General features: G+C 66.7%; 52 protein-coding genes and 1 pseudogene (1 of these 53 cut by a window edge). 34 read left to right on the forward strand and 19 right to left on the reverse strand.

The window, feature by feature from the left end; translation table 11 throughout:
• Together ACFO0G_RS15395 and ACFO0G_RS15400 are read right to left on the reverse strand one after the other, a co-directional pair.
• Positions 1-113 (reverse strand): annotated as a pseudogene (locus tag ACFO0G_RS15395) (phage holin family protein); the annotation flags it as partial.
• Positions 113-1,120 (reverse strand): hypothetical protein, encoded by a 1,008-nt coding sequence (locus ACFO0G_RS15400; protein WP_376978707.1) that lies wholly within the window; start codon positions 1,118-1,120, stop codon positions 113-115. The gene ACFO0G_RS15400 and the pseudogene ACFO0G_RS15395, both read right to left, overlap by 1 nt.
• Positions 1,121-1,306: 186 nt before the next feature.
• Between ACFO0G_RS15400 and ccmD the strand changes: the two genes are divergently transcribed.
• Positions 1,307-1,966, forward strand: a complete 660-nt coding sequence (gene ccmD / locus ACFO0G_RS15405; RefSeq protein ID WP_376978709.1) for a heme exporter protein CcmD — start codon at positions 1,307-1,309, stop codon at positions 1,964-1,966.
• Positions 1,967-2,020: 54 nt separating this feature from the next.
• Here ccmD and ACFO0G_RS15410 read toward each other — a convergent pair whose 3' ends face one another.
• Positions 2,021-3,061, reverse strand: a complete 1,041-nt coding sequence (locus ACFO0G_RS15410) for an NAD-dependent epimerase/dehydratase family protein (protein ID WP_376978711.1) — start codon at positions 3,059-3,061, stop codon at positions 2,021-2,023.
• 148 nt (positions 3,062-3,209) lie between these two features.
• Here ACFO0G_RS15410 and ACFO0G_RS15415 point away from each other — a divergent pair, with 148 nt between their 5' ends.
• The 11 genes from ACFO0G_RS15415 to ACFO0G_RS15465 all read left to right on the forward strand — a co-directional run bounded on the left by ACFO0G_RS15415 (position 3,210) and on the right by ACFO0G_RS15465 (position 15,371).
• Complete coding sequence (locus ACFO0G_RS15415; RefSeq protein ID WP_376978713.1) at positions 3,210-4,169, forward strand: sigma-70 family RNA polymerase sigma factor; 960 nt, start codon at positions 3,210-3,212, stop codon at positions 4,167-4,169.
• A 314-nt stretch (positions 4,170-4,483) separates the two neighbouring features.
• Positions 4,484-5,020 carry a D-glycero-alpha-D-manno-heptose-1,7-bisphosphate 7-phosphatase gene (locus tag ACFO0G_RS15420; protein ID WP_376978715.1) on the forward strand — a complete coding sequence of 179 codons (537 nt, stop codon included), beginning with the start codon at positions 4,484-4,486 and terminating at the stop codon, positions 5,018-5,020.
• Positions 5,020-6,108, forward strand: a complete 1,089-nt coding sequence (locus tag ACFO0G_RS15425) for a glycosyltransferase family 9 protein (protein WP_376978717.1) — start codon at positions 5,020-5,022, stop codon at positions 6,106-6,108. The genes ACFO0G_RS15420 and ACFO0G_RS15425 overlap by 1 nt, the downstream gene beginning before the upstream one ends.
• Complete coding sequence (locus ACFO0G_RS15430; protein ID WP_376978719.1) at positions 6,105-7,139, forward strand: glycosyltransferase; 1,035 nt, start codon at positions 6,105-6,107, stop codon at positions 7,137-7,139. Before ACFO0G_RS15425 ends, ACFO0G_RS15430 begins: the two co-directional genes overlap by 4 nt.
• Positions 7,136-8,413, forward strand: coding sequence for a glycosyltransferase (locus ACFO0G_RS15435; RefSeq protein WP_376978721.1), 1,278 nt, complete (start codon positions 7,136-7,138; stop codon positions 8,411-8,413). Before ACFO0G_RS15430 ends, ACFO0G_RS15435 begins: the two co-directional genes overlap by 4 nt.
• A 56-nt stretch (positions 8,414-8,469) precedes the next feature.
• Positions 8,470-9,135, forward strand: coding sequence for a D-sedoheptulose-7-phosphate isomerase (locus tag ACFO0G_RS15440; RefSeq protein ID WP_376978945.1), 666 nt, complete (start codon positions 8,470-8,472; stop codon positions 9,133-9,135).
• Complete coding sequence (locus tag ACFO0G_RS15445; RefSeq protein WP_286401307.1) at positions 9,132-10,538, forward strand: PfkB family carbohydrate kinase; 1,407 nt, start codon at positions 9,132-9,134, stop codon at positions 10,536-10,538. The genes ACFO0G_RS15440 and ACFO0G_RS15445 overlap by 4 nt, the downstream gene beginning before the upstream one ends.
• A 45-nt stretch (positions 10,539-10,583) precedes the next feature.
• Complete coding sequence (locus ACFO0G_RS15450; protein ID WP_286401309.1) at positions 10,584-11,300, forward strand: SDR family oxidoreductase; 717 nt, start codon at positions 10,584-10,586, stop codon at positions 11,298-11,300.
• 104 nt (positions 11,301-11,404) lie between these two features.
• A complete protein-coding gene (locus ACFO0G_RS15455) occupies positions 11,405-12,844 on the forward strand; it encodes an aldehyde dehydrogenase family protein (RefSeq protein WP_376978724.1) in 1,440 nt (479 codons plus the stop codon).
• Entirely contained in the window at positions 12,841-14,376 is a 1,536-nt protein-coding gene (rfaE2, locus tag ACFO0G_RS15460) for a D-glycero-beta-D-manno-heptose 1-phosphate adenylyltransferase (protein ID WP_376978726.1), read from the forward strand. Before ACFO0G_RS15455 ends, rfaE2 begins: the two co-directional genes overlap by 4 nt.
• A gap of 32 nt (positions 14,377-14,408) precedes the next feature.
• The gene (locus ACFO0G_RS15465) at positions 14,409-15,371 is read left to right on the forward strand and encodes a spermidine synthase (protein ID WP_376978728.1); all 963 of its coding nucleotides are present in this window, start codon (positions 14,409-14,411) and stop codon (positions 15,369-15,371) included.
• Between the two features lie 46 nt (positions 15,372-15,417).
• Here the strand turns inward: ACFO0G_RS15465 and ACFO0G_RS15470 are convergent, their stop codons facing one another.
• Positions 15,418-16,335 (reverse strand): LysR family transcriptional regulator, encoded by a 918-nt coding sequence (locus ACFO0G_RS15470; protein WP_376978730.1) that lies wholly within the window; start codon positions 16,333-16,335, stop codon positions 15,418-15,420.
• A gap of 127 nt (positions 16,336-16,462) precedes the next feature.
• Between ACFO0G_RS15470 and ACFO0G_RS15475 the strand changes: the two genes are divergently transcribed.
• On the forward strand, positions 16,463-17,842 hold the full coding sequence (locus ACFO0G_RS15475; RefSeq protein ID WP_376978732.1) for an MFS transporter: 1,380 nt from the start codon (positions 16,463-16,465) through the stop codon (positions 17,840-17,842).
• 90 nt (positions 17,843-17,932) lie between these two features.
• Complete coding sequence (locus ACFO0G_RS15480) at positions 17,933-18,682, forward strand: 3-hydroxybutyrate dehydrogenase (RefSeq protein WP_350310803.1); 750 nt, start codon at positions 17,933-17,935, stop codon at positions 18,680-18,682.
• A gap of 4 nt (positions 18,683-18,686) precedes the next feature.
• Here the strand turns inward: ACFO0G_RS15480 and ACFO0G_RS15485 are convergent, their stop codons facing one another.
• Together ACFO0G_RS15485 and ACFO0G_RS15490 are read right to left on the reverse strand one after the other, a co-directional pair.
• Positions 18,687-18,950, reverse strand: a complete 264-nt coding sequence (locus tag ACFO0G_RS15485; RefSeq protein ID WP_286401323.1) for a hypothetical protein — start codon at positions 18,948-18,950, stop codon at positions 18,687-18,689.
• A 166-nt stretch (positions 18,951-19,116) separates the two neighbouring features.
• Complete coding sequence (locus tag ACFO0G_RS15490) at positions 19,117-19,491, reverse strand: winged helix-turn-helix transcriptional regulator (protein ID WP_286401324.1); 375 nt, start codon at positions 19,489-19,491, stop codon at positions 19,117-19,119.
• A gap of 118 nt (positions 19,492-19,609) precedes the next feature.
• Between ACFO0G_RS15490 and ACFO0G_RS15495 the strand changes: the two genes are divergently transcribed.
• Positions 19,610-20,473 carry an SDR family oxidoreductase gene (locus tag ACFO0G_RS15495; protein WP_286401326.1) on the forward strand — a complete coding sequence of 288 codons (864 nt, stop codon included), beginning with the start codon at positions 19,610-19,612 and terminating at the stop codon, positions 20,471-20,473.
• Positions 20,474-20,568: 95 nt separating this feature from the next.
• On the opposite strand, the gene ACFO0G_RS15500 is transcribed toward ACFO0G_RS15495, so the two are convergent.
• From ACFO0G_RS15500 to ACFO0G_RS15510, 3 genes are all read right to left on the reverse strand, one after another.
• Positions 20,569-21,651 (reverse strand): ABC transporter substrate-binding protein, encoded by a 1,083-nt coding sequence (locus tag ACFO0G_RS15500; protein WP_286401328.1) that lies wholly within the window; start codon positions 21,649-21,651, stop codon positions 20,569-20,571.
• A 66-nt stretch (positions 21,652-21,717) separates the two neighbouring features.
• A complete protein-coding gene (locus tag ACFO0G_RS15505; RefSeq protein ID WP_376978736.1) occupies positions 21,718-22,584 on the reverse strand; it encodes an ABC transporter permease in 867 nt (288 codons plus the stop codon).
• Entirely contained in the window at positions 22,581-23,420 is an 840-nt protein-coding gene (locus ACFO0G_RS15510) for an ABC transporter ATP-binding protein (protein ID WP_286401331.1), read from the reverse strand. Before ACFO0G_RS15510 ends, ACFO0G_RS15505 begins: the two co-directional genes overlap by 4 nt.
• A gap of 232 nt (positions 23,421-23,652) precedes the next feature.
• Between ACFO0G_RS15510 and ACFO0G_RS15515 the strand changes: the two genes are divergently transcribed.
• The 3 genes from ACFO0G_RS15515 (at position 23,653) to ACFO0G_RS15525 (ending at position 26,840) form a co-directional block, all read left to right on the forward strand.
• Entirely contained in the window at positions 23,653-24,426 is a 774-nt protein-coding gene (locus ACFO0G_RS15515) for an IclR family transcriptional regulator (protein WP_286401333.1), read from the forward strand.
• Positions 24,427-24,567: 141 nt separating this feature from the next.
• Positions 24,568-25,911, forward strand: a complete 1,344-nt coding sequence (locus ACFO0G_RS15520) for a CaiB/BaiF CoA transferase family protein (protein WP_376978739.1) — start codon at positions 24,568-24,570, stop codon at positions 25,909-25,911.
• Entirely contained in the window at positions 25,911-26,840 is a 930-nt protein-coding gene (locus ACFO0G_RS15525) for a hydroxymethylglutaryl-CoA lyase (RefSeq protein ID WP_376978741.1), read from the forward strand. The genes ACFO0G_RS15520 and ACFO0G_RS15525 overlap by 1 nt, the downstream gene beginning before the upstream one ends.
• On the opposite strand, the gene ACFO0G_RS15530 is transcribed toward ACFO0G_RS15525, so the two are convergent.
• Entirely contained in the window at positions 26,837-28,306 is a 1,470-nt protein-coding gene (locus ACFO0G_RS15530; RefSeq protein WP_376978743.1) for an amino acid permease, read from the reverse strand. The two genes, ACFO0G_RS15525 and ACFO0G_RS15530, sit on opposite strands and share 4 nt — an antisense overlap.
• Before the next feature lie 231 nt (positions 28,307-28,537).
• On the opposite strand from ACFO0G_RS15530, the gene ACFO0G_RS15535 reads away from it, so the two are divergent.
• Positions 28,538-28,861, forward strand: a complete 324-nt coding sequence (locus tag ACFO0G_RS15535) for a hypothetical protein (protein WP_376978745.1) — start codon at positions 28,538-28,540, stop codon at positions 28,859-28,861.
• Positions 28,862-28,890: 29 nt separating this feature from the next.
• On the forward strand, positions 28,891-29,940 hold the full coding sequence (locus ACFO0G_RS15540) for an HNH endonuclease signature motif containing protein (protein ID WP_376978747.1): 1,050 nt from the start codon (positions 28,891-28,893) through the stop codon (positions 29,938-29,940).
• A 247-nt stretch (positions 29,941-30,187) separates the two neighbouring features.
• Here the strand turns inward: ACFO0G_RS15540 and ACFO0G_RS15545 are convergent, their stop codons facing one another.
• Positions 30,188-30,919, reverse strand: a complete 732-nt coding sequence (locus tag ACFO0G_RS15545) for an alpha/beta fold hydrolase (protein ID WP_376978749.1) — start codon at positions 30,917-30,919, stop codon at positions 30,188-30,190.
• Positions 30,920-30,992: 73 nt separating this feature from the next.
• Here ACFO0G_RS15545 and ACFO0G_RS15550 point away from each other — a divergent pair, with 73 nt between their 5' ends.
• From ACFO0G_RS15550 to ACFO0G_RS15570, 5 genes are all read left to right on the forward strand, one after another.
• Positions 30,993-31,706: a helix-turn-helix transcriptional regulator gene (locus tag ACFO0G_RS15550; RefSeq protein WP_286401345.1), complete on the forward strand. Its 714-nt coding sequence runs from the start codon at positions 30,993-30,995 to the stop codon at positions 31,704-31,706.
• Between the two features lie 115 nt (positions 31,707-31,821).
• Positions 31,822-32,679: an IclR family transcriptional regulator gene (locus tag ACFO0G_RS15555; protein WP_286401347.1), complete on the forward strand. Its 858-nt coding sequence runs from the start codon at positions 31,822-31,824 to the stop codon at positions 32,677-32,679.
• A 126-nt stretch (positions 32,680-32,805) separates the two neighbouring features.
• A complete protein-coding gene (locus tag ACFO0G_RS15560) occupies positions 32,806-34,503 on the forward strand; it encodes a urocanate hydratase (RefSeq protein WP_376978752.1) in 1,698 nt (565 codons plus the stop codon).
• Between the two features lie 100 nt (positions 34,504-34,603).
• Complete coding sequence (gene hutH, locus ACFO0G_RS15565) at positions 34,604-36,196, forward strand: histidine ammonia-lyase (RefSeq protein WP_286401352.1); 1,593 nt, start codon at positions 34,604-34,606, stop codon at positions 36,194-36,196.
• Between the two features lie 129 nt (positions 36,197-36,325).
• Positions 36,326-36,571, forward strand: a complete 246-nt coding sequence (locus ACFO0G_RS15570) for a hypothetical protein (RefSeq protein ID WP_286401355.1) — start codon at positions 36,326-36,328, stop codon at positions 36,569-36,571.
• A gap of 111 nt (positions 36,572-36,682) precedes the next feature.
• On the opposite strand, the gene ACFO0G_RS15575 is transcribed toward ACFO0G_RS15570, so the two are convergent.
• Positions 36,683-36,943 carry a hypothetical protein gene (locus ACFO0G_RS15575; RefSeq protein WP_286401357.1) on the reverse strand — a complete coding sequence of 87 codons (261 nt, stop codon included), beginning with the start codon at positions 36,941-36,943 and terminating at the stop codon, positions 36,683-36,685.
• A 192-nt stretch (positions 36,944-37,135) separates the two neighbouring features.
• On the opposite strand from ACFO0G_RS15575, the gene ACFO0G_RS15580 reads away from it, so the two are divergent.
• Positions 37,136-38,026 carry a fumarylacetoacetate hydrolase family protein gene (locus ACFO0G_RS15580; RefSeq protein WP_286401360.1) on the forward strand — a complete coding sequence of 297 codons (891 nt, stop codon included), beginning with the start codon at positions 37,136-37,138 and terminating at the stop codon, positions 38,024-38,026.
• Positions 38,027-38,067: 41 nt separating this feature from the next.
• Here ACFO0G_RS15580 and ACFO0G_RS15585 read toward each other — a convergent pair whose 3' ends face one another.
• From ACFO0G_RS15585 to ACFO0G_RS15600, 4 genes are read right to left on the reverse strand one after another with little or no spacing between them, the layout of a single operon-like run.
• Positions 38,068-38,460, reverse strand: a complete 393-nt coding sequence (locus ACFO0G_RS15585; protein WP_286401362.1) for a universal stress protein — start codon at positions 38,458-38,460, stop codon at positions 38,068-38,070.
• On the reverse strand, positions 38,457-40,046 hold the full coding sequence (locus tag ACFO0G_RS15590; protein WP_286401365.1) for a tripartite tricarboxylate transporter permease: 1,590 nt from the start codon (positions 40,044-40,046) through the stop codon (positions 38,457-38,459). The genes ACFO0G_RS15585 and ACFO0G_RS15590 overlap by 4 nt, the downstream gene beginning before the upstream one ends.
• Positions 40,047-40,550: a tripartite tricarboxylate transporter TctB family protein gene (locus ACFO0G_RS15595; protein WP_286401367.1), complete on the reverse strand. Its 504-nt coding sequence runs from the start codon at positions 40,548-40,550 to the stop codon at positions 40,047-40,049.
• Positions 40,547-41,557, reverse strand: a complete 1,011-nt coding sequence (locus ACFO0G_RS15600; RefSeq protein ID WP_376978757.1) for a Bug family tripartite tricarboxylate transporter substrate binding protein — start codon at positions 41,555-41,557, stop codon at positions 40,547-40,549. Before ACFO0G_RS15600 ends, ACFO0G_RS15595 begins: the two co-directional genes overlap by 4 nt.
• A gap of 318 nt (positions 41,558-41,875) precedes the next feature.
• On the opposite strand from ACFO0G_RS15600, the gene ACFO0G_RS15605 reads away from it, so the two are divergent.
• Together ACFO0G_RS15605 and ACFO0G_RS15610 are read left to right on the forward strand one after the other, a co-directional pair.
• A complete protein-coding gene (locus ACFO0G_RS15605; RefSeq protein ID WP_376978947.1) occupies positions 41,876-43,456 on the forward strand; it encodes a sensor histidine kinase in 1,581 nt (526 codons plus the stop codon).
• Positions 43,453-44,118 (forward strand): response regulator, encoded by a 666-nt coding sequence (locus ACFO0G_RS15610; protein ID WP_286401373.1) that lies wholly within the window; start codon positions 43,453-43,455, stop codon positions 44,116-44,118. The genes ACFO0G_RS15605 and ACFO0G_RS15610 overlap by 4 nt, the downstream gene beginning before the upstream one ends.
• A gap of 25 nt (positions 44,119-44,143) precedes the next feature.
• Here ACFO0G_RS15610 and hutG read toward each other — a convergent pair whose 3' ends face one another.
• On the reverse strand, positions 44,144-45,097 hold the full coding sequence (gene hutG / locus ACFO0G_RS15615) for a formimidoylglutamase (protein ID WP_286401375.1): 954 nt from the start codon (positions 45,095-45,097) through the stop codon (positions 44,144-44,146).
• A gap of 205 nt (positions 45,098-45,302) precedes the next feature.
• Between hutG and ACFO0G_RS15620 the strand changes: the two genes are divergently transcribed.
• Positions 45,303-46,607: a cation:proton antiporter gene (locus ACFO0G_RS15620; RefSeq protein ID WP_286401377.1), complete on the forward strand. Its 1,305-nt coding sequence runs from the start codon at positions 45,303-45,305 to the stop codon at positions 46,605-46,607.
• A gap of 65 nt (positions 46,608-46,672) precedes the next feature.
• Here ACFO0G_RS15620 and ACFO0G_RS15625 read toward each other — a convergent pair whose 3' ends face one another.
• Positions 46,673-48,115, reverse strand: a complete 1,443-nt coding sequence (locus tag ACFO0G_RS15625) for an NCS2 family permease (RefSeq protein ID WP_376978760.1) — start codon at positions 48,113-48,115, stop codon at positions 46,673-46,675.
• A 111-nt stretch (positions 48,116-48,226) separates the two neighbouring features.
• Here ACFO0G_RS15625 and ACFO0G_RS15630 point away from each other — a divergent pair, with 111 nt between their 5' ends.
• Entirely contained in the window at positions 48,227-48,892 is a 666-nt protein-coding gene (locus ACFO0G_RS15630) for a copper resistance CopC family protein (protein WP_376978762.1), read from the forward strand.
• Between the two features lie 55 nt (positions 48,893-48,947).
• Here ACFO0G_RS15630 and ACFO0G_RS15635 read toward each other — a convergent pair whose 3' ends face one another.
• On the reverse strand, positions 48,948-49,586 hold the full coding sequence (locus ACFO0G_RS15635) for an NAD(P)-binding protein (protein WP_376978949.1): 639 nt from the start codon (positions 49,584-49,586) through the stop codon (positions 48,948-48,950).
• A 473-nt stretch (positions 49,587-50,059) separates the two neighbouring features.
• Here ACFO0G_RS15635 and ACFO0G_RS15640 point away from each other — a divergent pair, with 473 nt between their 5' ends.
• The 4 genes in view from ACFO0G_RS15640 to ACFO0G_RS15655 are tightly spaced (at most 51 nt apart) and all read left to right on the forward strand, a layout consistent with a single transcriptional unit that may run on beyond the window.
• On the forward strand, positions 50,060-51,100 hold the full coding sequence (locus tag ACFO0G_RS15640; protein WP_286401385.1) for a universal stress protein: 1,041 nt from the start codon (positions 50,060-50,062) through the stop codon (positions 51,098-51,100).
• 51 nt (positions 51,101-51,151) lie between these two features.
• Positions 51,152-53,992, forward strand: coding sequence for a PEP/pyruvate-binding domain-containing protein (locus tag ACFO0G_RS15645; protein WP_376978765.1), 2,841 nt, complete (start codon positions 51,152-51,154; stop codon positions 53,990-53,992).
• 9 nt (positions 53,993-54,001) lie between these two features.
• A complete protein-coding gene (locus ACFO0G_RS15650; protein WP_376978767.1) occupies positions 54,002-55,162 on the forward strand; it encodes a LolA-like protein in 1,161 nt (386 codons plus the stop codon).
• Positions 55,163-55,206: 44 nt separating this feature from the next.
• Positions 55,207-55,783 carry the 5' portion of an ABC transporter ATP-binding protein gene (locus ACFO0G_RS15655; RefSeq protein ID WP_376978769.1) on the forward strand. The gene runs 401 nt beyond the window's last position, so only the first 577 of its 978 coding nucleotides appear in the window; it begins with the start codon at positions 55,207-55,209; the stop codon falls past the right edge of the window.

Below are 55,783 nucleotides of genomic sequence, written 5' to 3' on the forward strand. Positions count from 1 at the left end.
CGCATCAGGGTGGACAGGTCCCGGGTCACATCACCAAACAGTTCACCCAGGGACGCGTTGTCCGCTTTCACATGCGCCGCACTGGGCGGCGGCTCAGGAATCTGGCTACTCATCACAGACCACCCGTCTGGCCACCCCGGGTGCGGTCCTGGGTGAGGGGATCGTTCGCCATGGGATCGTCAGCAAGCGCGCGGTCGCGCAGCGGGTCGTCGGACAGCTGGTTGCCGGACCAGGGTTCCTCCACCAGCTGCGGGCTGTCGAGTCCACTCGCCGGACCTGCGGCCTCGGGATAGCTGCTCCCTGCTGCGCCGCCGTCGTAACCTGCCGTGGTGGTGGCCGGAGCGGGGAGCTGGACCGGCGGTGGCGGAACGGTTCCACCGGCAACCGGGTAGGACTGGTTGTACTGGTCGCCGTATGTGGTGCCGGAATACTGGCCGGACAGGCCTGCGGCACCGGTGCCGGCAGAAGTGGTGGAGGAAGACTCCGGGGCTCCTGCGGTGAGGCCGCGGGTGAGGCGCCCGGCTAGTACGCCTGCGCCTGCGGCGAGGAGCAGGAAGGTGCCGGGGCGGTTGCGGGCAAAGCGCGTGACCTCGTTCAGGAGGTCACCGGGCTCGCGGTTCTCCAGCCAGGACGCCACCGTGGAGGTGCGCTCGGCCGCCTGCCGGACAAGGTCGCTGGCCACGCCCTGCTGGTCCGGGGCGCTGGCCATGCTGTGCAGCTGGCTGGAAATGTTGCGCATGCCTTCGGCAGCCTTCTGCTGCTGCGTGCCGGCCTGGCTGGTCAACCCGGACTTTGCCTGGTGCAGCAGGTCCTGCGCGTTGGCCTTCGCCTCCTGTGCCACGTTCGCGGCCTCACCCTTGGCCGTCTCCGCCACGCCCTGGGCCGATCCTTTGGCAGTCCGGGCTACATCGGCTGCTTCTTCCTTGGCTGCATCCTTGCGGGATGAACCAGAGGCGTCACCGGCGTGGGCGTCAGGGCTTTGGGCGTAGCCGGCCTGGCTCTCACCGGCGAGGGGAGCAGCGGTGGATGGGAAGGTGGCGGGCTCCCGCTCGCCGGGAATTCCTGTGCTGGCCGGAGGGGCCGTGTAAGCGGGATCCTCGGACCATTGGTTCTCTGTCATCTTCGCTCTCTTTCCAAGAAGGCCGGTTGTTGAATCAAGAACCAGCAATACTGGCCGTAAAATGATAAGCATGATTACTAATAAAAGATAAGTACCCTTGCTAAGCGAGTTATAACCGTTCCAAAAATGTCAGCCGGAATGGCGAGGGCCTGCCCGGTCACAACGAAGTGGAAAGTGGTGGGAAAAATGGATACAGCTCCATGGGTATGGGTGGTAGTTGCCGTAGTTGTGGTGGTTTTGATCGTGCTGCTGCTTCTGGCCGGAGGAAGGCGCCGGAAAGCCATGCAGCAGAAGCGGGACCAGGAGCACCGGGAAAAGGCTGCCGAGATCAGGCGTGAAGCCGAGAACATGGAAATCGACGCCCGCGAACGGGAGGCCAAGGCCATCCGGGCGCGTGCCGACGCCGAACAGGCCAAGGTTGACGCGGCGCGGCTGCAAAAAGAGGCTGAACAGCGCAGCAGCGAAGCCCAGTCCCTGCGTGGTGACGTTGCGAGCCATACCCGCAAGGCGGACGAGATCGACCCCGATGCCGGGGCGGACCGCAGCCCGCGCCATGACACTCCTGCCGGCCGCGACGCGGGGTACGTGGACGGTGGGCATGGGGACGCCGGATATCAGGATGCCGGCCACGTGAATGCCGACGAAAGGAACGCGGACCAAACGCACGCCGGGTATTCGAACATCGGACATTCCGACGAACATGGCCACGGCGCGCACCAGGAAGCCGCGGCTCCGGGTGCCAATGCGGAATTTCCTGAGGATGGATCCGGGCGCAGGCGCCACCCCGGGCCCGGGGACACCTCCATGGGGCGGGATGCGCGGGGCGACGGAAATCCGCGCATCTAGGTTCCCCGCTGTCCCGGCGGCGGGAATCAACCGCGGGATAGCTGCCGCAGAAGGTTAGGGTTTGCGCGGCTTGAGGACGGGGGAAGGGGCTGCCCCTTCCCCCGTCCCCATGCCCTGGAGGAGTTCCTTGACGGCGTCAATGGAGGATACCTTTGGTTCCCACCCAAGGATCCGCCGGGCCCGGCTAGTGTCCATGATGGGCGCACCGGCGGCCATCTCCACCCAGCCGGAATCGGTGGGCTGGATCCTTGCCCGCCAGGTCAGGGCGACTACGGCGTGGAGCAGCCGCATGGGGACGGGCAGTATTCTCTTTGCGCCGAGGATGCGGGCCAGTTCCTGGGGGTTCAGGACGGGCTCTGCGGCAATGTTGAAGGCGCCGCTGGCCCGCTGGTCCACCGCGCGCCAGTAGGCCTCCGCGACGTCGTCCGCATGGACTGCCTGGAAAACCAGGTTGTCCGGAGCCGGCAGCAGTGGAAGCCATGGTTTCCGCGGGACGAGCCGCGGAAAGACGTGTCCCAGGAAGTACCTGCCGATCTCACTTCCCGCCCGGCCCTGGAAGATGAGCCCCGGCCGGAGCCTGGCCACCGAAATGTCCGGGTGGGCGGCAGCGAACTCATCCAGCAGTCTTTCCTGCTCGGCTTTGTGCCGGCTGTAATGGGACCCGGCCATTCCGGTTGCCGGCCAGGTCTCGTCCCTGCGCGGATCCTTGCCGGCCTTGCTGTAGGCGCCCACGGAGGACGCGCAGACAACCTGTTTCACGCCCGCCCTGGCAGCAGCTTCCAGCAGGTTCTTCGTGCCGGTGACATTGGTCCTGTGCAGGAGGTCCAAATTGTGGTTTGGCTGAATTTGCCACGCCAGATGGACCACCGCATCGACGCCCAGGAGGGCATTCTCCAACTTCGGCCTGTCCTGCTCCAGGCCCACGTCCAGCGTGTGCCACTGCACGCCCACGTAGGGCTCCTGGGAAGTGTCGGGCAGCCTGCGGCTGATGCCCACAAGCTGCAGGCTGCCGGGCTTCCGGGCAAGCTGGCCCTGCAGGTTGCGCAGCAGGGCTGTTCCGGCATTTCCGCTGGCTCCGGTGATGGCGATGCGCATGGCAAAAACTCCTTGGCGGGTTGGTCCGGTCGCCGCTTACATCCCGAGCCTACAGCGGAGAAGGATTGTTTTATAAGCAACCTTATGATTTGCTGCTTCTAAGTCTTGCCGCAGGCTTTCGGAACCAGACCGAGGGAAACCAACACTCATGCCCGAATCCTTTGCCGCATTTGCCGTGGACGCTGCGCCCGTCCACCATCAACAGCCGGAACCGGCTCCACAACAAAGTCCCCCCGCCACCTCAGGACGCCTGCGGGAGACGTTCGAAAACGACCTGGTCCTGCGCTACCTGGACCTCGCCGAAGCCCTTGCCGCGAGGTTTGAGGCCCGAGGGAGGGAACGCGCTGACCTGAACCAAGTGGCCTACCTGGGCCTGGTGAAAGCGGCACGCGGATTCGACCAGGCGAAGGGTGAAAGCTTTCCCGCCTATGCCGCCCCCACCATCACCGGGGAACTCAAGAGGTACCTCCGCGACCGCACGTGGGTTGTCCGCCCTCCGCGTCACATCCAGGACCTGAGGACCCGGCTGTTCCGGGCAGAGCCTGAGCTGACCCAGTCATTGGGCCGGAGCCCAAGCGTTGCTGAGCTGGCCGGTGAACTGGGAACTGACCCGGCTGATGTGCAGGAGGCCATTTCGGCATCGAGCAGCATGCACCCGGATTCCCTCGACGCAGTAAACCCCAACTCGGACGCACCCTCCATCGGCGAAGTGCTGGCATGCCCGGAAACCCCGCTCGAGCGGCTTGAGGAACTCGCCTGCCTCCGGGACGCCATGCAGGACCTGGACGACTCGGACCGCGAGCTTTTGTACCGCCGCTACTTCTGCGAGGAAACACAGGTGCAGCTGGGAAAGCGGTTGGGCATGTCCCAAATGCAGGTGTCGCGCCGCTTGGCCAAGGTGCTGGTGGAACTGCAGCGGCGCCTGGAGGCAAGCGCCCAGTTCTCCCGGCCTGAGGATGCGGTTGGCACCGGAACCTCAACGCACGCCGGGCACGCTGACCGTATGGGCAGCCCGGTTGCGCAGTTCCGCCAGACCAGGAGCGCCGGGCACCAGGGCATGGCCCGCACCGGAGCCGGCCGCCGAATTGGCGGCACCCGGACCAGGTAGCAGCGGTCCAGGTAGCAGTAGTCCCTTCAGGACGCCCCCGGCAGTTTCCGCGACGGCGCAGCCGCTGATGACGGCGCAGTCCCTGACCACGCTGCCATCTCTTGCCACGGTGCAGCTAATTTCCGACGGCGGCACACGGCTTCAAAGGCGCCGGCACGGGCGTGCGTGGAGAGGCTGGAAAGAGCCCTGGAAGGAGCAGCCGCGGCAACCCGCTCCCTATCTTGCCTGTTCAAACCGATGTCAGAACCAGCTTCCACAGCCGAAAAAGCCTAGGGCGCTGTTTAGGAGCAGCAGCAGGAGGGAACAGGTTGGTTATGGGAAGCTCTGAAACCTCCAAGCTCCGGGCTGTCCTGTTCGACCGGGACGGGACCCTGGTGGTCGATGTGCCTTACAACGGGGACCCCGGCAAAGTACGGCCCGTGGCCGGCGCCAAAGCCGTGCTGGACAGCCTGCGGGCTGACGGCATCGCCACCGGCGTGATCAGCAACCAGTCGGGCATTGCCCGCGGACTGATCACGGCCGAAGACGTGGCAAAAGTCAATGCCCGCGTGGAAGAACTGCTGGGACCGTTCGACGTGTGGGAAGTTTGCCCCCATGCCGAGCAGGATGGCTGCGACTGCCGCAAACCTGCTCCCGGGATGGTGCACAGCGCCTGCCGCAAACTCGGGATCCTGGAATCCGAAGCCGCCCTGATCGGGGACATCGGTGCCGACGTGGGCGCTGCCGAAGCGGCCGGAGCCACCGGAGTCCTGGTTCCCACCCCCGTGACGCGCGCCGAAGAGGTAGCCGCTGCGCGGCTTGTAGCCCCGGATCTTGCTTCCGCCGTCGGACTGCTGCAGGGGACCGCCTGATGGGGCGCGTCCTGGTGGCCCGGCTGGACAGCATGGGCGATGTCTTGCTGGCGGGCCCCGCCGTCCGGGCAGTGGCCAACGGGCGGGCACAGTACGGCGGCAGCACCAACCACGTGGTGATGCTGTGCGGCCGGCAGGGTGAAGCTGCTGCCGCGATGCTGCCGGGGGTGGCAGAGGTTTACAGCTGGGACAGCCCCTGGATCATGAACCCGGCGCCCAGGATGACCGGCCCGCATGCCGACCGGCTGATCGAATTCGTCCGCAATTCCCGGATCACCGAAGCCGTCATCCTTACCTCCTTCCACCAGTCACCGCTGCCGCTGGCGCTGCTGCTGCGGCTGGCCGGCGTGGAGCGCATCACGGGGGCCTCAACCGACTACGCAGGCTCACTCCTGGACGTTCGCCTCAAGCCCGGCGAGGACTTCCCCGAAGACCAGCCGGAGGCGGAACGCGCGCTGGGCATTGCCGAGGCCGCAGGTTTCCGGCTTCCGGCCGGCGACGACGGGAAACTCCATGTCGGCTCCGTCCCCGACGTAACCGGCCTGGTAGGCGACGAACCCTACGTCGTGGTCCACCCCGGAGCGGCCGTCCCCGCAAGGGCCTGGCCCCCGCTGCACCATGCCGCCGCCGTCGAACTCCTCCAGGGCGCCGGGTACCGCGTGGTGGTAACCGGCGGTCCGGCGGAAAAGTCGCTGACCGCCACGGTGGCTGGCCCTTCTGCCCTGGACCTGGGCGGACGCACTGATCTTTCCACCATGGCGGGCGTCATGGCCGGCGCCGATGCCGTGGTCAGCGGCAATACCGGCCCGGCCCATTTGGCGGCCGCGGTGGGTACACCCGTCGCGTGCCTGTTTTCCCCCGTGGTCCCGGCCATCCGCTGGGCGCCGTATGGCGTGCCCTTGGAACTCCTCGGGGACCAGAATGCCCCCTGCCGCATGTCCCGCGCCCGGGTTTGCCCGGTCCCCGGCCACCCCTGCCTCGACTCGGTTTCGCCCGAAGAAGTGGTGGCGGCGGTGGAACGCCTGATCAGCGGGGTGAGTTCCTTCAGCACCCACGTGAGTACCCGTAGAAAGGCCCGCAACAGATGAGAATCCTGCTCTGGCATGTCCACGGTTCCTGGACGGACGCGTTTGTCCGCGGCCGTCATGAGTACCTGCTTCCCGTCCTGCCCGGAGGTGGGGCCTGGGGACTGGGCCGCGCCGGCAGGGACTGGCCGGAATTCGTGCGGGAGGTGGACCTGGCGACGCTCGACGCCGACTCCGTGGACGCCGTCGTCCTCCAACGGCCCGAAGAGATCGACGAAGTGGTCCGCGCTTTGGGACGCATGCCCGGCGTCGACCTTCCGGCGGTATTCGTGGAACACAATACGCCCAAGGGTAACTTCCCGAACATCAGCCACCCGCTCGCTGACCAAAAGAGCATCCCCCTTGTGCACGTCACCCACTTCAACCGGCTGGCCTGGGACAACGGCTCCGCTCCCACCACCGTGATCGAGCACGGCATCCCCGACCCCGGGCAGCTCTACACCGGCGAACTGCCCGAACAGGGCGTCGTGATCAACGAGCCCGTCCGCCGCGGCCGCGTCACCGGAACTGACCTGCTGCCGGGCTTCGCTTCTGTGGCGCCGCTGCAGGTGTTCGGCATGAAGACGGACGGCCTCGCGGAAGCCACCGGAATCGAAGCATCACGGCTGACGGCCCGGGGAGACCTGAAAACCCTTGACCTGCACCGGGAACTGGCCCGCTGCCGGGTCTACGTCCACCCGATGCGCTGGACCTCGCTGGGCCTGTCCCTCCTGGAAGCCATGCATCTGGGTATGCCGGTGGTGGTGCTCGCAGCCACGGAGGCGCCGCGGGCAGTGCCGCAGGAAGCCGGCATCGTTTCCGCGGACGTCGACGAACTGCTCCGTTGCGCGGCGCGGCTGGTTGCTAATCCGGATGAGGCCCGACGGCGGGGACTTGCCGCCCGTGAGGCGGCGCTGGAGCGTTACGGCCTGGGCAAGTTCCAGGACCGCTGGGATGAGCTCCTGGCGGACCTGCGGAGCCGGCCCCGGCACTCCGACAACGAACGTCCGGACGAGCGGATCCTCGTTCCGGCGCGGGAGAGGAAGACCCCATGAAAATCGCAATGATTTCCGAGCACGCCAGTCCGCTGGCGGCACTGGGCGGGGTGGATGCCGGCGGGCAGAACGTGCACGTTGCCGCGCTGTCAGAAGCCCTTGCCAACCGGGGCCACCACGTCACCGTCTATACCCGCAGGGACGCAAAGGAGCTCCCCGGGAGGGTACGGGTGGGACGCCGCCTCGCGGTGGTCCACGTAGACGCCGGGCCTGCCCGGCACGTGCCCAAGGACGAACTGCTGCCCTACATGGGTGAACTCGCCGACGGCGTGGCCAGCGACTGGGGCCAGCAACCGCCGGACGTGGTCCACGGACACTTCTGGATGTCCGGCCTGGCCGCCCTGGACGCAGCCCGGCGGCCGGACACCGGCTACCGGGTGCCGATGCTGCAGACGTTCCACGCGCTGGGAACCGTCAAGCGCAGGCACCAGGGTGCGGAGGACACCAGCCCGGAGGCACGCCGCTGGCTGGAACCGGGCGTGGGACGCTCCGCGGACCGGATCATCGCCACCTGTTCGGACGAGGTCTTCGAGCTCAAGGCCATGGGCATCGCCACCAACAAGATCTCGATCGCACCCTGCGGTGTGGACCTTGGCTTCTTCTCCCCGGACGGTCCTGCCGCTGCCCGGAAGCGCCGCTACCGGATCCTGTCCGTGGGACGGCTGGTGCCGCGCAAGGGCGTGGACCTGGTGATCCGGGCCCTCCCGTACCTCAAGGCCGCGGGATTCGAAGACGTTGAACTCCTGATTGTGGGCGGCGGCGGGGACTCGAACGTGATGCACGCCGACCCGGAAATCCGCCGCCTCCTGGACCTTGCCGCCGAACTCGGCGTGTCCGAACAGGTAACGCTGCAGGGCCAGGTCTCCCGGGCTGAGATGCCCGGCATCTTCCGCAGCGCCGACGCCGTGGTGTGCGCACCCTGGTACGAGCCCTTCGGCATCGTGCCGCTCGAGGCCATGGCCTGCGGCGTGCCCGTGGTGGCAGCCGCCGTGGGCGGGCTCCGCGACACGGTGGTGGACCACGCCACCGGCCTGCACGTGCCGCCCAAGGACCCTGAAGCCATCGCGTCGGCCCTGTCGCTGCTGCTGGAAAACCCAACCCTCAGGACCAAGCTCGGCCAGGCCGGCGAGCGGCGTGCCCGCACCCGTTACTCGTGGGACCGGGTGGCAGCGGAAACCGAAAAGGCCTACCAGCTGGCCGTGGCCGGCGTCCAAAAAAGCGCCCAGGCGGGCGCTCCGGCCGGCATCGTACCGATGGAAGGAGCCGCACTGTGACTGCCGAATCATCCCTGCGTGAATCAAGCCTGCGCGAAGCAGACCTCCGCACACTGATGGTGCCGCCGGCGCTGCCTGCGGTGCTCCCGGGAGCCACGTTCGTGGACCCCGCCAGTGCGGACGCCGTCCGCACGCACCTGGACAACGTGCTTCCGGCGCTGGACTCGCTGCGCAGCCAGTCCGGCCGGCTTGCAGCCTGGGGTGTGGAGCTGGCCCAGCGCCTCCTTCGCGGCCAACGGCTCCTGGCGGCCGGAAACGGCGGATCGGCCGCGGAGGCGCAGCACCTGACCGCCGAATTGGTGGGCCGGTTCGACTCCGAGCGGGTGCCCTTCTCCGCCATCTCCCTGCATGCCGAGTCGTCCGCCGTCACCGCGATCGCCAACGACTACGGGTACGACGACGTCTTTGCCCGGCAGGTGCGGGCGCACGGCCGCTCGGGCGACGTGCTGATGCTGCTGTCCACCAGCGGCAAGAGTCCCAACCTGCTGCGGGCCGCGGAAGCTGCCTCCCGCCTCAACGTGACCACCTGGGCACTCACCGGCTCCGGGCCCAATCCCTTGTCGGAAGCCTGCGACGAAGCCGTCATGGTGGACGCCCTGAACGCCAACGCCCAGGAAGGACACCTGATCGCCCTGCATGCAGTGTGCCGCGCCTTCGACCTTGAGGTGGCCCGGCACACCCACTCCCTGGGCACCGCGGCGGCAAACGGAGGCCGGCGATGAGGATCGTCGTCGTGGGCGACGTCATGCTCGACGTCGACCTTTCCGGTGAGGCCACCCGGCTCAGCCCTGATGCCCCGGTACCCGTGGTGGACGTCTCCGGTGTCCGCCGCCGCGCCGGCGGTGCGGGCCTGGTGGCGCGCATGCTGGCCCAGGACGGCTGGCCGGTCACCCTGGTGACGGTCCTGGGGGATGACGACGCCGGCAGCCAGTTGCGCGCGCACCTCGGCGGGGTGCGGCTCGTGGCGGGCAGCAGCGGCTATCCTTCCCCGGTCAAGACCAGGGTGCGTGCTGGTTCCCATCCGGTGGTCCGTTTCGACCAGGGCTGCGAGAAAACCCCTGTTCCCGACGTCAGCCCCGCCATGCTCCGTGCCGTGGAGAAAGCCGGCGTGGTCATCGTTGCCGATTACGGCAGGGGACTGGCGGCCAACCAGCAGCTGCGGGATACGCTCGCACGGCTTGCCGGTACTGTGCCCATCATCTGGGATCCGCACCCCTCGGGGCCGGAACCCGTGCCGGGCGTCGCAGTCGTGACTCCGAACATTTCCGAAGCCACCAAGGCCGTGCAGTCCGGAGCCGGCGGCCTTCCCGACTCCGATGACCCCGCGGCAGCCGTAGCGGAGGTCCTGTTGCAGCGTTGGCGCAGCCAGGCCGTCCTGGTGACGAAGGGCGAGGAAGGGGCCCTCCTGCTGCAGCAGGGAGAGGCCGCTTCCCGCGCCGTTCCCGCGCCACGGGTGGAAGCCGGCGACCCCTGCGGTGCCGGCGACCGGTTGGCGGCCAGCCTTGCAGTGCACCTCCTGGCCGGACGCGACCTGCCGGAAGCGGCCGCGCTGGCAGTCCACGACGCCGCGGATTTCCTGGCGGCAGGGGGCGTCTCGGCATTGCCGGAGACCGATCAAGCCGATGCTGCCGCCGGCAAGCCCAGGCCCACGCCGGTCCCGGCCCGGCGAACCACCGAGCCGCTGCTGCTGGCCCGTTCGGTGCGCGAAAGCGGCGGAAAGGTGGTGGCCACGGGTGGTTGCTTCGACCTGATCCACGCCGGCCACATCCGGTCCCTTGCAGCAGCCCGCGAACTGGGGGACTGCCTCATCGTGTGCCTGAACTCCGACGACTCGGTGCGGCGGCTGAAGGGCCCGCAACGTCCCATCATCGGCCAGCACGACAGGGCGGAACTGCTCCTGGCCATGGAATGCGTGGACGCCGTGATGGTCTTCGACGAGGACACCCCCGAGGCAGCGCTGGACCGGCTCCGCCCCGATATCTGGGTCAAAGGCGGCGACTACAAAGGCGCCCGCCTCCCCGAGGCGGACCTGGTGGAAAGCTGGGGCGGACGCTGCCTCACCGTCCCTTTCCACCCCGCCCGCTCCACGACAGGCCTGGCCGACGCACTCGCCAAGGTCAGCTGATCCTGACTACTTCGCAAACTTGTTTTCCCCATTGAAAGGAACACCATGACTGCAGAACCAACTGCAACTGCCTCCACCACGCCCGGCCGCGTCCTGGTAACGGGAGGTGCCTCCGGACTGGGGGCCGCCGTCGTCGAAGCCGTCCTCCGGTCTGGTGGCACCCCGGTGGTCCTGGACCGCGACATCAGCAGCGTCTCCGGCGTGAAGGCGTTCGAAGTGGATGTGGCGGACCGCGCCGCCGTGGAGCAGGCCGTGCGTGAAGCCGCGGAGACCCTGGGCGGCCTGGACGCGGTGGTGACGGCGGCCGGGATCGACCGCTGCGGCAAGCTCGCCGACGTCGAAGCCACCGAATGGGAAAAGGTCATCGGGGTCAACCTGATGGGCACCGTTTCCACCGTGCGCGCGGCGTTGCCCTACCTCAAGGAAACCCACGGCCGGGTAGTCACCGTCGCCTCCACCCTTGGCAAGCGCGCCGTGGCCGACGCCACCGCCTACTGCGCCTCCAAGTTCGGCGTTGTGGGCTTCAGCCACGCGCTCGCTGCGGAAACCGGTGGCGAAATCGGCGTGACCACCATGATCCCCGGCGGCATGAAGACGCGCTTCTTCGATGACCGGACGGAGCAGTACAAGCCGCAGGATGATTCCCGGCTCAACGACCCCGCCAACACTGCGCAGGCCATCCTGTTCGCCCTCAACCAGCCCACCGGCTGCGAGGTCCGCGAAATGCTGATCTGCCACGAGGAAGAAGGCTCCTGGCCCTAAGCCGGAACCGGCCGCACCACCTGCTGTGGCCGCACCCAACTGGTGCGGCCACAGCAGGACCACCAGCAGCAACTCATCCAGCACCGAAAGGCGGGAGGAACACCATGCCCACCACAGCCATCGAAACAACCGCAGGCAACGAAACAGCCCAGGGCGCCGGCCTCACCATCCAGGACCCGCGCACCGGAGAGGTGCTTTGGACAGTTCCCGAAGCGGGACCGGACGCAGTAAACCATGCCGTGGGCGTGGCCCGCAGGGCTGCACCCGGCTGGGCAGCAACAGCTCCCGCCGAACGTGGCGCAGCCCTCCGCGCCGCGGCGAAGGCGCTCGAAGCAGCAGCCCAGGAGCTCGCGGGCCTGAATGCCAGCGAAACCGGACGGCCGGAAGCCGAGGCACTGGCAGGCATCGCCGCCGGTGTCTCCACCCTGGAGCAGTATGCCGAACTGGGCCCGGTCCAGCGCGGCCACAGCCTCCGCGGCAGCCGCTCAGCCACCGACTACACCATCGCTGAACCGCGCGGAGTGGCAGTCCTGCTGACCCCGTGGAACGACCCCGTAGCCGTGGCCTGCGGACTGATCGGCGCCGCGCTGGTCACAGGCAACGCGGTGATCCACAAACCCAGTGAGCGCTGTCCGCGCCTGGGCGAGGCGCTGGGCGAGGTCTTGGCCCCGGCCTTCCCCTCCGGCGTCTTCCTGACCATTTCCGGCGGGGCCGGAGTGGGTGCCGCCCTGTCCCAGGCAGAAGTGGACGTCATTGCCCATGTTGGCTCCAGCGCATCCGGTGCCCGGATAGCCCAGGCGGGAGCCCGCACGGGTGCCCACGTCATCAGGGAAAACGGCGGCAACGACCCCCTGCTGGTGGACCGCGACGTGGACCCGGCGTGGGCTGCCGGGCAGGCGGCGATCGGCGCGTTCGCCAACAGTGGGCAGATCTGCACCTCGGTGGAACGGATCTACGTCCACCGCGATATTGCCGAGGAATTCTGCAGCGCCTTGGAGGCAGAGGCAGCGCTCCGGAACAGCAATTGCACCGTGGCGCCGCTGGTGGACCTGCGGATGCGGGACGCTGTCCATGCCCACGTTGCCGATGCCCTGGCGCAGGGCGCGCGTGCGGTTGAGGGCGGTGCCCTGCCGGACGGGCCGGGCTCGTTCTACCCCGCCACGGTCCTGCTCGACTGCACGGACGACATGACGGTCATGACCGAGGAAACGTTCGGCCCGGTTGCCCCGGTGCAGGTGGTGGACACGTTCGACGACGGCCTGCGCTTGGCCTGCAGCGGCAAGTACGGCCTGGCCGCCACCGTCCTGAGCGGCAACATCGCACACATCCAGCAGGCAGTGGCCGCGCTGCCCGTGGGAACCGTGAAGGTCAACGCAGTGTTCGGCGGCGCACCCGGAGGCGCTGCCCAGCCCCGCGGAGAGAGTGGTGCCGGGTTTGGCTACGGACCCGAACTGCTGGACGAGTTCACCCAGGTCAAGGTGGTGCACATCGAAGCTCCGCCGGCACCTGCAGGCTCCGTCCCCGAGGAACAGGACCTGCCATGAGCACCTCCCCGGAACACGCCGATCTCTCCACCCAGCGGGCGCTGTCCGACTGGCTGCCCGGCCGGCTGGCCGCGGAGCAGCCTTCGATCCTGGTGATCGGTGACGTCATGCTGGACGGCTGGTGGAGCGGCAGCATTGACCGGCTGTGCCGGGAAGCCCCGGCGCCGGTGGTGGACATCCAGACCCGCGAATCGGTTCCGGGCGGGGCGGCCAACACCGCCATGAATCTGGCCGCCCTCGGAGCGAAGGTGTCGGTGGCAGGCATCATCGGCGCCGACGACGCCGGTGAGGACCTGCGCGGGCAGCTTGCGGCCGCAGGCATCGATGTCCAGCACCTGCTCACGCACCCGGACATGATTACCACCACCAAGATCCGGATCAGCAGCGGGGGCCAGGTGATGCTGCGCCTCGACGACTCAGCCAAAGCTGTCCCTGCCGAAGCACTCGCCGCGCTCACCGCGTCGGTGCGTGCCGCCGTCGATCGCCAGGATGCTGTGCTGGTGTGCGACTACGGAACCGGCGTGGTGGCGGACCCTGTCCGCTCGGCTCTTGCCGATGTCCTGGGCAGCGGGAATGCCGGAACCGACCGTCCGCTCGTGGTGGTTGACGCGCACGACCCCCGCCCGTGGGCTGCCCTGGAGCCTGACCTAGTGACCCCGAATGCGCAGGAGACCGCGCAGCTGCTGGACCGGAAACTGCCGGAAGGCCAGGAACGGGTGGACGCGGTGGGCGCCGAAGCCGCCGCGTTGCTGCGGGGAACCGGTGCGCGCGCCGTGGTGGTCACCCTGGACCGGGACGGCACCGTGCTGTTGACTTCCGACGGCGTGCGGCACCGCACGTGGGCGCGGCCGGCAGCCGAGAAACAGGCTTCCGGGGCGGGCGATACCTTTGTGGCGGCCCTGACGTTGGCCCGGGCAGCCGGGCTTCCGCTGACCGCCAGCCTGGACCTGGCCCAGTCGGCCGCCGATGTGGTGGTGCACCAGCCCGGCACCTCCGTGTGCAGCACCGCCCAGCTCAGCCGGTACCTGGAGGCCTTCGCGGACACGGCGCTGAGCGCGGATGAGCTGGAGCGGCAAATGGAGCTGCACCGGGCCCAGGGCCAGCGGATCGTGCTGACCAACGGCTGCTTCGACGTGCTGCACAGCGGCCATACCCGCTACCTGAACCAGGCCAAACAACTGGGTGATGTCCTGGTGGTGGCCCTGAACAGCGACGACTCCGTGCGCCGGCTCAAGGGTGCCGGCCGGCCCATCAACAACGGGGTGGACCGGGCAGCAGTGGTGGCGGCCCTCAGCTGCGTGGACTACGTGACGGTGTTCGACACCCCCACGGCCACCCCGTTGATCCGCAGGCTTCGGCCCGAGGTGTACGCCAAGGGCGGGGACTACACCCCCGAAATGCTGGAGGAGACCCCCGCCGTGGAGGAGTATGGGGGCCGCGTTGCCATCCTGGACTACGTAGCCGAACGGTCCACCACGGCCGTGGTGAACCGGATCCGGGACGGCAAGGGGGCAGCCAGCCCGGTCAACTAGGGTTGAGGCATGACTGAAGCGGGGCACGGGTAATGGGCAAACGCGGAAAGTCAGGCGGCCGGGGCCGGCCCGCGCCGGGTGTCGTGGAGGTGCCCAAGGGTGTTGCCCCCACGGGCCCGGTGGAGGGCGTCTACTACATCGACACCGGTGACTGCGAGCTGGTGGCGGACCAGGACAACTCCACCGGCTGGCTCCTGAAGATCAACGGCGTCATGAGCTCGCACATCGACCTGGCTGATCCGCTGTTCCTTGACTTCGAGTACATGCGCTGGATGGCGGCGCTCATCGAGTCCCGGTGGCCGCCGTCGTCCTCCGCTGGTTCCCCGGCTGGGGGTGGCCACAAACTCCGTGGGCTGCACTTGGGTGGCGGCGCCTGCTCCATGGCGCGCTACTTCTCCGCCGCCTACCCCGATGCCCGGCAGGTGGTGGTGGAACTGGACGGGAAGCTGGCCGAGTACGTGCGCGGCTGGTTCGACCTTCCCAAGGCGCCCTTGCTGCGGATCCGCGTGGGGGAGGCCCGCGCCGTGACGGAAACCCTCACCGCCCAGACCCGTGACTTCATCATCCGGGACGTCTTCGCTGGCGCGCACACCCCGCGCCCCCTGACCACCGCGGAGTTCACCGCCCACGCCAAGCGGGTCCTGGCGCCGGGCGGCCTGTACGTGGCCAACTCCGGCGATGCTCCGGACCTCAAGAACGCGCGGGAAGACGCCGCCACTATCGCGGCAGCCTTCAAGCACACCGTGATCATCGCCGACCCCGCCATGCTCAAGGGCAGGCGTTACGGAAACATGGTGATGGCCGGCAGCGATGTGCCCTTCGGCCACGACCCCCAGTTGCGCCGCCGGCTCCTGGGCGGCGCCGTCCCCGCGCACCTCTGGGACGATGCGCAGGTCCGGGCGTTCGCCGCCGGAGCACCGGTCCGTCACGACCCCGCTCCCACCCCATCGATTGATCCCCACCGGCCCCCTGACCTCACAAGTTCGGCCAGGTAACCCTGCCGGCGTGGGCCCTTTTTAATTTCAGCGTCCAAAACGGCAGTTACTCAGCAGTCGATGAGGATTCCTGCTTCCCCAGGAGCGCTTCGCGGTACTCGGCCATCCGGTCCTGGAGTGCCTGCACGACGGCGGCAACCGCCGGGCGGCGCAGCGAGTCAGGGCGCAGGACCATCCAGTAGGGGAGCAGTTCGCCGATCTTGTCGGGCAGGAGCCGGACCAGGTCATCGTGGAGGTCTGCCATGAAGCACGGCAGGAACCCAACGCCGGCGCCGGCCCGGGTGGCCTCCACATGGACGAACACGTTGGTGGAGGTAAGGCCGTCCCGCATGGCGGGGACCAGTCGGCGCGGCGCGTCGAGGTCGTCCACCTGCAGCATTGAGTCCACGAAGTAGACCAGTGGGTGCTGGTTGAGTTCTCCCACTGTGGCCGGCGTTCCGTGCTCCTCGAGGTAGGTGCGCGAGGCGTACATGCCGAGCCGGTATTCGCCCAGCCGGATGGCCTCGGCACGGTGCACCTGGGGCACGCCCACCACCACCTCGATGTCCAGCCCGGACCGCTGCTGCAGGGCCCGGCGGGTCATGGTCACCACTTCCACGCTGAGGCCGGGGTGGTCCCGGCGCAGCCGCGCCACGGCCGGGGCGGCAATATAGGCGCTGAAGCCATCCGTTGCGGTCATGCGTACGACGCCGGCAATCGCGTCGGGTGCCTGGCCCGTCGGTCCCAGCGTGCCCAGCACCGCCTCCACCTGCTCCGCCGCCCGCACCGCCTGTTCGCCAAGCTCCGTCAATTCCCAGCCACCGGCTGCGCGGGACAGGACCCTGCCGCCGAGTGCCTTTTCCAGCGAGGCGATCCTGCGCGAGACCGTGGTGTGGTTCAAGCCCAGGGCCTGGGCCGCCGTCGTGAATTTTGCCGAGCGGGACACCGCAAGCAGGACCAGCAGGTCGTCGGGGTTCGCCTTCATATCTGCAATTGTGCACACACATAGTGCTGTTTTGGCCATTGAAGTGCCCTCTTTGTGCAGCAATACTCATCTGAGTCACTTGTGCTGGAGATCACAGCGCGTGTCAATGTGGACACTGAGGAGAACCATGAGCATTGAGCAAGGCCGGGCAACGGATGCCGGGCATGCACCCAAGGAATCGGGACTGAAGAGGGTTGTTGCCGCATCGATGGTGGGCACGGTGGTGGAATGGTACGAGTTCTTCCTGTACGCCACTGCCGCCACTTTGGTGTTCGGCAAGTATTTCTTTCCCGCCACAGGGAATGACCTGGACGGAATCATCCAGGCATTCCTGACCTATGCCGTGGGCTTCATCGCCCGCCCGCTGGGCGGCATCGTGTTCGGCCAGATTGGAGACAGGCTGGGCCGCAAGCCCACGCTGCAGCTCACCATCGTCATCATCGGCGTGTCCACGTTCCTGATGGGCTGCCTCCCCGGTTTCGCCGACATCGGATACCTGGCCCCGGCGCTGCTGGTGGCCCTGCGCTTTATCCAGGGCTTCGCGCTGGGCGGCGAATGGGGCGGAGCAGTCCTCCTCGTGGCCGAACAGAGCCCGAACAAGACCCGCGCCTTCTGGTCCAGCTGGCCGCAGGCCGCCGTCCCGGTGGGCAACCTGCTGGCCACCCTGGTGCTGTACATCATGTCCACCACCCTCAGCAGTGAGGCGTTCCTCGGCTGGGGTTGGCGCGTGGCCTTCTGGCTCTCCGCCGTAATCGTCTTCGTGGGCTACTACATCCGCACCAACGTCAGCGAGTCGCGCATCTTCCTCGAGGCGAAGGAGTTGGTCGAAAAGGAACAGGCCGTCAGCTATGGCGTCTTCGAAGTGCTCCGCAAGTACCCCAAGGGCATCTTCCAGGCCATGGGCCTGCGGTTCGCGGAAAACATCATGTACTACCTGGTGGTCAGCTTCTCGATTGTCTACCTCAAGAGCGTGCACAAGTACGACACTTCATCGCTGCTGCTGGCACTGCTGATCGCGCACATTATCCACTTCGCCATCATCCCGCAGTACGGACGCCTGGCGGACCGGATCGGCCGCAAGCCCGTCTACCTGGCCGGCGCCATCCTCGGAGCCACCTGGCCGTTCTTCGCTTTCCCCATGTTCGATACCCGCAACGCCGTGGTCATCGTCCTGGCCGTAACCATCGGCCTCATCCTGCATGGCCTCATGTACGCCGGGCAGCCGGCCATCATGGCCGAAATGTTCCCCACCCGCATGCGGTATTCCGGTGCATCCCTGGGCTCGCAGGTAACGTCCATCTTCGCCGGTTCACTGGCGCCGTTGCTGGCCACCCAGTGGCTCAAGGACACCGGGTCCTGGCTGCCAACCGCCATCTACCTGGTGGTCGCCTGTGTCATCACCGCCGTGGCCGTGTTGAGCCTGAAGGAGACCAAGGGCGTTGCGCTGGAGGACGTCGACATGGAAGATGCTGCCCGCGAGGGGCTGCTGACCGCCGGACGCCGCTGAGCCGGCTGCCGGGCTTCAGTTATCCGGGCTGGGCCTCCCACCCCGGATAACTGAAGCGTTTTAATCGTGGGTGTACAAAGGAGAACTGGAATGGACAACACGTTGAATGGACGCAAGGCGCTGGTCACCGGCGGTGCCAGTGGAATCGGCGCGGCCTGCGTGCGCGCACTCTCCGCACGGGGGGCGAAAGTGGTGGTGGCCGACGTCGACGCCGCCGCTGCGGAGGCCCTCGCCGACGAGGTGGGCGGCAGCGCGTGGGGAATCGACCTGCTGAACGTAGACGCCCTGGCCAGCCTGAGCCTGGATTGCGACATCCTGGTCAACAACGCAGGAATCCAGCGCATTAGCCCCATCGAGGATTTCGACCCCGCGGACTTCCGCCGGATCATCACTTTGATGCTGGAGGCGCCGTTCCTGCTGATCCGCGCCGCATTGCCGCACATGTACGCCAACAAGTTCGGCCGCATCATCAACGTCTCCTCGGTGCACGGTCTTCGGGCCTCCCCGTTCAAGAGCGCCTATGTCTCTGCCAAGCACGGCCTGGAGGGGCTGAGCAAGGTGACGGCGCTGGAGGGCGGACCGCACGGTGTCACCTCCAACTGCATCAACCCCGGCTACGTGCGCACGCCGCTGGTAGAGAAGCAGCTCGCGGACCAGGCCCAGGTGCACGGCATCCCCGAATCCGAGGTGCTGTCCAAGGTGATGCTCACCGAAGCCGCCATCAAGCGCCTGGTGGAACCGGAAGAGGTGGCCTCCCTGGTGGCGTGGCTGGCATCGAACGACGCCGGCATGGTCACCGGCGCCAGCTACACCATGGACGGCGGCTGGTCCGCACGCTAGCACGCTAGTCCAGAGGCTTGACCAGCCGGTGGTCGAAAAAGAAGACACCGTACGGCGTCTTGACTCCCACCGACCGGCGGTCTTTCCAGACGACGACCCCTTCGCGCCTGCCGCTGAAGGGGTCGTCCCCTATCACCGTGTCCCCAATGCGGTAGGGGCACCGCGGTTCGAAGGCCGCCCAAGTCCGGCCCCAAGCGCCTGCGAGGGCAGTGCCAAGGCTGACGGGCTGGCCCATATCCGAAAGATCCTGTGCATAGTCCTTGGCCACGTGACCAACTCCTCCAAGCGGCAGCCTGCCGCCTGCTAACGGTGCTGGTTGGCGGAACGCTCCCAGCAGAGGATGGTCCTCCCATTCCGGCCGCCACCGTACTCCTACGCTAAGCATTATTCACATCAGTCCCACCAGTAACAGGTACTCGAGTTGCGGAGGCCGGCTACTTGCCTGTTCCGGTCCCGTTGACGATCTCCTCTGCGTTCTCGAATGCCCACGCCACCAGCGGTACCAGGAGCGCGCTCAATTCGTAGCCCCGCTCGGTGAGGCTGTAGTCCACCCGCGGTGGAATGACCGGCTGCGCGTTCCTGCTCACCAGGCCGTCACGCTCCAATGTCTTCAACGTTTGTGCCAACATTTTTTCGCTGATGCCCTCGGCCCGACGCCGCAGGTCGCTCCACCGCTGTTCACCCTCGGACAGGGCGAGCAGGATCAGGACGCCCCATTTGCTGGTGATGTGGTCCAGTACGACGCGGCTGGGGCACCCTGCCGGGAACACGCCGTCGCTAAAGGCCAAGGGTAGGGGAGCTGCTTCCATGCAGCCAGCTTACCTAAAGGTCAGTACCTTACTTTAAAGTGCGTACTCCCTTTGGGGAAGTTCTTTCTGCGGGCGGTGGTTGTGCCCTTCGGCAGAGCAAATACCGAAAGGAATCATCGTGAGCATTGTTGTTACCGGCGCCACTGGACAGTTGGGCCGCCACGTTCTGGAAGCCCTCCTGGAGCGGGGCGTACCCGCGGAGGAGATCGTCGCGGCCGGCCGTTCGGTGGGCAAGCTCTCGGACTTCGCCGAGCGCGGGGTGCAGGTGAAGCCTATGGACTACGCTGACGCCGACTCAGTGGCAGCCACCCTCAAGGGCGCCGAACGGGTACTGCTCATCTCCGGCAGCGAAGTGGGACAGCGGGTCCAGCAGCACCGGACCGTCATTGAAGCCGCCAAGGCGGAGGGCGTGGAGCTGCTGGCCTACACCAGCATCGCCAACGCGGACACCACGGCCATGAAGCTGGCCGATGAGCACAAGGCAACCGAGGCGCTGCTGCGTGAATCCGGGGTGCCCTTCGTGCTGCTGCGCAACGGCTGGTACCTGGAGAACTACACGGAGCAGCTGCCCGGAACCCTTGCCCAGGGAGCGCTCGCGGGCAGTGCCGGCGAGGGCAAGGTCAGCGGGGCTGCCAGGGTGGACTATGCCCACGCAGCCGCCGCAGTCCTGGTGGCCGACGCCCAGGCCGGCAAGGTTTACGAACTGGGCGGCGATGACGCTTTCAGCATGGCGGACCTGGCGGCGGAGATCAGCGCCGCAACCGGAAAGGCCATTAAGTACAACGACCTGCCCGCGGAGGAATACGTTGGCGTGCTCACTGGTGTTGGCGTGCCGGAGGCTTTCGCTGAAATCCTTGCGGATTCCGACCTTGGCATTGCGCGCGGCGATCTCCTGGTCAGCACCGGCGACCTGCGCCGGCTGATCGGGCGCCCGACGACGTCGCTGGGCCAGGCGGTCAGCTCCGCCGCTGCTTCCGCCTAGGACAGAAACGGCGAGGTGCCCGGCCCCTTTGGGGGACCGGGCACCTTTCGTTTTTAAGCTGCTCGCCGGGCGTGGTTCGCTGCCGTCGGCAGCAGCTACTTCACGAGGTCGTTGGTGTACGTGTCGGAAAGCTTGATTTCCTTATTCCCCACGTCCGGGTTGGCTACCTGCTGGGTCTTCAGGACCGCCTGGACGCCGTCCTCAGTGAAAGTGCCGTCCTTGCTCAGGGTCTTCTTGAGGTCATCGATGACCTTGGCGTAGAGCTCCTTGTCTCCGCCGGCAAAGCTTTCCGGCATCTTGGCCGCGATCTCGGCCCCGGAGTGACCGTTGATGTACTCAAGGGTGCGCTTGATGGCCTTGGCCAGCTTGGCCGCCGTGTCCTTGTTCTGGTTCAGCCAGTCCGTCTTGGCATAGAGGCAGGCGGAAGGCCAGGAATCAGTGGAGAACACTTCCTTCAGCCCCTCGGAGGTGCGCACGTCCTCCAGCACTACAGGATTGTGGCCAATGCGCTTGGTGAGGACCGATACGTCCGGTTCGAGCATCACGGCTGCGTCGACCTGGCCCTGCTCAACAGCGGCAACGGCGGAAGATCCCGCGCCGATGGCGGACACCGCTGCATCGGACTGCTGCATGTTGTTCTTGGCCAGCAGGAACTTCACGAACATGTCCGTGGAGGAGCCCGGGGCCGTCACTCCGACGTTCTTGCCCTTGAGGTCGGCAATGGTCTTGATCTGGCCTTCGTTCTTCGGCGCCACCAGCAGGGCAAGGCCGGACGACTGGCCCATGTCCACGAAGGCCTTGATCTGCTGGTTCTTGGCCTGCATCTGGATGGTGTGCTCGTAGTAGCCGCTTGTCACGTTGGTGCTGCCGCCGACCATGGCCGTCAGGGCCTTCGAGCCGCCCTGGAGGTCCTGGAGCTCGACGTCCACGCCTTCATCCTTGTAGTACCCAAGCTGCTGGGCCAGAGTCGTCGGAAGGTAGGTCAGGAGGGTCTGGCCGCCCACGCCGATAACCACCTTGCCGCCCCCGCCTCCGCCGCCGGCCGCGGCTGATCCGCTCTGGCCGGGAGGGGCTGCGGCGGGGGCGCCGCAGGCCGAGAGTGCCACGGCAACGGCAGCAATCAGGGTCAGCGGCCGGAGGAAGACCCGGCCACGGCGCCGGGTTGCTTTGTCTGTCATGGGTATCCCTTTCAGGCGGTTTTGGAAAGTTTGCGCTGTGAGGCGGCTTTTGGCTGTGAGGACTGGTCAGGAGGACCGGACCGGGCGCCATCTGAGGAGGTGCCGCTCCAGGCGGTTGACGAGGAGGTCGATGATCAGGACCACGATCATGAGGATGAACATCCCGGCGAAGACGCCCTTGGTGTCGAAGACGCCCTGGGCCTGGGCAATGGCGTAGCCCATGCCGCCCGAGGCTCCCAGGTATTCACCGACCACTGCGCCGGTGATGGCGAAGCCCACGCTGATGTGCAGGCTGGAGAAGATCCACGTGAGGGCGCTGGGAATGAAGACGTGGCGCAGGAGTTGCTTTTCGCTGGCCCCCAGCATCTTGGCGTTGTCCACCAGGACCCGGTCGACGCTCTTGACGCCTTCCAATGTGTTGAAGAAGACGATGAAGAACACCAGGGTGAAGCCGAAAGCGACCTTGGACCAGATGCCCAGCCCGAACCAGAGCAGGAAGATTGGAGCGAGGACTACGCGCGGGAGCGCGTTGAACATCTGGAGGAAGGGGTCCAGCAGCCGTTCCAGGAAACGGACCCGGGCAAGGATGAAACCCAGGAGGAGTCCGACGGCGGCCCCCACCAGGAACGCGAGGATGGCTTCCTGCATGGTCACCCAAAGATGGGGGAACACGAACCCTGACGACACCCAGAGCCACACGGTCTGGAAGATGTCCGAGGGAAGGGGGAAGAAGAATTCATCAATCACCCCGGCCCGGCCCAGGACCTCCCACGCTCCCAGCACGAGGACCGTGAGGAGGAGTTGGATGCTCCGCATGGCCAGGGGTGACATTTCTCCCCGGCGGGTGGACCGGCCGGCGGGGCTGCGGTCCTGGGTGCTGCCGGGAGAGCCGTTCCCGCGCGGACCCGGCTTCCGAGAACCGAGGATGGTCATGCGGCTTCACCTTCCTCTGCCATGGCGCTTTCGTAGGTCTTTGAGACTTCGATTTTCAGGCGGCCCCAGATCTCCCGGTGCAGGGCAACGAAGCGCGGGTCATCCCGGATGTCCAGCAGGTCGCGGGGGCGCGGAATGTCGATTTCGTAGCTTCCCACCACGGTGCTCCCGGGGCCCGCGCCCAGGATGACCACTTCGTCGGACAAGGCAATCGCTTCGTCGAGGTCGTGGGTAATGAAGACCACCGCCTTACCCGATTCCTGCCAAAGTTGCAGGAGTTCGTTTTCCATAATCTGGCGAGTCTGGACGTCGAGCGCGGAAAACGGCTCGTCCATGAGGAGGATGTCCGGATTGACGATCCAGGCCTGGGCGATGGCCGTGCGCTTGCGCATGCCGCCGCTGAGCTGGTGCGGGTAGCGGTCGGCGAAGTTCTTGAGGCCCACCTTTTCGAGCCAGCGCCGCGATTCTGCGTGGGCCTCGGCCTTGGAGACGCCAGCCATGGTGAGGCCCAGGCTGACGTTGTCGATGACGGTTTTCCATGGCAGCAGCGCGTCTTGCTGGAACATGTAGGACGCACGGCGGTTCACGCCGGTCACGGGTTCGCCGAAACTCTTGACCTCGCCGAAGCTGGGAGTCAGGAGGCCTGCCGCCATGTTCAGGATGGTGGACTTTCCTGATCCAGTCGGGCCAACGATTGAGACGAAGCGGCCGGGTTCAACCTTCAGGTCGATGTCGCGGACTGCGAAGTAGGTCTCGCCTCCGGATGTTGGAAATTGTTTGGTGCACCCGGTGAGCTCCACGGCATATCCGGACGTGGCTGGCTGTGCAGCTGGCATCTTTGCCTCTTCCCGGCCAACTCCGGCCGCTTGTTTCCCCCTGCTGGTTCACGCTGTCGGAACGATGGTGGTGCATCGGTCCGCGTCCAGAGTCCCGTGTACGGACTCCGTTGGTACTGCTCATCAGCAGGTGCATACCTGCCACATCGTGGGTTCTCCATCATGATGTGGACCTGATGCTAACAGTTACTTCGGTCACACTCAACGCCTCTGTGGCTCATACACTTTCCCCATGAGCTCCAGCGAAACGTCGGCCACGCCCCTGTTGGTCCTTCGAAAGATCACTGCCATCCTTGATGCTTTCTCCCTCGCCCGGCCCGAGTTGTCGCTGGCCGAGATCCGTTCCAGCACCGGCGTGCCGCACTCCACGGTGCAGCGGCTGGTGGCGAACATGGTGCAGGAAGGGATCCTGGACCGGCACGGCGACCGTTACCGGGTGGGGGTGCGGATGGCCCACTGGGCAGCGCCGGCAACCCAGGGCCTGGACTTCCTGGAACTGCTGACCCCCGTGCTGCGGAGGCTTCGTGACGAACTGGGTGAGACAGCCTGCATCTTCCGCGAATCCCAGGGAAAGCGCGTCTGCATCGCCCTGGCCGAGACCCGCCGCATGCTCCGGAGGGTGGTGAGCGTCGGTGAAATCATGCCGTTGCACGTCGGTGCGGCGGGGCGGGTGCTGCTGGCTTGGAACCCGGAGGTCGCGGAGCACGTGTACCGGTCCGGCCTGGCGTCCCTGACCGACCAGACCATCACCGATGCCGCGAGCCTGGAGGAGTCGGTCGCCAAAGTCCGGGCCGATGGTTTCGCCATCACCACCGGTGAGCGCGTGTCCGGCGCCAGCGGAATCTCGGCTCCGATTTTCGGGCCGCAGGGTGAACTCTTCGGGGCCCTGACGGTGATGGGTCCCGCGCTGAGGATGCCCTTCGACGTCTGCGCGTCCTGGGTGGAGCAGGTGCTGGCGGCCGCCGAGGAGGGCACCCGGGTGATCGGCGGCACTATCCCCCAGTAGGGCCGGTTCCCGGATCCCTCTATCCACATTGTGATTTTGGGTCCACAATATGAGTTATCGTGCCAACGATGTTTCGCGATCCACGGCAGGCCGGGCAACGCGGCCCGGACACCGGCTGCCGGCAGAACAGGAGTCCCAAAGATGGTGGAAACTTCACAATCCGCACCCGCCGGGGAAATGCGCGGTGCTCAGAACCCGGATTCCGGACCTGCGCCCCAGACCGGTACCCGGCGGGTTGCTGCTAAGTCCGGCGGTACTCCTGATCCCGGTGACGCCACGGGCGCAGTCGGCGGACCGCTCGCCGGCGTGCGTGTACTGGAGCTCGGATCACTCATCGCGGGCCCTTTTGCGGGACGGCAACTGGCGGATTTCGGTGCGGAGGTCATCAAGATTGAGTCTCCTGACCGTCCCGATCCCATGCGCGAATGGGGCCGGGCCCGACTCGAGGGCCACACCCTCTGGTGGTCGGTCCAGTCAAGGGGGAAGAAGTGCGTGACGTTGGACCTCAAGTCACCCCGCGGTCGTGAGCTGTTCCTGGAACTTTGCAGGGAAGCCGACGTCATCCTGGAGAATTTCCGACCCGGAACACTCGAGAAACTAGGTCTTTCCCCCGAAGTGCTCTGGCAGACCAATCCGGGCTTGGTGATCGCCAGGGTCTCCGGTTACGGCCAGACCGGACCGGACGCGAACAAACCGGGCTACGCTTCCGTGGCCGAGGCCCGCGGCGGCCTGCGCCACCTCAATGGATATCCGGACCAGGCGCCGCCACGGACAGGCATCTCGCTGGGGGACAGCCTCGCTTCGCTCTACGCGCTGCAGGGAATCCTGTTGGCTCTGTACTGGCGGGATGCCAAGGGAGGGACGGGGCAGGTTGTGGACGTGTCCCTCGTAGAGGCTTGCTTCTCCCTTTTGGAAAGTGCCGTGCCCGATTACGCGGCTGCGGGCGTTGTGCCGGGCCCCAGCGGTTCCGGACTGAAGGGGATAGCGCCGTCGAATATTTTCCGCTCCAGCGACGGAAAGTGGGTGGTGATCGCTGCCAACCAGGACTCGGTATTCGTGCGGCTGGCTGCCGCGATGGGCGCCCCGGAGCTGGCGTCCGACCCCCTCTACAGCAACCACGCTTCGCGCGGCGTCAACCAGGAGGCGTTGGAACAACTGATCGCCCAATGGGCCGCAGGCTTCAACCACTCGGAACTGGCGGCGTGCCTTGACCGGCACGCTGTTCCCAACAGCACCGTGAGTACCATCGAGGACATCTTCGAGGACCCACAGCTCCGGGCGCGCGGGATGCTGGTGGACGTTGCCGATGAACAGTTGGGGACGGTGGTCCAGCCGGGCATCATCCCCAAGCTGTCCCGGACCCGTGGCGGCATCGCATGGAACGGGCCTCTGGCGCCCGGTTCGCACAACAGCGACGTCTACGCGGGCCTACTCAAGCTCAGCGCCGAAGAACTGCAGGATGCCAAGGATGAAGGTGCGATCTGATGAACGGAATTGCGGGAAGCGATAAGTCCAGGGGCGCAGTCTCCATCGTGGATGTCAGTCCCCGGGACGGGCTGCAGAATGAAAAGGTTCCAGTCAGTACCCACGACAAGCTGCGCCTCATCAACGACCTGATCGCCTTGGGGGCCAGGCGGATCGAGGCAGTGAGCTTCGTGAATCCCAAAAAGGTTCCGCAGATGGCTGACGCCGACGCCGTCATGGCCGGGGTGCCGCGGGATGCGGGAGCCAGCTACATCGGCCTCGTATTGAACACCCGGGGCGCGTACAGGGCGGTGGATGCAGGGGTGGACGAGATCAACTACGTCCTTCCCGTAACGGATGCCTTCGCGGCGGCCAACCAGAACACCACGGTGGCCGCCGCCCTCGATGCCCTTGAGGAAGTGTCCGGAATTGCTGCCGCTTCGGCCATCCCGCTCACCGTCACGGCCGCCGTCGCCTTTGGCTGCCCGTACCAGGGCGACGTGCCCGCGGAACAGGCTCTTTCCGTCGTCCGAAGCGCGCTTCAAAGGGCCCACTTGGCCGAAGTTGCCCTGGCCGACACCATCGGTTGCGCCGTCCCTTGGCAGGTGGGCGAGGTCTTTACCGCCCTGGCATCGGAAACGGACGTGTCACTCCGCGCCCACCTGCACGAGACGCGCCACACTGCTTTGGCGAATACCTTTGCGGCCATGGCTGCTGGGGTCAGGGTCTTTGACAGTGCCGTGGGAGGCCTGGGCGGCTGCCCGTTTGCCCCCGGCGCGGCCGGCAATATCTCCACGGAAGACCTGGCGTGGATGTTGGAACGAGCAGGGTTTGCCACCTCGATAGACCCGCGGGCGGCCACCGAACTGGGGCGCTGGATCTGCGCCAAAGTGGAGACGGCTCCCCGCTCGGGGCTGGCCGGCGCGGGAGTGTTCCCCAAGGCCGCCTAGGAGGAGACCACCGGCAGCGGCGAGGTTTCGTCCTCAAGGTGGGCCCGCCGTCGTCCGTCACCTTTGATCCACAAACGGTAGGCGAGGACCAGCAGCCCCAGCCACACCGCGCCGACGTACAGGGCGATCCGGGTGTCCTCGAAGGCACCCAGGACGCCGATCACCAGCGCCATGAAGGCGATGGTGAGCACGGAAGCGGCAGGCCACCACGGCGAGGGGAATTCCGACGCCGGGAGGCCCTTCCGCGCGATTTCCCGCTTCATGGCCACGTGGGACGCCAGGATCATCACCCAGACCCAGACCGTGGCGAAGGTGGCGATAGAGGCAATCACCAGGAACACGTCTTCCGGAATGACGGCGTTGAGGACGACGCCCACCAGCAGGATGCCTGCCATCATGACCACGGTCATCCAGGGGACGCCGTGTCGGGAGACCTTACCGAAGGCGGCGGGCGCATGGCCCTGGTTGGAGAGTCCGAAGAGGATGCGTCCGGCGCCGAAAATGTCGCTGTTGATGGCCGAGAGGGCTGCCGTGATGACCACCGCGTTGAGGATGTGCGGCGCGGCCGGGATGCCCAGGCTGCTGAAGATCTGAACGAACGGACTGCCGCTGGTGCCTACCTGGTCCCACGGGAAGAGGCTCATCAGGACGCCCAGGGTGAGGACGTAGAAGAGCAGCACGCGGACGGGGACGGTGTTGACGGCCTTGGGGATGACCTTCTTGGGATCGGCAGCCTCGCCGGCCGTGATGCCCAGCGTCTCCACGCCGCCGAAGGCGAACATCACCACGGCGAAGGATGCCAGGAGGCCTTCGAAGCCGTTGGGGAACAGGCCCCCGTGCTCAACCAGGTTGCCCAGGCCCGGAGCGACCGGGGAATCGGCGGTCTGGAAGCCAAACACGATGAGCGCTGCACCGCCGGCAATCATGGCGATGATGGCCACGACCTTGATCAGCGAGAACCAGAACTCGAGCTCGCCGAACACCTTCACGCTGAGGAGGTTCAACGCGGCCAGGAAGCAGATGACAGCCAGGATCCAGATCCAGCGGTCCACCTGTGGGAACCAAAAACCCATGTAGATGCTGAAGGCGGTGACGTCGGCGATCGCCACGATCGCCATCTCGAAAACGTACGTCCAGCCGGTTACGAAGCCGGCAAGGGGGCCCAGGTAGCGGCTCGCATACTGGCTGAAGGACCCGGATACCGGGTGCCGCACCGCCATCTCGCCGAGTGCGCGCATCACCATGAACACGGCCGCGCCGCCGATGATGTAAGCCAGCAGCACGGCCGGGCCGGCTTTCTGGATCGCCGAGGCCGAGCCATAGAAAAGGCCGGTACCGATGGCCGAGCCGAGGGCCATGAAGCGGATGTGCCGGACATTCAGGCCACGGCTAAGGGCTTGTCCGACGACGGGTGCCGGGTTTTGCTTTTCCACCGGACTTTGGGTCCGGGTTGGGGTGGGTTGCATAGAGTTACCTTCTCGTCTTTGGGAGGGGAGCCGGTAACCAGCAGACCATTTTCGGCCCTGCCGTGATGAGGCTCACGCGGGGTTGGTGTCTTCGGTTACAGACTGTCGGCCGTGAGATGCGTACGACGGCGGCGCGAGGCTTGAGGCGCTGAGGCACGACCGAACTGCAGGGGGCCTGGCGGCCGGCAGCCCCGGAGTCGGAATGTCAGTGGGTCAATGGATGATAGGGGTATGGCAAGCGGCAGCGGTGTTGGGGCGGTTTTGGAAGGTGTTCATGCCTCTGTTGCTGCCCTCGCTGCCCTGGAGTTCGAGGACGCTTCCCTGGCTTCCGGCGCCTGCATTGGTACAGGCATTGACGTGCTGCAGCGGCGGTATGAGCTGTGCCTGGAAGGGTTGGAGCTGACAGCCCGTCTGGAAGCGCGGTTGGCGGCGCTAAAGTCCCGGCAGGCCGCCCGGGCCGTCGAGTTTCAGCAGGCCATGACCCCGCCTGACGCCTCCCTGCACGACCGCACCTACGCGGAGATGTCCGTGGTGGAGGAGATCGCGGGGTCCTGACCATCAGCTCCGCCGCGGCCGGGGCTCTTGTGGATCAGTCCCGGAAGGTTTGCTCCCTCCCGCCCGTGTTCGAGGCCCTGGCTGCCGGTGACATGTCCTGGCAGCACGCGAAGGTCATCGTCGATGAAACCGAAGGCCTAACTCCTGAGGGTGCGGTGAAGTTGGTGGCGCATTTCTTCGACCCCGACGCACCCCACCCCGCCCGCGGCGCAGTCCCGGGTGAACTCGTCCCCTCCCGGTTCCGGGCCAAGGTCCGTGGCTGGCGCGAACGCCACCACCCCGAATCCATCGAAAAACGCCACACCAAAGGTTATGCCGACCGGCGCATGGAATACAGCCCGGACAAGGACGGCATGGCCTGGGTCTCGCTCTACCTCCCTGGCGACACCGCCTGCGCCATCTGGAACCGCACCACCGCCACCGCCCGCGGCCTCCAAGGCCCCGACGAACCACGCACCATCACCCAACTCCGCCCCGACATCGCAGCATCCCTGCTCCTCGGATCAGGAACAGCAAGCGAACTCGGCGAAGTACCCACGCCGCGGGCCGATGTCCTGGTCATGGTGCCGGTACTCTCCCTGCTGGGTGCGACGGATGAGCCGGCGGTACTGGACGGCATGGGACCAATCCCGGCGTCCATGGCCCGGAAACTCGTCGCCGACGGGGCCGACTCCTTCTACCGGGTCCTGGTCGACCCCAGGGACGGGGCACCGCTGGAAATCGGCAGGAAGAACTACCGGCTGACGGAGACCATCAAACGCTGGATCAGGATGCGCGACACCAAATGCACCTTCCCCGGCTGCACCAACCACACCCCCGACAACGAAACCGACCACCTCCAAGCCTGGGAACACGGCGGCACCACCGGCACCACCAATCTGGCCCAACTCTGCCCCAAACATCACCGGCTCAAACACCACAGCCCATGGACGCCAGGTACGGCCACCAACAATGACCCACCCGGCTGGACCTCACCCACCGGCCGCCACTACAAACCCGAACACCCAGACACCGAACCAACACACTGGCCACAATGGCTCCTGGCGTTGTTCGGCGACACCTCGGAACGGGAGACCTAAACACGGGCACTGGAGTGGCCGGACGTGTACGTACCCGAACACCCCGGCTTGCTTGAGGAGCTAGGCGTCCCCGACGACCCCGGCCCCTGGAACTACCAACTCCCCGCCGATCCTTTTCCGGAGTGGAACTTGTTTTTGGACTTCGACGAGCTGAGGGCACCAGCGCTCCCGGGCGCCACGTAGGTGTTCTGATGGAACAGGGCCGGGCCAGCTGGATTCGGCTGCCCCTACATGTTGCGCGTGCAGCTCAGTTGGTTCGAAAAGCCTCTGACTGAATGGCCTTGGCGAGGTCCCGGGGACTGCTCCACATTGGCCAATGGCCCGTCGGGAGATCAATGACGTCGAGGTGTTCCAGGTTCGCGACTTCAGCGAACATAGGATGACCGGTTTGGGCCAGCTCCAGCACCTGGGCGCTGGGGATTGAGCAACAGATCAGGGTTGTCCGGACTTTGCGGCGGCCGCCGTTGGTGAGCTCGATGGGTTGACGAAGCACGGGGCCGGGCTCAGGGACGGCCCGGGCCCGAAACTGCTCGAGGACCTCTGCGCTCAGGCCTTCGAGGCTTGCCTGCTGTGCAAGGACGTCGAAGGGCGGCAGTGGAAGCTCCTCCAACTCCTCCGGGAGGTCTGGGGCGAAGACACTTCCCGTCGCCGCCGGGCCGGAGTCGACCCACACTACCCGGTGGACAAGCTCAGGGTGTCGGTCCATAACGAGGCTGACGGGCGCGTTAGCCCCGCTGTGGGCGACGAGAATTGCAGGCTGATTGCCGTGTTCAGTGATGACACCCAGGATCGCGTCAGCCTGGGCGTCCAAGGTCCTACTTGAACGCTCCGGATCGTCCGCGTCAAGGCCGGGCAGCGTCATCGCCAGAGCATGGAGGTGGTGGTTATCCAGGTGTTCAAGAACGTCATCCCACGCCCAGGCGCCAAGCCAGTGGCCAGCGATGAGAATGATGGTCGGACTGCTCGTAGCGGTTGTCATGCCACAACTTTCGCAGGCGCGGTGGACAACGCTATGTCACTATTTATGTCATGAATTTGCGTGGGTTTGAGCTGTGAAGCGGGCGGAACGGCTCCATGCGCTATCGGAGATGTTGCGCCGCAGCGGCGCGAGGGGTGTCTCCGCCGAACAGTTGGCGAGAGAGTTCGAGGTGTCTGTGCGCACCGTTAAGAGGGATCTCGATGCGCTGGAGAACAGCGGTGCGCCTCTTTGGTCACGTCCAGGTCCAGGTGGTGGGTACGGGTTGGCAATCGGTTCCTCCCTTCCGCCCGTCAGCCTGTCTCCGGCGCAGGCTGTTGCACTCATGGCGGCTGTGTCCGCTGCGTCGGATGCCCCCTACGCTGACCTGGCAGCAGCTGGTATCCGGAAAATCCTGGACGTCCTCGATCCCAGGACCCGGGCAAGAGCGGACGATCTGGCCCGCCGTGTGTGGGTTAACTCGCTTCCCTCGACCTCGCGCGCGACCAAATCGGCGTTGGAGGAAGCGATGTCCGAACAGCGGGTAATCCGCATTGTCTACACCTCGGGAGAAGGGGCCACAACAACCCGTGATGTGGAGCCCGTGCTGTTCGCCTCCACGAACGGCCAGTGGTACTTAGTTGGATGGTGCCTGATGCGCGACGCAATGAGATGGTTTAGCGTGTCGCGTGTCCAGCAGGCCACCGTAACTAAGACCGCCTGCAGCGGCCACACTATCGACGAGGTCGGAGAACCCCCAGCGAACGCCAGACCGGTGAACGGTGGCGCTCACCAGAAGAGCGGTAGCTAGCGCGTCTGGTATTACAGACAACTGACCAGGATTGGGGGTCGTCAACGCCTGCCAGCGGCCGCAAGCTTAAGTACGGGATACCGGACAGAGCTAGCCAGAAAGATCCTTCCACTCCATGAGCACTGCACTAGGCGCCGCAACACGAGGCGCTCCAACACCCAACACCGAAACGCAGGCGTCCCGCGCGTCGGCCAAGGCGTCGTCGAAAGTTCCTGCCGCCGAAAACACCCTGCGCATCCTCAAGCTGCTGGCTTCGCGGCGGGGTCCAATGGCGGCGTCACAGATCGCTTCCAGCCTGGACCTGCCGCGGTCAAGCGTCTATCACCTGCTGGGGGTGATGGAGGCCAACGGCTTCGTGCTGCATCTCCACGAGGAGCAACGGTACGGGCTGGGCATCAGTGCCTTCGAGCTGAGCTCTGCCTACTCCCGGCAGGAGCCGTTGTCGCGCCTCGGCCGGCCCCTGCTTGCGGGCCTCGTGGACACGATTGGCGAGAGCGCGCACCTCGCCGTGCTGCACGGGCGGGATGTGCTCTACATCGTGGAGGAGCGGGCCAAGAACCGGCCGTCCCTGGTGACCGACGTCGGCGTCCGCCTTCCCAGCCACCTCACCGCCAGCGGCCGCGCCATCCTGGCCGCCCTCCCCAAATCCCAGGTGCGTGCGCTCTATCCCAACGCCGCGGCCTTCACTGCCCGCCACGAAGTGGAGGGAGCCATCATGAAGTACTCGGCCCTGTCCTCCCACCTGGACCAGGTCCGGCAGCGCGGGTACGCCACCGAGCATGGCGAAGTGACCCCGGGCTTCGGCTCCATCGCCGCCGCTGTCACGGATCATCTTGGGTGGCCCACGGCCGCCGTCGCGGTCACCTTCCTGGAGGACAAGCTGCCCGCGGAGGAGTGGCCGGTGCTGGCTGCCCGCGTCCAGAAAGTGGCAGATGAACTCTCTGTGCGCATTCACGGCCGCCCCGTCAAATAACCTCCGGCACTCGTCTGGAATACCGGACACAACAACGACGAAAGCCCTGTGGCGGCCCTGGCCGAGGGGCTTTAGTTGATACAGAACTTCTTTCCCCATCCAGATAATCACCAGAAGGAGCCCATCATGGCACCCGCCGATTTCACCACCGGTGCCCGCCCGGTCAAAGCAGCCCGCGGCACCGAGCTCACCGCAAAGTCCTGGCAGACCGAAGCGCCTCTGCGCATGCTGATGAACAACCTGGACCCCGAGGTAGCCGAACGCCCCGATGACCTTGTGGTCTACGGCGGCACCGGGCGCGCCGTCCGTTCCTGGGCCGCGTTCGACGCCATTACCCGCACCCTGGAAACCATGGAAAAGGACGAAACCCTCCTGGTCCAGTCCGGAAAGCCTGTCGGCGTCTTCCGCACCAACGAATGGGCCCCGCGCGTGCTCCTGGCCAACTCCAACCTGGTGGGCGACTGGGCCACCTGGCCCGAATTCCGCCGCCTCGAGGCCGAGGGCCTGATGATGTACGGCCAGATGACGGCCGGTTCCTGGATCTACATCGGCACCCAGGGCATCCTGCAGGGGACCTTCGAAACATTCGCCGCGATCGCCCGCAAGCTGACCGGAGACGAGAACGGCACCCTTGCCGGCACGCTGACCCTCACCGGAGGGTGCGGCGGCATGGGCGGTGCCCAGCCGCTGGCCGTCACCCTGAACGAAGGTGCCTGCCTGATCGTCGACGTCGACGAAAACCGCCTGCGCCGCCGTGCCGGCAAGCGCTACCTGGACGAAGTGGAAACAGACCTCGACGCCGCCATCGCCAAGGTGCTCAAGGCCAAGGAAGAGCGCCGCGGCTGGTCCGTGGGCTACGTGGGCAACGCCGCCGAGGTCTTCCCCGAGATCCTGCGGCGCCACAAAGCCGGTGAACTCGCCGTGGACATTGTCACTGACCAGACCTCCGCCCACGACCCCCTGAGCTACCTGCCCGAGGACATTTCCGTGGACGAGTGGCACCGCGAAGCTGAAGCGGATCCGGAAGGCTTCACCAAGAAGGCCCAGGCCTCCATGGCACGGCACGTCCAGGCCATGGTGGAATTCCAGGATGCCGGCGCCGAGGTCTTCGATTACGGCAACTCCATCCGTGACGAGGCCCGCAAGGGCGGCTACACCCGTGCCTTCGAATTCCCCGGCTTCGTACCCGCCTACATCCGGCCGCTGTTCTGCGAAGGCCTGGGTCCGTTCCGCTGGGTGGCCCTTTCCGGCGACCCTGAGGACATCCGCGTCACGGACGAAGCGATCAAGGAGCTCTTCCCCGAGAACAAGCACCTGCACCGCTGGATCGATGCCGCCCAGGACCGCGTGGAATTCGAAGGCCTGCCTGCGCGCATCTGCTGGCTGGGCTATGGCGAACGCGCCAAGGCCGGGCTGCTCTTTAACCAGCTCGTCAAGGAAGGCAAGGTCAAGGCCCCCATCGTGATCGGCCGCGACCACCTGGACTCCGGCTCCGTCGCCTCCCCGTACCGCGAAACCGAGGCCATGGCGGACGGTTCGGATGCCATCGCCGACTGGCCCATGCTGAACGCCCTGCTCAACACCGCCTCCGGTGCCACCTGGGTGTCCCTGCACCACGGCGGCGGCGTCGGCATCGGCCGCTCCATCCACGCCGGCCAGGTCTCCGTCGCCGACGGCACGGATCTCGCTGCGCAGAAGCTCGAACGCCTCCTCACGAACGATCCGGGCATGGGCGTCATCCGCCACGCGGACGCCGGCTACGAGCGAGCCCTCGACGTCGCCAAGGAACGCGGCGTCCGTATCCCCATGCAGGAATCCCGCTAACCGAGACCCAATTCCACATCGGTTGCTCCGTAGGCGCCGTTATGACCCCTCAAAAGGGCGCTTACGGAGCAATCGACGAGAAAAAAGTAGGAACCACCAAATGACTACGATTACCCATGAACCGCTCACCGTCACCCTTGGTCCGGCGGGCGTCACGCCCGAGGACGTGCTCGCCGTCGCACGCGGGGGAGCCAAGGTGACCATCGCGCCCGAAGCCCTGGAAACCGTCGCCAAGGTCCGCGCGCACATCGACGACCTCGCTTCCAGCGACGTCCCCGCCTACGGCATCTCCACCGGTTTCGGCGCCCTGGCAAACCGGCACATCCCCAACGAACTGCGCACCCAGCTGCAGAAGTCCCTGATCCGCAGCCACGCGGCCGGCATGGGCCCCGCCGTGGAGCGCGAAGTGGTCCGCGGCATCATGTTCCTGCGCGCCAAGACCCTCGCTTCCGGCCGCACCGGCGTCCGCCCCGTGGTCCTCCAGACCATGGTGGACGTGCTCAACGCCGGCATCACGCCGGTGGTCCGCGAATTCGGGTCGTTGGGCTGCTCCGGCGACCTGGCCCCGCTTTCGCACTGCGCGCTGGTTTTGATGGGGGAAGGCGAAGCGGAAGGGCCCGACGGCGTCACGTACGGTGGGCGCGGAGAGCGCCCTGTCGCTGAGCTGCTTGCAGAACACGGCATTGAGCCGGTCATCCTCGCCGAGAAGGAAGGCCTGGCGCTGGTCAACGGTACCGAGGGCATGCTGGGCATGCTCCTGATGGCCATCGCGGACCTCCGGCGGCTGCTGACGACGGCGGACATCACCGCCGCGCTCAGCGTCGAGGCGCTGCTGGGAACCGACCAGGTGTTCCTGCCAGAACTGCACGCCGCGCTCCGGCCACACCCGGGCCAGGCGGCCAGCGCGGACAACATGCTGCGCGTTCTCTCGGATTCCCCGATCGTCGCCTCGCATAGGGTGGGGGACTCCCGGGTGCAGGATGCCTACTCGCTGCGCTGCGCCCCGCAGGTGGCCGGTGCCGTCCGCGACACCGTTGACCATGCGGAGTTGGTGGCAACCCGGGAACTGGCGGCAGCCATCGACAACCCGGTCGTCCTGCCGGACGGCCGCGTCAGCTCGAACGGCAACTTCCACGGTGCCCCGGTTGCGTACGTCCTGGACTACCTGGCCATCGCCGTCGCGGACCTGTCCTCCATCGCCGAACGCCGCACCGACCGGATGCTGGATCCCGCCCGGTCCCACGGTCTCCCCGCCTTCCTCGCCGCGGACCCGGGAGTGGACTCCGGCCTGATGATTGCCCAGTACACCCAGGCCGGCCTGGTCTCGGACAACAAACGCCTGGCCGTTCCGGCCTCGGTGGACTCCATTCCGAGCTCGGCGATGCAGGAAGACCACGTGTCCATGGGCTGGCACGCGGCGCGGAAGCTGCGCAAGGCCGTGGAGAACCTCCGCCGGGTCCTGGCCATCGAACTGGTGACCTCGGCGCGGGCGCTGGATATCCGGACGCAGCTCTCGGGCGGCGTCCTGACGCCGGGGCCGGCAGGCGCCGCCGTTGTCGCTGCCCTGCGCGACGTGGTGGAGGGGCCAGGGACGGACAGGTTCCTGTCTCCGGAACTGGAAGCGGCGGACCGGCTGGTCGCCTCAGGTGAGGTGCGCCGGGCAGCCGAATCCGCCGTCGGGCCCTTGGCCTGACACCGAAGGATCTTCAGGGGCTGCAGGGCACGCGCCCAAAAGGCGGGAGTGTAGTAGAACTGAAGGTGTAGTGAAAGTCACATCAAAGAGGCTGTGGCAGCAGAACGATACAAAGGGGTAGAAGTTCAAATGAAAGCACGTGGGGCAGTCCTGTCGAGGCGCAATGCCCATTCCGCCGCGGTATCCAACTGGAAGTCGCTCCAGGCCGGGGACCGCGTCGAGATCATCAAGCATGCGCAGGTGGTGGCAGCCGGGGAAGTGGAAGAGGTGTCCCAGAGCGGCAACGTCCTCTGGCTGGTTCCGGCGGGTCCGACAGGTCCTGCAGAGAAGCAGCTTTTCCTAAAGTCTGACGGCGTCGAGATTCGCCGCGGCTAGTCCCGCCAAGAGCAAAAAACCCCGCACCGCCAACCGGCGTGCGGGGTTTTTGTTGCCACCACGAGGGGAGGCGGAGGGAAGGTGCCGGCACTGACGAACAGGCGGCCCGGATCAGGCCGCGAAGGACTCGTAGGTTTCGCCGAACGGTACCGATTCATCCAGGGCTACGGTGTAGCTTCCCGGGTGCAGCCTGGTGACCAGGATGCCGCAGGCGGCGTCCTTGGCCGCAACGTCAATCAGCTGCGCGACGGCCTGTTCCAGTCCGGCGTGGACCTCGGCGGCGCTGGAAAACTCCAGGCTGATTGACCGCGTCGCGGATCCTTCGGTGGTCTTGGCAGCGGCGGGGACGCGCTCCAAAATGGCTGTAGTCATGTACTGAACTTTCTGTGTTTCGTGCCAAGATGGCTCCCACATTCTACCGACTGATCCGGCGATATGTCAGATGTCTGCTCTTAGGAGGGCGGTCACAAAGCGTCCGTTCGCGGCCCAGGCAGCAGATCGAGGACCATGGAAACGGGCCACCACCGGCCCAACGACCCACCAAGACCCTGAGGAGAATTCGGTATGAAAATCATGCGCCTGGGCGATGTCGGCAACGAACAGCCAGCCGTACTGGTCCCCTCAGTGGACGGAACTGACCGGTGTTTCAGCCTGCTGCCCATTACCCGTGACGTGGACGGGGCATTCCTTGCTTCCGGCGGCCTGGACAAGGCCCGGAAGGCATTGGAGGCGGGGGAGCTGCCGGAGATCATGGACGCCCATTCACTCCGCATTGGTTCACCCGTGGCCCGCCCCGGCTCCGTCGTGGGAATCGGAATGAACTACGCCGCCCACGCCGCGGAATCCGGGGCAGAGCCGCCCACCATTCCTGTCGTGTTCCTCAAGCCGAGCAATACCGTCACCGGCCCCTGCGACCCCGCCCCGATGCCCCCGCGCTCCACCCAGTACGACTGGGAAGTGGAACTGGGCATCGTTATCGGGAGGGAAGCGAGTTACCTCCGCTCCACTGATGAAGCGGCAAGCTGCATCGCCGGCTACGTCACGGCCAACGATTTCTCCGAGCGTGAATACCAGCTGCCCGGGGCGGCAGGGCAGTGGACCAAGGGCAAATCGCTTCCCGGGTCAACCCCCCTGGGCCCGTGGCTGGTTCCGGCAGAAGAGATCGACGGCGGCAACCTGCGGCTGCGCAGCTGGGTGAACGGTGAGCCGCGGCAGGATTCAACATCAGCTGAGCTCATCTTTGACGCCGCCACACTGGTCCACCACTGCAGCCAGTACATGCGGCTGGAACCGGGCGACGTGATCCTCACCGGAACCCCGCAGGGTGTGGCCCTCTCCGGCCGCTTCCCCTACCTCCAGCCGGGTGACGTGGTGGAGGTCGAGGTGGAAGGCCTGGGCCGCCAGCGCCAGGAGTTGTTCCGGACGCCGGCGGCCAGTACGGCCCAGCCGGCCTGACTCAGCCGTACTGACTCGGCGGGCTGGCTCGGCGGCCTGGCTCAGCTGGCCTTGACGGCCAGGACCGGGCAGTCCGCCTCCAGCAGGATGCGCTGGGACGTGCTGCCCATGATCAGTTTGCCCACCGGGGTGCGGCGGCGCAGGCCAATCACGATGAGATCGGCTTTATGTTCCTCGGCCGCGTCCAGGACCTCGGCCGCGGCGTCATGGCCCCGGACCGGCCGCTTGATCAGGTACTGGATGCCCTGGCTGGCCAGCCGCTGCTCAATGTCCTGGATCTCGCCTTCGGGTGCGAAGCGGTTGTCCACCGCTGCCTCGCCCTTCGACGAGTTGATCAGCACCAGCGTGCTGTTGTTCTTCCGGGCTTCGGTGATGGCCTGGGTCAAGGCAGCTTCGCCTTCGGGGGTGGGGACGTATCCCACAACAACGGTCATGGTCGCTCCTTATGGTCGGAATAAACGGCATCGTGGTTCGAGTGGACCGTATCATCGGGTTCCGTGGCAAGGGCCGATGCCCCGGCGGCAGGAGCAGCAGCGGGCCGGTTGCGCCGGATCAGCTTGTAGGCGAAGGGCCACAACAGGATGAGGGCAATGATGACGTAGATGACGACGGCGATCGGCTCACCAAAGAGCCCTGCCGGATCACCCGCGCTCAGCTGCAGGGTCTTACGTAGCTGCCCCTCGATCCTCGGTCCCAGGATCACGCCGAGGATCAGCGGCAGCACGGGAAGCCCGAAGCGCCGCATCATGAACCCGAGGGCGCCCAGGACCAGCAGGATCACCAGGTCGAACGCCTGCAGGTTCACCGAGTAGGCGCCCAGCGTGGCGAAGAACAGGATGCCGGCGTACAGGTACGGGCGGGGGAGCTGCAGCAGCTTGGCCCACATCGGCGCCAGCGGCAGGTTGATGATCAACAGCAGGAGGTTACCGATGAAGAGGCTGGCGATCAGCGCCCACACCAGGGGACCCTCGCTGGTAAAGAGCTGCGGGCCCGGCTGGATGCCGTAGGACGTGAAGGCAGCGAGCATCACGGCCGCCGTGGCGTTGGTGGGCAGGCCCAGGGCCAGCATGGGAGTCAGGGTGCCGGCGGCGGCAGCGTTGTTTGCTGCTTCCGGGCCGGCAACACCTTCAATGGCTCCCTTGCCGAACTCTTCAGGGTGCTTGCTGAGGCGCTTTTCCGTGACATAGGACAGGAAGGTGGGGATCTCGGCACCACCGGCCGGCAGCGCACCGAACGGGAAGCCGAAAGCGGTCCCGCGCAGCCACGGCTTCCAGGAACGCTTCCAGTCGGACTTGCCCATCCAGGGCTGCCCCACGGGGATGGCGTGCAGTGGGGTCCGGCGAAGGTGCGCCGCCACCCAGAGGGCCTCGCCCACGGCGAAGATGGCCACGGCAACCACCACGATGTCCAGGCCGTCCGCGAGGAGCGGCTGGCCGAACGTCAGACGGCGCTGGCCAGTGACCGAGTCCATGCCCACCAGGCCGATGGCCAGGCCAAGGCCCAGGGAGGCGAAGCCGCGCAGCCGCGACGAACCGAGCACGGCCGTGACGGCCAGCAGGGCGAGGACCATGATGGCGAAGTAGCTGGGGGCGCCGAGGCTGACGGCGAACTTCACCACGATCGGTGCGCAGACGGCCAGCAGCGCCGTGCCAATGGTGCCGGCAACGAACGAGCCGATGGCCGCCGTCGCAAGCGCCTGTGCCGCCCGGCCCGCCTTGGCCATCTTGTTGCCCTCAATGGCGGTAACCACAGAGGAAGACTCGCCGGGGGTGTTGAGGAGAATGGAGGTGGTGGAGCCGCCGTACATGCCGCCGTAGTAGATGCCGGCGAACATGATGAAGGCACTGGTGGGTTCCAGGGCGTAGGTGACGGGAAGCAGGAGGGCGACGGTCATGGCCGGGCCCAGGCCGGGGAGGACGCCGACGGCGGTGCCCAGGATGACACCGATGACGGCGTACAGGAAATTCATGGGGGTGAGGGCGGTGGCGAAGCCGTCCATCAGGGAGGACCAGACGTCCATTTAGAGGATTCCTTCCAGGAGGCCGGCCGGCAGCGCGATGCCCAGGCCGAGGTAGAAGCCGTAGAAGGTCAGCAGGGACAGTGCCACGGAGATCAGTCCGTCCCGGATGTAGCGGCGGCTGCCGAGGGCCAGGACGCTGCCCCAGAACAGGACGGTCCCGGAGATTACCCAACCGGCCCAGTCGATGAGCAGGATGTTCGCAATAAACGCACCTGCCAGCGGCAGGATGGTCTTCCAGTCGGCGGGGTGGTCCAGGTCCACGTCCTCGCCGCCCTCGGCCTCGCCCTTGCCGCCGCGCAGCACGTTGATGGCCAGCAGGACTGCGCAGACCACCAGCATTCCGGCCACGATGAACGGAACAGTTTTTGGCCCTACCGGGTCCGACTTCGAATACGGGGTTACCAGGCCGTTGGCGTCCAGGAAGACGACGACGCCGGCCGCCCCGAGCAGGAGTGCGACTCCCAGCTCGGAGCGGCCCTTGAGACCTGTGGTCAGGGACGTCACGCCAACCCAAGCTTGGTGAGGACGTCCGCCACCCGCTTGTCCTGCTCGGTGAGGAAGGTCTTGAACTGGTCACCGGTGATGAAGGCGTCGGTCCAGCTGTGGGTCTTCAGCGCTTCCTTCCAGCCGTCGGTGCTGTGCATCTTCTCCAGGGCGGCGATCAGGGCTTCCTTATCCTTGTCGCTGATGCCCGGAGGGGCCACGACGCCGCGCCAGTTGGTGAACACCAGGTCGATATTGGATTCCTTCAGCGTGGGTGCGTCCACACCGTCCAGCCGCTTCTCGCCGCTGGTGGCCAGGACGCGGACCTCGCCGGATTCGATCTGCTTCAGGTACTCGCCGGCGCCGGAGGCAGCGAAGCCCAGCTTGTTGCCCAGGATCGCGGGCAGGAGGTCGCCACCGCCGTCGTAGGCCACGTAGTTGACCTTGGTGGCATCGATGCCCACGGCACCGGCCAGTTGCATGGGGAGCAGGTGGTCGGGACCGCCGGGGGAGGAGCCGCCGCCCACGGCGATGGAGCCGGGATCTGCCTTCCAGGCCTTCACCAGGTCGTCAATGGTCTTGTAAGGCGAATCCTTGCTGACCATGATGGCGCCGGGTTCCTCGATGAGGCGGGCCAGCGGGGTGGTGGAGGTCAGCTTGGACTCGGATTTGTTGGTGTAGCTGGCGCCTACAACGCCCAGGCCCATGAGCATGGCCAGGTCCCCGTTGCCCTTTTCGTTGACGATGCGGGCCAGGCCCACGGTGCCGCCGGCGCCGGCCAGGTTGAAGACCTCGGTGTTGGTGGAGATCTTCGCGTCGTCCAGGACCTTCGCGGCGGCGCGGGCGGTGGTGTCGTAACCGCCGCCGGGGGAGTTGGGGACCATGATCTGCAGGCCGGTGATGGGCCCGGCGGCGGCGCCGGTGCTCTCCGAGCCAGTGGAGCTCTTGCCGGTGGCACCGCAGCCGGTGGCCATCAGGGCGATGCCGGCAGCAACGGCGGCAATTCGCAATGCGCGGATCTGGCGCATGTGTTCCTCTTCTCTCAAAACAAATCTGATCAGCATCAGTTGACTTGTGTTTCCGATGCCTTGCGGTTCCGATGCTAGGGGCGGCCGTGACGGCGATCACTCTTGTGTACGCAGAGAAAGTTGTGTTCATTGCGTTCACGTTTCCAAAACCCCACATCGCCCCTGCCCGGGCTTTGGGGGCGCGGCTTTGGGATATAGTTCCCGGTACACCCGGCCCTGCGCCCCTGCTGCTGCCCGCACTTTGCCCGCCAGCCCGCCGTGCCGGAGAACCCGCCCTGCCGCACCACCAGGAAGACCATTGTGACTCGACGACGAGGAATGTCCCTCGCGGGGCAATACCTGCTGCTGCAGTTGCTCATCGTCCTCGCGGTCCTGGTGGGCGTGGTGGCCATTTCCCTGGCCCAGTCCGCTGCCGCCTTCGAGCGCACTGAAGGCAGGCGGGCACTGTCCGCTGCAGAAGCCCTGGGCGGGAACCCGGTGGTGCGTGAACTCCTCCCCGAGTCCCAGGCGCGCGGCGGAGCCGTGCTGCCGGCAGTGGCGGAGTCGGTGCGCATTGTCTCGGGCTCCTCGAGGGTGGCGCTGGCCAGAATCGACCGGACAGTGGTGGCGTCCTCGGATCCCAGCCTGCTGGGAGAGCCGTTGGAGCTCGGCGCCAGCAGGGTGATGGAAGGCAGGGCATGGACCGGCGTGGTGGGCGGAACCCCTGCCCCGCTGCTGTCCGCGCACGTCCCGGTCCTGGACGACACCGGGCACATGATCGGGATCGCCTCCATCAGCCGCAGCTATCCCACCATGCTCGAGCGGTTGGGCGACGCCGTCCCCAACCTCCTGACGTACCTCGGCGTGGCCAGCGTCCTGGGTATCGCCGGGTCGCTGCTGCTGTCGCGGCGGGTGAAGCGGCAAACGCTGGGCATGGAACCGAGCGAAATCACCAGCCTGGTGGAAAACCGCGAAGCCATGCTGCACGGCCTCAAGGAAGGTGTGGTGGCGCTGGACCTGCACGACCGGATTACGGTGGCCAACCACAGTGCGCGTGCCCTGCTCGGCCTCCCGCCCGACTGTGTGGGCAAGCGTTTGGCGGGACTCGCCGTCGAACCTGCCCTGAAGGAAGTCCTCACCCACGAGCAGCCCGGGCCGGACCAGCTGGTGCTGGTGGGGGACCGGCTGGTGGTGATGAACCGGATGCCGTTCGAATCCCGTGGCCGCGTGATCGGCTCCGTCACCACTTTGCGCGACCGCACGGAACTTTCCGAGCTGGAGCAGGAACTGGGGACCACCCGCACCGCCACGGACACCCTCCGGGCGCAGGCCCACGAGTTCGCCAACCAACTGCACGTGATTTCCGGCCTGATCCAGATCGGCGAGTATGATTCGGTGGTCCAATTCGTCAACGGTGCCACCGTGGACCGGACCAGGCTCAACGATGAGGTGACGGGCCGGATCAAGGACCCGGCGCTCGCGGCCCTGCTGATCGCCAAGTCGAGCCTTGCCACCGAACGCGGGGCGGCCCTGCAGCTGGATCCCGACTCCATGCTGGACAAGATCGATGACGGGCTGTCCAGGGACCTCACCACCGTGGTGGGGAACCTCGTGGACAACGCGTTCGACGCCGTCACGGGCCTTCCACACGCAGCGGTCAGGGTGTTGGTGGATGGCAGGGCTGGTGAAGACGTGGTGGTGACGGTGCGGGACAACGGTCCCGGCGTTCCCGGCGGGTCCACCGACCGCATTTTCCGCCAGGGCTTCACCACCAAGGAACCGGGTCCCGCCGGCAGCCGCGGCTTCGGCCTGGCGCTGTCCCGGGTGGTTTGCCGCCGGACTGGCGGGAACCTGACCGTGGCCAACGATAATGGGGCTGTCTTTACCGCCGTGCTGAAACGAGGAACTACCCACCAATGATCAAGGTCCTGATCGTCGACGACGACTTCATGGTGGCCAAGGTGCATGCCGGCTTTATCCAGCGCACGCCGGGCTTCACCGTGGTGGGTGCGGCGCATACCGGCGCCCAGGCCCTCGCGGAAACGGGACGGCTCCAGCCCGACCTGGTGCTGCTGGACATCCACCTGCCGGACATCAACGGCCTGGACCTGATGCAGCGGCTGCGCGGCGTGGCCCCCGAACTGGACGTGCTGGTGATCAGCGCCGCACGGGAGGTCGAAACCGTGCGGAAAGCCCTGCGCGGCGGCATCGTCCACTATTTGATCAAGCCGTTTTCGCAAACGGACCTGCAGGAACGGCTGGAACACTACCGCAACGCCTACCAAAGCCTGGATGCGTCCAAGGACGTTGCCGAACAGTCTGACGTCAACCGGGTGTTCGGCCTGGACCGCGCCGAACGTCCTCTCCCCAAGGGCTGCAGCATCGAGACGCTGAGGCTGGTGGAGGCCGCGCTGAACGCGGCCACCGGCGACGTGTCCGCGGCGGAGGTAGCCGAGGAACTTGGGACCTCCCGGGTCAGCGCGCGCCGCTACCTGGAATACCTGCACGACGAGGGGACGCTGGACGTGCGGCTCAAGTACGGCGTGGGCCGTCCCGAGCGGCGGTACGCCCTGAAAGCCTGACCCTTTGCGGGAGGCACCTAGGCCGTCAGCGCAGCAGGGTGTCCACCAGCCGCGCCGCCGTCCGTGCCGTGCGGCCGTCAATGTCGAACGCAGGATTGAGTTCGGCCACGTCCAGGTGCAGCAGCTTGCCGCTTTGCGCCACCTGCCGGCACACCGCCGAAATGACGTGCAGCGGAACGCCGTACGCAGCGGGCGCACTGACCCCGGGCGCCACGGCGGCGGGTAGCACGTCCAGGTCGATGGTCAGGTACAGGACGTCGATGCCTGCCAGGAAGCCGCCCACGAAGTCCCGGACCCGGTCCGCGTCACAGTCCTCGTCGAGCAGGTATTGGACGCCGAGCTTTTGGGCGGTGTCGAAGAGGACCTGCGTATTGTTCGGCTCCGAGATGCCGACGACGGCGTAGCGGAATTCGCGGCCGGCGTCCGCCTCCGCGCGGGCCATCTGAAGGAACGGTGTCCCGGAGCTGGGGATGGGCTCGTCGCGGAGGTCGAAATGGGCGTCAAGGTTCAGGACGCCGAGGCGCTGCCCGCTTTGGACCGCCGTCGAGCCGGCGACCCCGAGGTAGCTGGCGTAGGCCGTTTCGTGGCCGCCGCCCAGCACGACAGTCTGGTGGCCGGCCTCGAGCAGGGCCGCCACTGCGCGGCCAAGCCGGTCCTGGCCCGCTTCCAGGTCTTGCCCGGACACCACCACGTCACCGACGTCGACCACCGCGCGGTCCAGGTGGAATGCCAGCGGGCCAAGGGCTTTCCGCAGGGCAGCCGGGGCCTCGCATGCTCCCGTGCGGCCCTTGTTGCGCCGCACGCCCTCATCGCTGGCGAAGCCCAGCAGGGCGGCAGGCTTCGCCGCCGCTTCTCCATTCCACGACTTACTGCCGGAGTTCACCGCCTGCCACCAGCGGCGGTGGCCGGGACCGTCGCCGTCGAACCTTCCTGTCCACGGCTGCGGCGGGACATCGACGGCGGGGAGCTGGAGAGACATGCTCCAAGCTCACCGCATGCCGGCCGCGAAAACCAGCAAGGCCGCCGTCGTCCTGTCCGGGATCCAAGAACCCGCACGGAAAGCAAGCCTTCGCGGGGAAGGGCGCGCCCGGTGGGGTACAGGGAATAGGGTGAGACCCAGTGGGTCCGTGGCAGCAAGCAATTCCTGCCGGCCGTCAACGCAACAATTCCAGGCTGGAGAGCCCATGTTTGAAGCCCCCGACATCCTTTTTGCCGCGGCCGGCCTGGCCGTCTTCATTGCCGCGGTGCTGCCCAAGCTGCTGCGCAATATGCCCCTGTCCATGCCCATGGTCTTCCTTGGCGCAGGGATGGGTGCCTTCGCGCTGATCCCCTCGCTGCCGGACCCCAACCCCGTGGAGCACAGCGACTTCGTAATGCACCTTGCGGAGGTGTGCGTGATCATCTCGCTGATGGGTGCCGGGCTTGCCCTGGACCGGCCGGTAGGACGTAAGCGCTGGTCCACCACATGGCGGCTCCTGGGGATCGCCATGCCCCTCTGCATCGTTGGACTGACCCTGCTGGGCATGTGGTTCCTTGGCCTCGGTCTCGGCGCGGCGCTGCTGGTGGCTGCCAGCCTCGCCCCCACGGACCCGGTGCTGGCCTCGGAGGTACAGGTGGGCGAGCCCGCAGACCAGGACGAGCACGCTGACAAGGAGGATGAGGTCCGGTTCGGCCTGACCTCGGAGGCCGGGCTCAATGACGGCCTGGCGTTCCCGTTCGTGTACCTGGCAATTGCCATCAGCGTCGCCGGAGCAAACCCCTCTGCCTGGTTCGGTGAATGGTTCGGCCTGGACGTGCTGTGGCGGCTGGCGGTTGGGCTTCTCGTGGGTTTCCTCACCGGCAAGCTGCTCGCGAGGCTGTTCTTTTCGGCCCGCGCCGACAGTCTCCGGCTGTCCAACCACTCCGAAGGCTTTGTGGCACTGGCGGCGACGTTCCTGGCGTACGGGTTGACGGACATGGTGGAGGGCTACGGGTTCATCGCGGTGTTTGTCTGTGCCGTGACCATCCGTGCCGCAGAACGCACCCACGGCTACCACCGGGTGCTGCACTCCTACGTTGAGCAGCTGGAACGGCTTCTGACGGTGGTGATCCTGGTCCTGCTGGGTGGTGCCATTGCCCGCGGGCTGCTCGCCGGGGTCGGCCCTGCGGAAGTGCTGGTGGCTTTGGCTTTCCTGCTGGTGGTCCGGCCGCTTGCGGGCTGGCTGGGCCTGCTGGGCGGCAAGACCGGCCCGCGGGAACGCGTGGCACTGTCCTTCTTCGGCATCCGCGGAATAGGTTCCGTGTACTACCTTGCGTTTGCGCTGGCTGAGGGCCACTTCACGGACCAGGCACACTGGCTCTGGTCCTTCATTGGGTTGGTCATTACGCTGTCCATCGTGATCCACGGTGCCACCACTTCACCGCTGATGAACCGGCTCGACCGGCTGCGGCAGAGGAAGGCGCTGGCAGTGTCCGGCGATGAGGGGCTGGCACCGAACACCCCGGTGTAGTTACCCGTGCAAACGACAAAGGGCTGGCGCGGCGAACGCCGCACCAGCCCTTTCTGCGCAGGGGTTTACTTGATGCCCAATGCAGCCTCGATGGGGCCAATGGCGAAGAAAAGCGCGAACGCCGCGGCCACGGCCCACATGAGGGGGTGGATGTCTTTGGTACGGCCCTGGACGGTCCGGATGATGACGTAGCTGATGAAGCCCGCGCCGAGGCCGTTGGCGATCGAGTAGGTGAACGGCATCAGGGCGAAGGTCATGAACGCCGGGATGGCGATGCCCCAGTCCTGCCAGTCGATCTTGCCCACCTGGGACACCATCATGAAGCCCACCACAACCAGGGCCGGGGCCACAGCCTCGAACGGCACCAGGTTGATCAGCGGGGTGAAGAACATGGCCACCAGGAACAGTAGGCCGGTAACGACCGAAGCGATGCCCGTCCGGGCACCCTCGCCGATGCCGGCGCCGGCTTCGACGTAGATCTGGTTGGAGGATACCGAGGCGCCGCCGCCGATGATGGCGCCGAGTGCGTCCACCTGGAGCACGCGGTCGACGTCGGGGATGTTGCCGTTTTCGTCCACCGTGCCGGCTTCGTTGGCCAGGCCCACCATGGTGCCCATGGCGTCAAAGAAGATGCTGAGGAGGATGACGAAGGCCAGCAGCGTGGCGGCGACGAAACCGAGGTGCTGGAAGGCGCCAAACGGGTTGGCCTTGCCGATCAGCGAGAGGTCGGGGGCGGCCCAGCCGGAGAATGCGGGGGCCACCAGGGACCAGCCCTGCGGGTTGAAGTTCTTGCCGTCGAAGCTGGGGCCGATGTGCAGGGTCGATTCCAGGATGACGGCCAGCACCGTGGAGGTGATGATGCCGATCAGGATGGCGCCCTTGACCTTGCGCACCACCAGGGCGATGGTCAGGATCAGGCCGAAGACGAAAACGGCCGTGGGCCAGCCCAGCAGCTTGCCCTCGAAACCAAGGCCAACGGGCACTGTGGTGCCTGCAACGTCGGGGATGCGGCGCACGAAGCCGGCGTTGACCAGGCCGATCAGGGCGATAAACAGGCCGATGCCCACCACGATGGCGGTCTTGAGCCCGTCCGGCACGGCCTTGAAGACGGCGGTGCGGAAGCCGGTGAGGACCAGGATCAGCATGGTGACACCTGAGAGGACCACCAGGCCCATCATGTCGGGCCACGTCAGGCCAGGGTTGGTGGCCACGGTGACGGCCACGAACGCGTTGACGCCCAGGCCGGTGGCCAGGGCGAAGGGATGACGTCCCCATGCCCCCATGAGGATAGTGAGGATGCCTGCCACCAGTGCGGTCACGGCGGCCACCGCGGTGAAGCCGAGCGTGGTGCCGCTGGAGTCCGGACCGGACAGGATCAACGGGTTCAGCACCACGATGTAGCTCATGGCGAAGAACGTGGCGAACCCGCCCCGGATCTCGCGGGAAAGGTTGGAACCGCGCTCGGTAACCCTGAAATACCGGTCCAGGGCAGAGCCTTGCTTAAGCATTAGTCCTCCGGGGGAGTGTGTGGGAATACCTGCATCCTAATGGTGCGGGAGGGGTTGGGCCGCCAAATGCGCCTAGTCTGTAAGGAAGCCAACACAAGGAGCAGCCCAACCATGCGCCAAATTCGCCGCCAGTTGCTGGGCCTTGTGCTCGGGTCCTTTATCCTTGCAGCCACATCGCTGGGCCTGGCAGGCCCAGCCTCCGCCCACGATGCTGCAGAGTCCACCAGCCCCGCCCAGGGGGCTTCGCTCGCCGCGCCGCCGGAGGAGGTCTCCGTGACCTTCAGCAACAAGCCGCTGGGCATCGGATCGTCCTTCTCGGTCAAGGATTCGGGTGGCACGGAATGGGCTGACGGCTCCGTCCAGATCGTTGATAACGTGGCAACCCAGAAGCTTCGGCAGGGCGGTCCGTCGGGCGCGTACACCGTCGCGTGGCGCGTAGTCGGGTCGGATTCCCACCCCATCGAAGGCACCTTCACCTTCACCGTGACCGGCGGCGCACCCGGTGCTGCCCCCTCCGCTGCTGCTCCGTCCAGTGCTGCGTCCTCCGGAACTTCCGCGGCGGGAAGTTCGACGGCGGCGGGTACGGTGCCGAGCATGGGCACGGCACAGCCCGGGGTGACGGAAGAGCCGTCCAGCCCCGCCAGGGCGGGAGAGCCCTTCCAGTGGAGCATTGTGATCTTTGCCGTCGTCGCGGTGGGGCTGCTGGTGGCCCTCGGCATGCTGGCCCGGCGTCGGCTTAACGGCGACGGGGACGCGGGAGAAAAGGGCGGGGAGTAGCTGCCGCCAGCAGGGCCGGAAGGCCGGGACCTGACGGTGGAAAGGGTTTGGGGCGTCAGCAGCCCAGCACCGCAAAGCTCCCCGTTGCCGGGAAGGCACCGCCGGGCTGCTGGGCAGTGCCCTGGTTGACCTTGGCCGAGATTGCCTGGCCCACGGTCTTGGCCTGGCGCAGCACTTCCTTGGGCGAGGGCGTAATCAGTTCGCCCACCCCCACCAGGTAGATGCCGATGGCGCGCATGGCCGCTGCCACGTTGCGGCCAACCGTAATGCCGAAATCATTGAGCATTCGCCGCAGCTGGCTGTGCGCGCACCGGGTCAGCACAATGTGGTCGGCCACCAGGACGCCTGTGGGGGTGTGCACCCGCCACTGCGGGGTCGATTCGTTTTTCGGGCCTTCCACCATGGTCAGCTGGACCGCGCGGGTGGTGTTCCGGACATCTACACGATGGCTTGCCGCGTAATTGCGGAGGTGGCGGAGGATCTCGTTCCGTTCCCGGAGGGTATCGCTGTCTGCCGCATCGCAGCGCTGCAGTGAGGAGGTGTTGGCGGGTTGGTTGGCGCCAAGGATGTCCAGCCCGTCCACCACTATGGAGTCCACGCCGTGCCGGCGCAGTTCGGCGGCCACGGCCAGTCCGGACAGGCCCGTGCCAATGATCACCGTGGTGGTCTGTTCGGTCCCCGCATCCCCAGGCACGCTTGACACTACAGTTTCCCTCCTTCGAAGCTTTCAGCAGGCGCCGGCATCCTCGCCGGCCCGCGTCCCGGTAACCCCAAAGTCCGGACGCAGAGTATGGCCGGAAACGTCCTGGCAGGAAGTGGCGCTTGGCGTCCCGGACCAACAATGTCCTGAAGACTACAGAACAAAAGCGGCCCTGAATAGCCCAATGGAGAAAACAATCCTCCGGGCGTGAAGGCGCTTTCCGGCGGTCGCCCTAAAGCCTGTGGATACGTGGACTCGCGTACCCCTGAATGGGCTGGCTGAGCCTGTGGATAACTGGGCTCTCGTGCCCCTGAGCAGGCTTGCTAAGCCTGTGGGGACGGAGAATAGTGGGAAACGGAAGACGGTCATTTCCTGCCGGTGCAGCCCGGAATCGGGATGTGCGGGGGAGGGTCGGTTTTCTGGCAGAATAGCCGCAACATCAGGCGTATCGCGAGGAGGCGGCCCCCATGGGCTCACGAGAGTTGCATCCGGACCCGGCCCGGGATGGTGGTGGTGCGTCTGACGCTCCCCATGGCATCGTGGTGGGCGTTGACGGCTCGGACCATGGCCAGTGCGCCTTGGTGTGGGCTGCACGCGAAGCCCAGCGCCGCCGTCGCCCTCTCCATATAGTCACCGCCTACTCTGTGCCGATTTTCGCCGCGTCAGGGCTGGACGGCGGCTACGCCACGGTGGACGACTCCGTTATCCGCGAAGGTGCCGAGGCCATCCTCAAACAGGCGCTCGAGAAGATCTCGCCGTACGACGTGGACGTGACATCCTCCGTGGAGAACGGTGACGCGGCAGGAGTTCTGCTGGAGATCTCCGAAAGCGCGGAACTGCTGGTGGTGGGAACCCGCGGCCGCGGCGGTTTCGTGGGCCGGCTGCTGGGCTCGGTCAGCAGTGCACTTCCCGCCCATGCCAAATGCCCCACAGTGACGGTGCCGTTGTTCTGCTCAAACCGGCTGGGCGAGACCACCGAGGACCGCCGGGTCAAGGCCGAGCAGGCCAAGTCCGGGCACCGGCAAGTGGAAAACGTGGTGGTGGTCGGGGTGGATGGCTCCGATCAGGCGCGCGTCGCCGTCCTCGAAGCAGCCGACCAAGCCGAACGCCTTGGCGCCTCCCTGCGCGTGGTGTGCGCCGTACCCCAGTACAGCGGTTCCCTGGCCTGGGTTCCGGCGCCGATGGACCGCAAAGCCCTGTTCGATGACATCCGGGTCACCCTGGAGGCCGGCATGGCCTGGCTCCGCAGCCACTACCCCCACCTTGAGGCCGAGTACGAGCTGAAGGACGGTTCACCGGTTGACGTGCTCGTTGAAGAAAGCCGGCACGTGGAGCTGGTGGTAGTAGGCACCCGCGGCCGGGGCGGCTTCACCGGCATGCTCCTGGGTTCAACATCCGACGGCGTGCTCCACCACGCCAAGGGACCGGTCATGGTGGTCCCGGACCGGGAGGACCCGCGCATGGCTGACCGTGCGCGGTTCGGCCCAATACTGGGCGACGCCGCCTAAAGCGCAGGACTGCCAGGCAACACGGCTATTCAGGCATACGGCACCTGGGACATGGCGCAGCAAACCCCGCCGATGGTGGGCACCAGCCCGGACGACGAGCTGGTGCTGGAGTTGCGTGGCCTCGACGCCGGGATGCTGGCGCTGGTGGGCGGCAAGGCAGCCAACCTCGGTGAGCTGTTGTCCCGCGGGTTGCCGGTTCCTGACGGCTTCTGCCTCACTACCGCTGCGTACCGCCAGGCAATCGGAGCCCCGGACAGCCTGCTCCCCGCGCTGGCAGTGGCCTACGCGGCCCTGCACACTGCAGCCGGCGCCGGAGGGGAACCACCTGACATAACCGGGCTGGCCGGAAAGGCACGTGCGGCAATCCAGGCAGCGCCGATTCCCGCTGCCGTCGCCGAGGCCGTAGGGCACGCCTACCGGGCCCTCGGTCCGGATGTTCCGGTGGCGGTCAGGTCTTCGGCCACCGCCGAGGACCTGCCGTTCGCCAGTTTCGCGGGGCAGCAGGACACATACCTCAACGTGGTGGGAGTTCCTGCGGTGCTGGAGGCCGTACGTCGTTGCTGGGCGTCGCTGTGGACTGACCGGGCAACGGCATACCGGGCAACCCTGGGGATCCACCCTGCCGGGGTGGCGCTCGCGGTGGTGGTCCAGCGGATGGTGGACGCGGAGACGGCGGGCGTCATGTTCACGGCGAATCCGCTCACCGGCAGCCGCCGCCAGGTAGTGGTGGACGCCAGTCCGGGCCTGGGCGAGTCGGTTGTCTCCGGCGCGGTCAATCCGGACCACTTCGTAGTGGATGCGCTGACCGGCAGGGTGCTGGAACTGGAACTGGGCGCCATGGGCATCGAGGTGCGGCCGCTCCCCGGCGGCGGGACACATATCCGGGAGTTGCCGGACGGCCGCGGTGGGGCCTGCCTGGCAGACAGCCAATTGCGGATGTTGGCCACGCTGGGCTTGAAGGCCCAGGAGCATTTCGGTTCCCCGCAGGACACCGAGTGGGCCATCGACCGGGCCGGTGCCCTCTGGCTCACGCAGTCCAGGCCGATCACCACGCTGTACCCGGTTCCGAGGAGCAACGGCGCCGCAGGCAGGGCCGCGCGGGGAAAACCCGTCACCGGCACCAGGGCGTACCTCTGCTTCAGCCTGGCCCAGGGGCTCACCCGGCCGCTCACCCCCGTGGGCCTCGCGGCCGTCCGCCTCATTGCCTCCTCCGTTGCCACGGCTGCCGGTTTCCCTGTTCCTGATCCCCGGCGCGGACCGTCGCCCTATGCCGAGGCCGGGCAGCGGATCTACGTTGATTTCACCACCCCGATCCGCAGCGCGGTGGGCCGACGCATCGTTCCCCGGGTTTTCGACATCATGGAGGCGCGGACCGCAACGGTCATGCGCCGGCTGATGGAGGACCCCGCCTTCTCGGTGACTAAGAGGACGCCGTTCGGGCTGCTGCGCCACGTGGCACCGGTAGCGATCCGTGCCAAGGTTCCCGCCACCCTCGTCCATGCCCTGTTCCGGCCCCGCGCGGCCCTGCGCCGGCTGGACCAGTTCACCCAAGACTATGAAGCCTCGCTGGCTCCCGATGCAGGCGCTGATACCTTGGTGCGGCTCGACCACGCTGAATCGCTCTTGGGGTCACGCCTGTTCTTGATCGTGCCGGCCATCCTGCCCCTTCCCGCCCTGGGCTTCGCCATGTTGGGCCTCGCCGGGAAGCTGCTTGGCGGAGATGCATGGGATGAACTGCAGCCTGTGATCCGCGGCCTGCCCCACAATGTCACCACGGAAATGGACCTGGAATTGTGGCGCCTCGCAACAGCCATCCAGGAAGACCCGGACTCGCGCGCCGCGCTCCTGACGAAGAACCCCTCCATCCTCGCGGACGCATACCGGGCCGGGGAGCTGCCCGCCCGCCTGGACGCCGGCCTGGCAAGGTTCCTGGACAGGTACGGCCAGCGGGCAGTGGGTGAAATCGACGTAGGACTGCCGCGATGGTCGGAGGAACCGGCACACATCCTGGGAATCCTCGCCAACTACCTCCGCCTGGATAACCCGGCGCTGGCCCCTGACGCCCAGTTCAGCAAGGCAGCCGAGGATGCCGACGAACAGGTGGAACGGCTGGTTGCCCGCGCAGCGGCCCGGGGCAGGATCCGGGGACGACTCGTGCGCGCGGCGCTGCGCAGGGCACGGTTGTTTGCCGGCCTGCGGGAGCTGCCAAAGTACCTTTTGGTGCTTGGACTCGGGGAAGTCCGCCGGCAGCTGCTCCTGGTTGGCAGGGAACTGGAGCAGGCGGGCACCATCGCGTGCCGGGACGACGTGTTCTTTTTGGACTTCGCCGAGGTCCGTCGCGCATTGGCGGGCAACACCCCTGGCACGGAAGGGCCTGCCCTGGACCTGCGGCAGCTTGTGGCGGAGCGGAAGCAGGAGTACGCCCGGGAGCTTAGGCGTCGGCACATCCCCAGGGTGCTGCTCTCGGACGGCACCGAACCCGAAGCGGTGCGGGCCGCCGTCGGAAGTTCCGGGGACGGAACCCTGGCCGGCAGCCCGGCCTCGGCGGGAACGGTGACTGCCCCGGCACGGGTCATCCTGGATCCGGTCGGCGCCCGCCTTGAGCCGGGCGAGATCCTGGTGGCGCCGTCCACGGACCCTGGTTGGACTCCGCTGTTCCTCACGGCGGGAGGGCTGGTGATGGAGATGGGCGGAGCGAACTCGCACGGCGCCGTGGTGGCCAGGGAGTACGGCATCCCGGCGGTGGTGGGAGTGGCGAACGCAACGGGCCGCATCAGCACCGGCCAGAAAATAACGGTCGACGGCGGTGCGGGAACCGTGGTGCCGGAACCGCCAGGAACGCCCCGGGACGGAGGGCTGCGGAGGGGCGCGGAGCCGCCGGCACGGGCGTAGTCTTTAGGTATGGGCTCCAACAGGCTGGGTTCCAGCGGACGCTTTCAAGTGAACACCACAGCACCGGGCCGTCGGGTGTGGCTGCGGTGGCTGCCTGCCGTGGCGGCCCCGGTAGTTATTGCCGCAGGCGCCCTCGCGGGGTCCCTCCCGGCAGGGGCCAGCGACCCCTTGCCGGCCAGGACGTTCGCCCAAGTCCTGGAGCTGGCAGCCAGCCATCAGGTGCAGGCCTTTGCGGGGACCGTGGAGCAGTCGGCCGATCTGGGGCTGCCGGAGCTGCCGGCCACCGGCAAGCCGTCCGCGCCTGCATCCCCGGGCAGCGCAGCTTCCGTGATTGAGCTGCTGTCCGGCAAGCACACCGCCCGTGTCTTCATGGACGGCAAGGACAATGCCCGGGTTCAGGTGATGGACCAACTGGCCGAGCGGGATGTTGTCCGCCACGGCAGCGATGTGTGGTTCTATTCGTCGAAGGACAACTCGGCGGCGCACGTTGCGCTGCCCGCACATGACCCGGCGTCGCCAAAGGACCGCCAGGGGGCAGGCGGCATGCCTACACCGGCCGAGGTGGCCCAGCAGTTCCTGTCCAAGGTTGACCCCAGCACAGCCGTATCCGTGGGACCGGACGTTTCCGTTGCCGGCCGGGCAGCCTACAACCTGCTGATTGAGCCACGCACAGACGCAACCCTGGTGGGCAAGGTGGCCATCGCCGTCGACGGCCAAAACGGCATGCCCCTGTCCGTCCAGGTAACCGCACGCGGAGCGGACAAGCCTGCTTTCAGCTCCGGCTTCACCAGCCTCTCCCTGGCCGTCCCCGACCAGTCCGTCTTCGCCTTCACCCCGCCCCCGGGCAGCACCGTCAAGGAACTCCCGGTTCCGGACAAGTCCCGTGAGCACGCTGACGGTGCCCATCAGGACGGCATGCACAAGGGCGCCAAGGGACAGGTGTCCGTAACCGGTACCGGCTGGGAAACCGTGGTGGGCACCGCAAAGGGTAATGCCTCTGCAGCCGGATCCGTCCTGCAGGATCCGCTGCTGTCCCAGGCTGCCGTCGCCGTACCCGGCGGCCGGCTCCTCTCCACCGCACTCATCAACGTCCTGGTCACCGACGACGGACGCGTCTTCGCGGGAATGGTGCCGCCGGAACAGCTGCAGTCAGCAGCAGCGGCCCAGTAAGTGGTGGCCGGACGGGGAACGGTGGCCATGCGGGGGCTGCTCCGGTGAGCGGCGCCCTGGCGATTGAAACCCGTGGCCTGAGCAAGCACTTTGGCCAGCAGACCGCCGTCGACCGCGTGGACCTCGCCGTTCCGCACGGGACGGTCTTCGGCTTCCTGGGGCCCAACGGGTCCGGCAAGACCACCACCATCCGCATGCTGCTGGGCCTGGCCGCTGCGTCCGCCGGAACGGTAAGCCTGCTGGGCCGCGAGATGCCGGACAAACTCCACGAGGTCCTCCCGCGGGTGGGCGCGTTGGTTGAGGGGCCGGCCTTCTACCCCTTCCTCTCCGGCGCCGCCAACCTGCACCGGCTGGATTCGGCCAGCCCGCACACCGTGCCGGCAACGCGGAAGGCGCGGGTGCAGCAGGCGCTGGAGCGTGTGGGCTTGGAACACGCCGCAGGCAAACGGGTGCACGCGTACTCGCTGGGAATGAAGCAGCGGCTGGGCATCGCCAACGCCCTGCTCTCGCCGCGGGACCTGCTGGTGCTGGACGAGCCCACCAACGGGCTGGATCCGCAGGGCACCCGGGAAGTCCGCAACCTGGTGCGGTCCCTGGCGCATGAGGGCGCCACCGTTTTTG

Source organism: Arthrobacter sedimenti (genome assembly GCF_042652025.1).
Taxonomy (GTDB): Bacteria; Actinomycetota; Actinomycetes; order Actinomycetales; family Micrococcaceae; genus Arthrobacter; species Arthrobacter sedimenti.

Excerpts from the sequence above, each read along its gene's own strand:
- ACFO0G_RS15620 (WP_286401377.1), top strand. The coding sequence starts at position 45,303 with ATGTTTGAAGCCCCCGACATCCTTTTTGCCGCGGCCGGCCTGGCCGTC.
- ACFO0G_RS15575 (WP_286401357.1), bottom strand. The coding sequence starts at position 36,943 with ATGACTACAGCCATTTTGGAGCGCGTCCCCGCCGCTGCCAAGACCACC.
- ACFO0G_RS15430 (WP_376978719.1), top strand. The coding sequence starts at position 6,105 with ATGAGAATCCTGCTCTGGCATGTCCACGGTTCCTGGACGGACGCGTTT.
- ACFO0G_RS15455 (WP_376978724.1), top strand. The coding sequence starts at position 11,405 with ATGCCCACCACAGCCATCGAAACAACCGCAGGCAACGAAACAGCCCAG.
- ACFO0G_RS15490 (WP_286401324.1), bottom strand. The coding sequence starts at position 19,491 with ATGGAAGCAGCTCCCCTACCCTTGGCCTTTAGCGACGGCGTGTTCCCG.
- ACFO0G_RS15585 (WP_286401362.1), bottom strand. The coding sequence starts at position 38,460 with ATGACCGTTGTTGTGGGATACGTCCCCACCCCCGAAGGCGAAGCTGCC.
- ACFO0G_RS15570 (WP_286401355.1), top strand. The coding sequence starts at position 36,326 with ATGAAAGCACGTGGGGCAGTCCTGTCGAGGCGCAATGCCCATTCCGCC.
- ACFO0G_RS15610 (WP_286401373.1), top strand. The coding sequence starts at position 43,453 with ATGATCAAGGTCCTGATCGTCGACGACGACTTCATGGTGGCCAAGGTG.
- ACFO0G_RS15510 (WP_286401331.1), bottom strand. The coding sequence starts at position 23,420 with ATGCCAGCTGCACAGCCAGCCACGTCCGGATATGCCGTGGAGCTCACC.
- ACFO0G_RS15450 (WP_286401309.1), top strand. The coding sequence starts at position 10,584 with ATGACTGCAGAACCAACTGCAACTGCCTCCACCACGCCCGGCCGCGTC.
- ACFO0G_RS15560 (WP_376978752.1), top strand. The coding sequence starts at position 32,806 with ATGGCACCCGCCGATTTCACCACCGGTGCCCGCCCGGTCAAAGCAGCC.
- ACFO0G_RS15440 (WP_376978945.1), top strand. The coding sequence starts at position 8,470 with ATGGTGCCGCCGGCGCTGCCTGCGGTGCTCCCGGGAGCCACGTTCGTG.
- hutG (WP_286401375.1), bottom strand. The coding sequence starts at position 45,097 with ATGTCTCTCCAGCTCCCCGCCGTCGATGTCCCGCCGCAGCCGTGGACA.
- ACFO0G_RS15505 (WP_376978736.1), bottom strand. The coding sequence starts at position 22,584 with ATGACCATCCTCGGTTCTCGGAAGCCGGGTCCGCGCGGGAACGGCTCT.
- ACFO0G_RS15445 (WP_286401307.1), top strand. The coding sequence starts at position 9,132 with ATGAGGATCGTCGTCGTGGGCGACGTCATGCTCGACGTCGACCTTTCC.
- ACFO0G_RS15420 (WP_376978715.1), top strand. The coding sequence starts at position 4,484 with ATGGGAAGCTCTGAAACCTCCAAGCTCCGGGCTGTCCTGTTCGACCGG.
- ACFO0G_RS15650 (WP_376978767.1), top strand. The coding sequence starts at position 54,002 with ATGGGCTCCAACAGGCTGGGTTCCAGCGGACGCTTTCAAGTGAACACC.
- ccmD (WP_376978709.1), top strand. The coding sequence starts at position 1,307 with ATGGATACAGCTCCATGGGTATGGGTGGTAGTTGCCGTAGTTGTGGTG.
- ACFO0G_RS15515 (WP_286401333.1), top strand. The coding sequence starts at position 23,653 with ATGAGCTCCAGCGAAACGTCGGCCACGCCCCTGTTGGTCCTTCGAAAG.
- ACFO0G_RS15500 (WP_286401328.1), bottom strand. The coding sequence starts at position 21,651 with ATGACAGACAAAGCAACCCGGCGCCGTGGCCGGGTCTTCCTCCGGCCG.
- ACFO0G_RS15530 (WP_376978743.1), bottom strand. The coding sequence starts at position 28,306 with ATGCAACCCACCCCAACCCGGACCCAAAGTCCGGTGGAAAAGCAAAAC.
- ACFO0G_RS15555 (WP_286401347.1), top strand. The coding sequence starts at position 31,822 with ATGAGCACTGCACTAGGCGCCGCAACACGAGGCGCTCCAACACCCAAC.
- ACFO0G_RS15630 (WP_376978762.1), top strand. The coding sequence starts at position 48,227 with ATGCGCCAAATTCGCCGCCAGTTGCTGGGCCTTGTGCTCGGGTCCTTT.
- ACFO0G_RS15640 (WP_286401385.1), top strand. The coding sequence starts at position 50,060 with ATGGGCTCACGAGAGTTGCATCCGGACCCGGCCCGGGATGGTGGTGGT.
- ACFO0G_RS15525 (WP_376978741.1), top strand. The coding sequence starts at position 25,911 with ATGAACGGAATTGCGGGAAGCGATAAGTCCAGGGGCGCAGTCTCCATC.
- ACFO0G_RS15535 (WP_376978745.1), top strand. The coding sequence starts at position 28,538 with ATGGCAAGCGGCAGCGGTGTTGGGGCGGTTTTGGAAGGTGTTCATGCC.
- ACFO0G_RS15605 (WP_376978947.1), top strand. The coding sequence starts at position 41,876 with ATGTCCCTCGCGGGGCAATACCTGCTGCTGCAGTTGCTCATCGTCCTC.
- ACFO0G_RS15645 (WP_376978765.1), top strand. The coding sequence starts at position 51,152 with ATGGCGCAGCAAACCCCGCCGATGGTGGGCACCAGCCCGGACGACGAG.
- ACFO0G_RS15415 (WP_376978713.1), top strand. The coding sequence starts at position 3,210 with ATGCCCGAATCCTTTGCCGCATTTGCCGTGGACGCTGCGCCCGTCCAC.
- ACFO0G_RS15480 (WP_350310803.1), top strand. The coding sequence starts at position 17,933 with ATGGACAACACGTTGAATGGACGCAAGGCGCTGGTCACCGGCGGTGCC.
- ACFO0G_RS15475 (WP_376978732.1), top strand. The coding sequence starts at position 16,463 with ATGAGCATTGAGCAAGGCCGGGCAACGGATGCCGGGCATGCACCCAAG.
- ACFO0G_RS15465 (WP_376978728.1), top strand. The coding sequence starts at position 14,409 with ATGGGCAAACGCGGAAAGTCAGGCGGCCGGGGCCGGCCCGCGCCGGGT.
- ACFO0G_RS15470 (WP_376978730.1), bottom strand. The coding sequence starts at position 16,335 with ATGAAGGCGAACCCCGACGACCTGCTGGTCCTGCTTGCGGTGTCCCGC.
- hutH (WP_286401352.1), top strand. The coding sequence starts at position 34,604 with ATGACTACGATTACCCATGAACCGCTCACCGTCACCCTTGGTCCGGCG.
- ACFO0G_RS15425 (WP_376978717.1), top strand. The coding sequence starts at position 5,020 with ATGGGGCGCGTCCTGGTGGCCCGGCTGGACAGCATGGGCGATGTCTTG.
- ACFO0G_RS15435 (WP_376978721.1), top strand. The coding sequence starts at position 7,136 with ATGAAAATCGCAATGATTTCCGAGCACGCCAGTCCGCTGGCGGCACTG.
- ACFO0G_RS15410 (WP_376978711.1), bottom strand. The coding sequence starts at position 3,061 with ATGCGCATCGCCATCACCGGAGCCAGCGGAAATGCCGGAACAGCCCTG.
- ACFO0G_RS15590 (WP_286401365.1), bottom strand. The coding sequence starts at position 40,046 with ATGGACGTCTGGTCCTCCCTGATGGACGGCTTCGCCACCGCCCTCACC.
- ACFO0G_RS15580 (WP_286401360.1), top strand. The coding sequence starts at position 37,136 with ATGAAAATCATGCGCCTGGGCGATGTCGGCAACGAACAGCCAGCCGTA.
- ACFO0G_RS15520 (WP_376978739.1), top strand. The coding sequence starts at position 24,568 with ATGGTGGAAACTTCACAATCCGCACCCGCCGGGGAAATGCGCGGTGCT.
- ACFO0G_RS15400 (WP_376978707.1), bottom strand. The coding sequence starts at position 1,120 with ATGACAGAGAACCAATGGTCCGAGGATCCCGCTTACACGGCCCCTCCG.
- rfaE2 (WP_376978726.1), top strand. The coding sequence starts at position 12,841 with ATGAGCACCTCCCCGGAACACGCCGATCTCTCCACCCAGCGGGCGCTG.
- ACFO0G_RS15545 (WP_376978749.1), bottom strand. The coding sequence starts at position 30,919 with ATGACAACCGCTACGAGCAGTCCGACCATCATTCTCATCGCTGGCCAC.
- ACFO0G_RS15625 (WP_376978760.1), bottom strand. The coding sequence starts at position 48,115 with ATGCTTAAGCAAGGCTCTGCCCTGGACCGGTATTTCAGGGTTACCGAG.
- ACFO0G_RS15600 (WP_376978757.1), bottom strand. The coding sequence starts at position 41,557 with ATGCGCCAGATCCGCGCATTGCGAATTGCCGCCGTTGCTGCCGGCATC.